Origin of the sequence: Arenicella chitinivorans (assembly GCF_014651515.1) — a bacterium.
Taxonomy (GTDB): Bacteria; Pseudomonadota; Gammaproteobacteria; order Arenicellales; family Arenicellaceae; genus Arenicella; species Arenicella chitinivorans.
This window is the reverse complement of record NZ_BMXA01000001.1, coordinates 634,384-692,054: the sequence shown is the minus strand read 5'-3', so window position 1 is coordinate 692,054 and position 57,671 is coordinate 634,384. Positions and strand designations below refer to the sequence as shown.

At 49.8% G+C, this 57,671-nt stretch carries 47 protein-coding genes and 7 tRNA genes (2 of these 54 only partly in view); 6 read left to right on the top strand and 48 right to left on the bottom strand.

Going from position 1 to position 57,671, the window contains the following annotated elements:
* From gspE to maoP, 22 genes are all read right to left on the bottom strand, one after another.
* Window positions 1-368, bottom strand: partial view of a type II secretion system ATPase GspE gene (gene gspE, locus IE055_RS03100; RefSeq protein WP_189398519.1) — the start only. The gene continues 1,186 nt to the left of window position 1, outside the view; only the first 368 of its 1,554 coding nucleotides appear in the window; its start codon is at window positions 366-368; the stop codon falls past the left edge of the window.
* 11 nt (window positions 369-379) lie between these two features.
* Window positions 380-2,803 carry a secretin GspD/PilQ domain-containing protein gene (locus IE055_RS03095; protein WP_189398518.1) on the bottom strand — a complete coding sequence of 808 codons (2,424 nt, stop codon included), beginning with the start codon at window positions 2,801-2,803 and terminating at the stop codon, window positions 380-382.
* A gap of 183 nt (window positions 2,804-2,986) precedes the next feature.
* Window positions 2,987-4,387: a threonine synthase gene (gene thrC / locus IE055_RS03090; protein ID WP_189398517.1), complete on the bottom strand. Its 1,401-nt coding sequence runs from the start codon at window positions 4,385-4,387 to the stop codon at window positions 2,987-2,989.
* A gap of 6 nt (window positions 4,388-4,393) precedes the next feature.
* Window positions 4,394-5,704, bottom strand: a complete 1,311-nt coding sequence (locus IE055_RS03085) for a homoserine dehydrogenase (RefSeq protein WP_189398516.1) — start codon at window positions 5,702-5,704, stop codon at window positions 4,394-4,396.
* Between the two features lie 14 nt (window positions 5,705-5,718).
* Window positions 5,719-6,921: an alanine transaminase gene (gene alaC / locus IE055_RS03080; protein ID WP_189398515.1), complete on the bottom strand. Its 1,203-nt coding sequence runs from the start codon at window positions 6,919-6,921 to the stop codon at window positions 5,719-5,721.
* 97 nt (window positions 6,922-7,018) lie between these two features.
* Window positions 7,019-7,972, bottom strand: a complete 954-nt coding sequence (locus tag IE055_RS03075; protein WP_189398514.1) for a sigma-70 family RNA polymerase sigma factor — start codon at window positions 7,970-7,972, stop codon at window positions 7,019-7,021.
* A gap of 58 nt (window positions 7,973-8,030) precedes the next feature.
* Window positions 8,031-8,873: a peptidoglycan DD-metalloendopeptidase family protein gene (locus IE055_RS03070; RefSeq protein WP_189398513.1), complete on the bottom strand. Its 843-nt coding sequence runs from the start codon at window positions 8,871-8,873 to the stop codon at window positions 8,031-8,033.
* A 3-nt stretch (window positions 8,874-8,876) separates the two neighbouring features.
* Window positions 8,877-9,470, bottom strand: a complete 594-nt coding sequence (locus IE055_RS03065; RefSeq protein WP_189398512.1) for a YqaA family protein — start codon at window positions 9,468-9,470, stop codon at window positions 8,877-8,879.
* A 5-nt stretch (window positions 9,471-9,475) separates the two neighbouring features.
* On the bottom strand, window positions 9,476-10,156 hold the full coding sequence (locus tag IE055_RS03060; protein WP_189398929.1) for a protein-L-isoaspartate(D-aspartate) O-methyltransferase: 681 nt from the start codon (window positions 10,154-10,156) through the stop codon (window positions 9,476-9,478).
* 2 nt (window positions 10,157-10,158) lie between these two features.
* Window positions 10,159-10,917: a 5'/3'-nucleotidase SurE gene (gene surE / locus IE055_RS03055; protein WP_189398511.1), complete on the bottom strand. Its 759-nt coding sequence runs from the start codon at window positions 10,915-10,917 to the stop codon at window positions 10,159-10,161.
* Between the two features lie 218 nt (window positions 10,918-11,135).
* A tRNA-Pro gene (locus IE055_RS03050) sits at window positions 11,136-11,212 on the bottom strand.
* A gap of 97 nt (window positions 11,213-11,309) precedes the next feature.
* Window positions 11,310-11,759 carry a YHS domain-containing (seleno)protein gene (locus IE055_RS03045; RefSeq protein ID WP_229794102.1) on the bottom strand — a complete coding sequence of 150 codons (450 nt, stop codon included), beginning with the start codon at window positions 11,757-11,759 and terminating at the stop codon, window positions 11,310-11,312.
* Between the two features lie 34 nt (window positions 11,760-11,793).
* A complete protein-coding gene (locus IE055_RS03040) occupies window positions 11,794-12,510 on the bottom strand; it encodes a lysophospholipid acyltransferase family protein (RefSeq protein WP_189398510.1) in 717 nt (238 codons plus the stop codon).
* Between the two features lie 88 nt (window positions 12,511-12,598).
* Entirely contained in the window at window positions 12,599-13,414 is an 816-nt protein-coding gene (locus IE055_RS03035) for a GNAT family N-acetyltransferase (RefSeq protein ID WP_189398509.1), read from the bottom strand.
* 12 nt (window positions 13,415-13,426) lie between these two features.
* Complete coding sequence (locus tag IE055_RS03030; protein WP_189398508.1) at window positions 13,427-14,404, bottom strand: ATP-grasp domain-containing protein; 978 nt, start codon at window positions 14,402-14,404, stop codon at window positions 13,427-13,429.
* A 108-nt stretch (window positions 14,405-14,512) separates the two neighbouring features.
* Window positions 14,513-15,256, bottom strand: coding sequence for an NRDE family protein (locus IE055_RS03025; protein ID WP_189398507.1), 744 nt, complete (start codon window positions 15,254-15,256; stop codon window positions 14,513-14,515).
* An 8-nt stretch (window positions 15,257-15,264) separates the two neighbouring features.
* Entirely contained in the window at window positions 15,265-15,846 is a 582-nt protein-coding gene (locus IE055_RS03020; protein WP_189398506.1) for a DinB family protein, read from the bottom strand.
* A gap of 121 nt (window positions 15,847-15,967) precedes the next feature.
* On the bottom strand, window positions 15,968-16,690 hold the full coding sequence (locus tag IE055_RS03015) for an RsmE family RNA methyltransferase (RefSeq protein WP_229794101.1): 723 nt from the start codon (window positions 16,688-16,690) through the stop codon (window positions 15,968-15,970).
* A gap of 169 nt (window positions 16,691-16,859) precedes the next feature.
* Complete coding sequence (locus IE055_RS03010) at window positions 16,860-18,263, bottom strand: TolC family protein (protein ID WP_189398504.1); 1,404 nt, start codon at window positions 18,261-18,263, stop codon at window positions 16,860-16,862.
* Between the two features lie 13 nt (window positions 18,264-18,276).
* Window positions 18,277-20,250, bottom strand: coding sequence for a MacB family efflux pump subunit (locus IE055_RS03005; protein ID WP_229794100.1), 1,974 nt, complete (start codon window positions 20,248-20,250; stop codon window positions 18,277-18,279).
* 18 nt (window positions 20,251-20,268) lie between these two features.
* Window positions 20,269-21,696 (bottom strand): efflux RND transporter periplasmic adaptor subunit, encoded by a 1,428-nt coding sequence (locus IE055_RS03000; RefSeq protein WP_229794099.1) that lies wholly within the window; start codon window positions 21,694-21,696, stop codon window positions 20,269-20,271.
* Window positions 21,697-22,277: 581 nt separating this feature from the next.
* The gene (gene maoP, locus IE055_RS02995) at window positions 22,278-23,909 is read right to left on the bottom strand and encodes a DUF413 domain-containing protein (RefSeq protein ID WP_189398503.1); all 1,632 of its coding nucleotides are present in this window, start codon (window positions 23,907-23,909) and stop codon (window positions 22,278-22,280) included.
* A gap of 332 nt (window positions 23,910-24,241) precedes the next feature.
* On the opposite strand from maoP, the gene IE055_RS02990 reads away from it, so the two are divergent.
* Together IE055_RS02990 and IE055_RS02985 are read left to right on the top strand one after the other, a co-directional pair.
* Window positions 24,242-25,078, top strand: a complete 837-nt coding sequence (locus IE055_RS02990) for a hypothetical protein (protein WP_189398502.1) — start codon at window positions 24,242-24,244, stop codon at window positions 25,076-25,078.
* A 468-nt stretch (window positions 25,079-25,546) separates the two neighbouring features.
* Window positions 25,547-26,506 carry a transposase gene (locus tag IE055_RS02985; protein WP_189398501.1) on the top strand — a complete coding sequence of 320 codons (960 nt, stop codon included), beginning with the start codon at window positions 25,547-25,549 and terminating at the stop codon, window positions 26,504-26,506.
* A 705-nt stretch (window positions 26,507-27,211) separates the two neighbouring features.
* Here IE055_RS02985 and IE055_RS02980 read toward each other — a convergent pair.
* The 6 genes from IE055_RS02980 to IE055_RS02955 form a co-directional block, all read right to left on the bottom strand.
* Entirely contained in the window at window positions 27,212-27,703 is a 492-nt protein-coding gene (locus IE055_RS02980; RefSeq protein ID WP_189398500.1) for a 2-hydroxychromene-2-carboxylate isomerase, read from the bottom strand.
* A gap of 82 nt (window positions 27,704-27,785) precedes the next feature.
* The gene (locus tag IE055_RS02975) at window positions 27,786-28,190 is read right to left on the bottom strand and encodes a hypothetical protein (RefSeq protein WP_189398499.1); all 405 of its coding nucleotides are present in this window, start codon (window positions 28,188-28,190) and stop codon (window positions 27,786-27,788) included.
* Between the two features lie 355 nt (window positions 28,191-28,545).
* The gene (locus tag IE055_RS02970; RefSeq protein WP_229794098.1) at window positions 28,546-29,319 is read right to left on the bottom strand and encodes a class I SAM-dependent methyltransferase; all 774 of its coding nucleotides are present in this window, start codon (window positions 29,317-29,319) and stop codon (window positions 28,546-28,548) included.
* Between the two features lie 46 nt (window positions 29,320-29,365).
* A complete protein-coding gene (gene fabV, locus IE055_RS02965) occupies window positions 29,366-30,550 on the bottom strand; it encodes an enoyl-ACP reductase FabV (protein WP_189398497.1) in 1,185 nt (394 codons plus the stop codon).
* Window positions 30,551-30,637: 87 nt separating this feature from the next.
* Window positions 30,638-32,536: a SurA N-terminal domain-containing protein gene (locus IE055_RS02960; protein WP_189398496.1), complete on the bottom strand. Its 1,899-nt coding sequence runs from the start codon at window positions 32,534-32,536 to the stop codon at window positions 30,638-30,640.
* A 114-nt stretch (window positions 32,537-32,650) separates the two neighbouring features.
* Entirely contained in the window at window positions 32,651-34,477 is a 1,827-nt protein-coding gene (locus IE055_RS02955) for a monovalent cation:proton antiporter-2 (CPA2) family protein (RefSeq protein ID WP_189398495.1), read from the bottom strand.
* A 146-nt stretch (window positions 34,478-34,623) separates the two neighbouring features.
* Here IE055_RS02955 and IE055_RS02950 point away from each other — a divergent pair, with 146 nt between their 5' ends.
* A complete protein-coding gene (locus IE055_RS02950; protein ID WP_189398494.1) occupies window positions 34,624-37,383 on the top strand; it encodes a M16 family metallopeptidase in 2,760 nt (919 codons plus the stop codon).
* Between the two features lie 103 nt (window positions 37,384-37,486).
* On the opposite strand, the gene IE055_RS02945 is transcribed toward IE055_RS02950, so the two are convergent.
* The 13 genes from IE055_RS02945 to IE055_RS02885 form a co-directional block, all read right to left on the bottom strand.
* A complete protein-coding gene (locus tag IE055_RS02945) occupies window positions 37,487-38,344 on the bottom strand; it encodes a pirin family protein (RefSeq protein WP_189398493.1) in 858 nt (285 codons plus the stop codon).
* Between the two features lie 150 nt (window positions 38,345-38,494).
* Window positions 38,495-38,571: transfer RNA gene (locus tag IE055_RS02940), tRNA-Asp, on the bottom strand.
* Between the two features lie 16 nt (window positions 38,572-38,587).
* Window positions 38,588-38,663, bottom strand: a tRNA-Val gene (locus IE055_RS02935).
* 499 nt (window positions 38,664-39,162) lie between these two features.
* Window positions 39,163-39,435 (bottom strand): HU family DNA-binding protein, encoded by a 273-nt coding sequence (locus IE055_RS02930; protein ID WP_189398492.1) that lies wholly within the window; start codon window positions 39,433-39,435, stop codon window positions 39,163-39,165.
* A gap of 427 nt (window positions 39,436-39,862) precedes the next feature.
* Window positions 39,863-42,280 carry an endopeptidase La gene (gene lon, locus IE055_RS02925; RefSeq protein WP_189398491.1) on the bottom strand — a complete coding sequence of 806 codons (2,418 nt, stop codon included), beginning with the start codon at window positions 42,278-42,280 and terminating at the stop codon, window positions 39,863-39,865.
* 253 nt (window positions 42,281-42,533) lie between these two features.
* A complete protein-coding gene (gene clpX / locus IE055_RS02920; RefSeq protein ID WP_189398490.1) occupies window positions 42,534-43,805 on the bottom strand; it encodes an ATP-dependent Clp protease ATP-binding subunit ClpX in 1,272 nt (423 codons plus the stop codon).
* 251 nt (window positions 43,806-44,056) lie between these two features.
* Window positions 44,057-44,446 (bottom strand): rhodanese-like domain-containing protein, encoded by a 390-nt coding sequence (locus IE055_RS02915; protein WP_189398489.1) that lies wholly within the window; start codon window positions 44,444-44,446, stop codon window positions 44,057-44,059.
* 26 nt (window positions 44,447-44,472) lie between these two features.
* Window positions 44,473-45,045, bottom strand: a complete 573-nt coding sequence (clpP, locus tag IE055_RS02910; RefSeq protein WP_189398925.1) for an ATP-dependent Clp endopeptidase proteolytic subunit ClpP — start codon at window positions 45,043-45,045, stop codon at window positions 44,473-44,475.
* A gap of 339 nt (window positions 45,046-45,384) precedes the next feature.
* Window positions 45,385-46,701, bottom strand: coding sequence for a trigger factor (gene tig / locus IE055_RS02905; RefSeq protein WP_189398488.1), 1,317 nt, complete (start codon window positions 46,699-46,701; stop codon window positions 45,385-45,387).
* Window positions 46,702-47,019: 318 nt separating this feature from the next.
* Window positions 47,020-47,104, bottom strand: a tRNA-Leu gene (locus tag IE055_RS02900).
* Between the two features lie 49 nt (window positions 47,105-47,153).
* Window positions 47,154-47,229: transfer RNA gene (locus tag IE055_RS02895), tRNA-His, on the bottom strand.
* Between the two features lie 117 nt (window positions 47,230-47,346).
* Window positions 47,347-47,423 (bottom strand) — tRNA-Arg (locus IE055_RS02890).
* 107 nt (window positions 47,424-47,530) lie between these two features.
* A tRNA-Pro gene (locus tag IE055_RS02885) sits at window positions 47,531-47,607 on the bottom strand.
* A gap of 308 nt (window positions 47,608-47,915) precedes the next feature.
* Here IE055_RS02885 and htpG point away from each other — a divergent pair.
* Window positions 47,916-49,793 (top strand): molecular chaperone HtpG, encoded by a 1,878-nt coding sequence (htpG, locus tag IE055_RS02880; protein ID WP_189398487.1) that lies wholly within the window; start codon window positions 47,916-47,918, stop codon window positions 49,791-49,793.
* Between the two features lie 59 nt (window positions 49,794-49,852).
* On the opposite strand, the gene IE055_RS02875 is transcribed toward htpG, so the two are convergent.
* The 6 genes from IE055_RS02875 to IE055_RS02850 all read right to left on the bottom strand — a co-directional run bounded on the left by IE055_RS02875 (window position 49,853) and on the right by IE055_RS02850 (window position 53,629).
* A complete protein-coding gene (locus tag IE055_RS02875; protein WP_189398486.1) occupies window positions 49,853-50,338 on the bottom strand; it encodes an asparaginase domain-containing protein in 486 nt (161 codons plus the stop codon).
* Between the two features lie 42 nt (window positions 50,339-50,380).
* Window positions 50,381-50,710 (bottom strand): DUF2834 domain-containing protein, encoded by a 330-nt coding sequence (locus IE055_RS02870; RefSeq protein WP_189398485.1) that lies wholly within the window; start codon window positions 50,708-50,710, stop codon window positions 50,381-50,383.
* Window positions 50,711-50,724: 14 nt separating this feature from the next.
* The gene (locus tag IE055_RS02865; protein WP_189398484.1) at window positions 50,725-51,195 is read right to left on the bottom strand and encodes a GNAT family N-acetyltransferase; all 471 of its coding nucleotides are present in this window, start codon (window positions 51,193-51,195) and stop codon (window positions 50,725-50,727) included.
* A 104-nt stretch (window positions 51,196-51,299) separates the two neighbouring features.
* A complete protein-coding gene (gene sucD / locus IE055_RS02860; protein ID WP_189398483.1) occupies window positions 51,300-52,184 on the bottom strand; it encodes a succinate--CoA ligase subunit alpha in 885 nt (294 codons plus the stop codon).
* Between the two features lie 10 nt (window positions 52,185-52,194).
* The gene (gene sucC / locus IE055_RS02855; RefSeq protein WP_189398482.1) at window positions 52,195-53,358 is read right to left on the bottom strand and encodes an ADP-forming succinate--CoA ligase subunit beta; all 1,164 of its coding nucleotides are present in this window, start codon (window positions 53,356-53,358) and stop codon (window positions 52,195-52,197) included.
* A 37-nt stretch (window positions 53,359-53,395) separates the two neighbouring features.
* Window positions 53,396-53,629, bottom strand: a complete 234-nt coding sequence (locus IE055_RS02850; protein ID WP_229794097.1) for a hypothetical protein — start codon at window positions 53,627-53,629, stop codon at window positions 53,396-53,398.
* 400 nt (window positions 53,630-54,029) lie between these two features.
* On the opposite strand from IE055_RS02850, the gene IE055_RS02845 reads away from it, so the two are divergent.
* Window positions 54,030-54,713, top strand: a complete 684-nt coding sequence (locus IE055_RS02845; RefSeq protein WP_189398480.1) for a response regulator — start codon at window positions 54,030-54,032, stop codon at window positions 54,711-54,713.
* On the opposite strand, the gene IE055_RS02840 is transcribed toward IE055_RS02845, so the two are convergent.
* On the bottom strand, window positions 54,693-56,432 hold the full coding sequence (locus IE055_RS02840; protein ID WP_189398479.1) for an ATP-binding response regulator: 1,740 nt from the start codon (window positions 56,430-56,432) through the stop codon (window positions 54,693-54,695). The genes IE055_RS02845 and IE055_RS02840 overlap by 21 nt on opposite strands.
* 221 nt (window positions 56,433-56,653) lie before the next feature.
* Between IE055_RS02840 and IE055_RS02835 the strand changes: the two genes are divergently transcribed.
* Window positions 56,654-57,671: the 5' portion of a TolB-like translocation protein gene (locus IE055_RS02835; protein ID WP_189398478.1), read on the top strand. 710 nt of this gene lie beyond the right edge of the window; 1,018 of the gene's 1,728 nt are visible here — the first part of the coding sequence; the start codon lies at window positions 56,654-56,656; its stop codon lies beyond the right edge, outside the window.

The window sequence follows — 57,671 nt, the reverse complement described above, 5'->3', positions numbered from 1 at the left end:
ATCTCGTCCGCAAGCCGCTCAAGATCCAAATCATCACCCATGTCATCCATTAACTGGGTGGCCTGACTGCCACCTTTATCGTAGGCGGCACGGAGTTGAGTATCGAACTCTGACGCAATCACGCGCTCGAGCACAAGACGACGATTCAGTCGCCGCTTAAGTTCGGATAAGACGGGAAGTTTAGGAGTTTGAACGCAGGTTACACGCGCGGTGCCATCGTCCTCCAGATTCACCAGAACATTGTGTTTCTTGGCAAAGGCGTACGGAATCTGTGCAATATCCGAATCCACCGGTATCGCATCATCCGCCGGCACGGACGCTACTGCCTGCCCGCCGGTGGTCTCCAACTCATTCGCTATCTCGCTCATACAACTCGTGACTAAAAGTCTTCCGCCTTGATGACATCGTCACTGGGTGAAGAGCCCTCAGCGTCGGGTAAAGAGCCCTCAGCGTTGGGTACGGATTCCTCAACTGAAGCACCGTATTCCAGCTCATCAACCAGATCCTGAAGTTCATCCTCATTCGGCCTTTTCGGTGGCATTTCGAAATCGTCTTCGACATTCTCAAAAATTTCATCGTCCGACACAAAAGTGCGACCAAAGATGATGTCCTTAATACGACTCTTCACTGGCTTGCGCACTTCGCCACGGCGCGCCAACTCGGCCTGGCGTTCGCTCCCCAATAAACCTTCGCCCAGCGTTTCCTCGTATTCGATCAACACCGGTGGATCGACTTCAGGAATCAGGAAGTCCGATGTATTCAATCGTGAAATCTGGCCATCACGGCGTACTGCGTTGTATTTGGTCTTGGAGTACTTCGCCAGCTCTTCCGGCGAACGGATGATCCGTGGCTTCAGGAACACCATCAGGTTACGCTTCTCGACCTTCTTACCCTTGCTGCGGAACAGGTTTCCAATCAACGGAATCTTGCCAAGCACAGGCACCCAAGAGACGGTGTCCACCACGTTCTCGGTAATCAAACCACCGAGCACCACAACCTGGCCATCGTCCACTTGTACGACGCCCTCAATCGAGCGCAGATTGGTAATTAAGTCGGCTTGCCCTTCCACACGGACCGGCGATACGCTTGAAGTTTCCTGGAATACTTCCAGTTGAATTGTGTCACCTTCGTTGATCTGTGGCTTGATCTTTAACTTGATACCAACGTCTTTACGCTCGATGGTCTGAAAGCCAGTGCCGACGGGTGTATTGGTGCCATTACCATCGGTCCCGCCCTGATTGACCGCGCTGTTGATCCCACTGTTAAATCGACCCGTGACGAAAGGCACTTCCTGACCAACCACAATCTCGGCCTCTTCATTGTCCAGAGTCAAAATCGTCGGTGTCGACAAAATGTCGCTGTTAGAATCAGATCGTAATGCGTTAATCACCACGTCCAGTTGATACTTGCTGAAATCCAGCAGTGAAAAATTGAAACCGCCAGTGCCTAAGTCAAACGTTTGATTCGCAGTCGCGCGACCTAACACTTGACCTGGTCGTTCCGGGTCAAATATACCGATTGGATTGCTGGTGGTGGTCGAGGTTCCAGCTCCGCCATCGGTACCCTCGGTCACTGTCGTCGTTTCCTGTGACCCGATGTTCCAGTTAATACCGAGCGCCGCTTCTTGGTCTAAAGACACCTCGGCAATAATGGTTTCGACATACACTTGCGCACGACGTTTATCCAGCTTATCGACGACCGACTTGACCGTTTTAAGCTGTGTTCCTGACGCCTTTACGATCAATGAGTTTGAAGCCTCATCGGCCTGCACATTGAACTCGCTCACAGCGCCATCGGCTTTGGTCGCGGTGATATCTTTTAGAATCGACGCCAGATCTTCGGCTTTAGCGTGTTTGAGTGAAATAACATTGACGTCACCTTCGATTTCCCGCTCGACGTCCAACTCACCAATCAAGGCTTGAATCTTCGCAAACTGGTCATCCGGCGCACTGATAATAAGGGCATTAATGGAATCGAATGGTTGAATACTGACCTTTGCCGAGCTCGCTGCGTCTTTCGGGTCCGCCGTCGAGGTCACCAGCTGGGTCAATGTGGTAGCCAACGTGCTGGCCTTGGCGTGATCCAAATTGACCACTCGAATGTTGGCGCGTTTATCGGGTATATCAATGCGGTTAATAATTTTGAGCACACGTTGAATATTCGCCGCGGTATCGGTAATCACCACACTATTTGACGGCACGTGTGGCGCAAAATGGCTAGTCGGCGGGATCAACGGTCGGATGATCGGCACCAAGTCTTGCACTGAGGCGAATTCGAGCTGGACGATCTGCGTAATCTGCGCATCATTCGTCTCGGCTGTTGGCGTAAACAAGGTTGGCGTCGGATGCTGTTTAATCACATTCGCTGGTAACACCTTGATCACCGTACCAGAATCGACTGTAGCAAAGTTGTGCACCTCTAGAATCGAGAGAAACACGTCATACAACTCGTCTGGCCCCAAGGTAGCGCCAGAAATAATCGACACCTTGCCTTTAACACGTGGATCGACAATGAAGTTCTTGCCACTGACCTCGGCGACGGTGTTAATCAAGACACGTATATCGACATCCTGAAGGTTTAGACGCACGCCCTGCTGTTCCGCTTCATCCGTCACATCCCGCAACTGCGCTGAAGCGAGCCCGGCGTTGGAGGTTAAATGCGCACAAATCAGCGCGATGCCAATTTTCTTCGCCCAGCATGACAGTTTAGTTTGCCACGACGAGTTGGCAGTCGATGCACCGACGGCAGAGAGTCGCTGATCGATCTTCCTGAATGATCCTGGAAATAGTAGGGCCTTACTCATGAGTTTGTATCACGCTCTCTTGCTTGTTTTTTTCACCCTGATCGTTGCGTAGATGGATGACCAGAGTCCTTATTATCTTTTTTTGCCATCATACTGAAAAAGCCGCCTACTGACTACGTTTTAGCGAACTCCTAACGGCGAGTTAATAGCATGTTAATGTCGAGCAACGCGCGTTCAATCGCGTCAAGATAACGTGCTGCGAACGAACGACTGGATTTGCACTAGATCATTTGGCAGCACCTGATACCGCTCTTCTCGGTCAAACAAATCCTGCATATGTAACGGCAATGACGGCTCAGATTGCTTTTCCGCCAGCGCCTGAGTGATGGCATCCGGAAATTTCGCCGGATGCGCGGTTGCCAGGCAAACCATTGGATGTGCTTGATGCCAACGCTCTGCTCGCGCTGCGGCCACACCGATCGCCGTGTGTGGATCAAGCAGATATTCGCCACGAGTGTACACGTCTTTGATGATCTCAAGTGTGCGCGCATCGTCAAGACGAAAACTGGAGAACAAAGACCTTGCCGAAGTTAACGCAGATTCAGCAAGATGCATCGTGCCGTCTTCGAATTCTTGCATCAAGCGTCGTATCTGCGCGCCATCACGTCCATAGAGATCGAACAACAAGCGTTCGAAATTACTGGACACCATAATGTCCATGCTCGGCGACAAAGAATGCTGCAAGGCTTGTTTGCTGTGATCGTTGTTAGCGATGCAACGATGCAGAATATCATTGGCATTGGTGGCAATGATCAACTGTTGTACCGGCAGCCCCATTTGCTTTGCCAGATAACCGGCGAAAATGTCACCAAAGTTGCCAGTCGGCACGGAGAAAGACACGGGACGATGTGGCGCCCCCAAGGCGAGTGCCGCGTAGAAGTAATACACAATCTGGGCCATTATGCGCGCCCAGTTTATTGAGTTCACAGCCACTAACTGGCGACCGTCCGGCAGAAACGACTGATCACGAAAGCTGGCTTTGACGGCATTTTGGCAATCATCGAAGTTGCCCTCTACCGCAATATTAAACACATTATCCGCCAAAACAGTAGTCATTTGGCGTCGCTGCACCTCAGACACACGCTGATGCGGATGCAAAATAAAAATATCGATGTTCTCACAACGTCGGCAACCTTCAATCGCCGCCGAACCAGTATCTCCGGAAGTCGCCCCCAGTACCGCCACTTTCTGTTGACGTCGAGTGAGCACAAAGTCCAGCAGGTGTCCTAAAAACTGCAGCGCAAAATCCTTAAATGCCAACGTCGGACCTTGAAACAGTTCCAGGACCCATTCGTTGTGGCCTGTTTGCACCAACGGTGCGATGGCCGGGTGCCGAAAATCCGCGTAGGCCTTATCGATTATGGTCTTCAGCTCAGTATTGGATAAGGCACCGTCAACGAACGGTTGCATGACCTCGAACGCAAGTTCTTGATAACTCAAACCAGCCCAACTGGCGATGGTGGCAGGCGAAAATTCCGGCAAAGCCTCGGGCACATACAATCCACCGTCGGAAGCCAGGCCAGCGAGAATAACGTCTTCGAAGGACAGACTCGGTGCCTGACCGCGTGTGCTGATAAATTTCATAACTAATTAATTCAGGTGTTCAACTCGAATCTTGACGGTTTTGCATCGCACGTCCTGCATTGCTTCGATGCGTTTTATAGCGCGGTCAACCCGCCCTTCCAAGGTACGTTGTGTAATAAAAATAACGGATACGAAGTCGTCACCGGGTTGCGGCTCTTTCTGCGTAATTGCTTCGATACTGATATCTTGATCGGCGAACTGCGCTGACAGTTGCGACATGACACCAGCGACATCGTTAACTTCAAAGCGTAAATAGTAAGCACACTTAAATTCGTCTTGTGCCTTGATCGGCAAGTTTGCCAGTGCATCTGGCTGGAAAGCCAAATGCGGTACTCGACTGTGCGGGTCCGCTGTGATTGTTCGCGCGACGTCAACAATATCGGCCACCACTGCGGAGGCGGTTGGTTCAGCCCCAGCACCAGCACCGTAATGCAGCGTGTTACCAACGGCGTCACCACGCACCATTACTGCGTTCATCACACCATTAACATTGGCAATCAAGCGCTTTGCCGGTATCAGCGTCGGATGCACACGCAGCTCGACGCCCGATGCATCAGCCTTGGCGATACCGAGATGTTTGATACGGTAACCAAGCTCTTCGGCATAAGCCACGTCGGTCAGACTCAGCTCGGAAATGCCTTCGGTATACACATTCTCAAATTGCAACGGTATCCCAAATGCGATCGAGGCCAAAATTGTCAGTTTATGCGCCGCATCGATCCCTTCCACATCGAACGTGGGGTCCGCTTCCGCATAGCCTAGCGCCTGCGCCTCAGTTAAAACCTCCGCAAAAGGACGGCCTTTGTCGCGCATTTCGGTCAGGATAAAATTTCCTGTACCGTTAATGATTCCAGCGACCAGGTCAATACGGTTGCCCGCCATCCCTTCACGGATACTCTTAATGATGCTGATACCACCAGCTACCGCCGCTTCAAACAGAACGGAGACACCTTCTTCTTGCGCGGCAGCAAAAATCTCGTTGCCGTGCAAAGCAATCAGCGCCTTGTTTGCCGTCACCACGTGCTTGCCATTATCAATCGCTTGCAAAACTAGGTCTTTCGCCTGTGTTTCGCCACCGATCAACTCCACGACAATGTCCACATCTGGATGATTAACGACTTCCGCTGGGTCCGTTGTAAGGTGCAAACTACTGCAATCACACCGGCGCTCGCGCGTTAAATCACGCACTGAAGCAATGATGACTTCAATATCGCGTCCAGCACGGCGCGTAATTTCAGCGGCGTTGCGCTGCAACACATTGGCGGTGCCACCACCAACCGTACCCAAGCCTAAAATGCCGACTTTGATTGATTTCATTTGGTATCCGTAGATTAGGTCTTCACCCGTTCCGGGTGTAACAGTAAAGATTTGATATTGCGAATTGCCTGACGCGTGCGTTGCTCGTTTTCAATTAAGCCAAATCGCACGTACTCGTCACCATATTCCCCAAAACCAATACCCGGTGACACAGCCACTTTGGCTTCCTGCAGCAGAATTTTACTGAACTCCATCGAGCCCAGTTCTCGGAACCGCTCAGGTATTTTAGCCCACACAAACATGGTGGCCTTTGGTTTCTCGACTGGCCAGCCGGCGGCAGTTAAACCATCACAGAGCACATCACGACGACGTTGATACATATCTCGTATATCACCAACCCATTGACTTGCCTCAGGTGCTTCTAGTGCGTAAATGGAAGCAATCTGAATCGGTGTAAACATACCGTAGTCAAGGTACGACTTCATGCGCGCGAGCGCCCCGATCAAGGTCGGATTACCGACCATAAAGCCAACCCGCCAGCCAGGCATATTGTAACTTTTTGACAGACTGAACGACTCGACAGCGATATCTTTGGCGCCGGGCACCTGCATGATCGATGGCGCGACGTAACCATCAAATACGATGTCAGCATACGCCAGATCCTGAATTACCCAGAACTGATGCTCGATTGCCATTTCAACGATACGTTCGAAGAAGTCCAGCTCCACGCATTGCGCAGTCGGGTTGCCGGGAAAATTCAGCACCAACATCTTGGGCTTTGGAAACATATTGCGCACCGCCGTTTCCAATTCAGCAAAGAAATCGATTCCTGGCCCGATCGGCACATGTCGAATATCAGCACCAGCAATAATAAACCCATAAGGATGAATCGGGTAAGCTGGGTTTGGCACTAACACCGAGTCGCCGCGATCCACGGTGGCCATCGCCAAATGCGCAAGACCCTCTTTGGAGCCGATGGTCACAATCGCCTCGCGCTCGGGATCAATGTCAACATTATAACGCTGCCCATACCAGTTACTGATGGCGCGCCGCAATCGTGGTATACCGCGCGACACCGAGTAGCGATGCGTATTCCCGCGCTTTGCCGCTTCGCACAGCTTATCGACAATAGGTTGCGGCGTCGGCTGGTCTGGATTTCCCATGCCGAAATCGATGATATCTTCACCGCGCGCGCGCGCAGCTGCTTTTAATTCACCGACAATGTTAAAGACATAATGCGGGAGCCGCGCTATACGCGGAAAATCATCCTTTGCCATGCTGGACAGGTAGTTGAGGTTTCACAACAGCACGGTATTGTAGCCAGCTCACTGGCTAAAGTCGCCACAAATCTCGGTTAAATTACCGTTTAAACAGCTATTTTTTGAAATCTGAAACGTCGTCCCAGGTATAACCGTTGTTCACCAGAATGGATTGCAGCTTCTCCAATGCCTGAATTTGGATTTGCCGTACACGTTCGCGCGTCAGCCCTACTGCTTTAGCAACCTGTTCCAGTGTTTGTGATTCCCCGCGTGATAATCCATGTTGACGCAAGCCATAGCGCCGCTCAATGATTTCTCGTGGTCGCTCGCCCAGATAATCCAGCCACTGATCTATGTGCTCGTCAATCTCGTGCTTTTGCACCACAGCCATCGGATTTTCGGCATTGGTATTCTCGATCGCATCAAGCATGGTGTAAGTCGATGTTCCATCCGAACCAAGGGGTTCGTCCATCGACGCAGAGCGCCGATTTAAATTCATCAACCGACTCAAGTCCTCCACGGAATGGTGAATACAATCAGCGATTTCCTGCAAGTTGGGTTCGTGTTGCAATGTTTGTACCAATTCGTAGCTGGCGCGTTTGTATTTGTTCAGCTCTCGGACAACGTGGACTGGCAGACGCACGGTACGCGATTGATTCATGATCGAACGCTCAATCTCGTGTCGGATCCACCATGACGCGTAAGTAGAAAACCGAAACCCTTTCTCCGGATCGTATTTCTCCACCGCATGCATCAAGCCGATATTGCCCTCTTCGATGAGATCCAATAACGCTAGAGTTGGCGCGTAGTATTTGCGTGCGATCTTGACCACCAGCCGCAAATTGGACTCAATCATCCGCTGTCGTGCAGCCTGGTCACCTTGCTGTACTCGACGTCCTAATTCCACTTCTTCGGCTGCACTCAATAACGGGACGAACTCAATCTCCCGCATGTAAAGGAACTCGGCGTCGTGGTTAATCGGCTCACGCACCACCGGACTGGTGACCGCTTTGGCGCTACTACTGCTCGTGGTGTGCGAACCTTTCGGCAAATTTTGCTTCGTGTTCAAAGTATCGATACCCCCCAAGGTTGATACTTCTATACTACTCCTATACGCGTGAAGAGCGCTATTGTTTAGGCAGAAATTTCATCGGGTCAACAGGTTTACCGTGTTTGCGAATCTGGAAATGTAAGGCAGTCTGTCGTTTGTTATTGCGTCCCACACTGGCAATTTTCTGTTGCTGTTGGATTCGCTGGCCTTCTTGCACGTAGATATGTTCGTTGTGGGCATAGGCACTTAAATACGTATCCGAGTGTTTTACAATAATTAGATTGCCATACCCTTTAAGGCTATTTCCAACGTAAACCACTTCACCGGCTTGAGTAGCAACCACTGCCTCGCCGGCATTAGTTAGGATATCGACTCCCTGTTGCCCCTTCGCCGCATTAAATGTCTCAACCACGGTTCCTCGAGTTGGCCATTGCCAACTGAACGTGCCTGTCGTTGGCTTAGACGTCGAGGTCGAAACCGTTGTTGAGGTCGTTTTCTCTGGCACAGAGTCGTTTCTTGTCGCCGGAGCCTTGGGCGTCACCACTGGCTTATGGGACGACGCCGATGCGCTGGCTTTCTTGCGCTTAGATGGCGTTCGTTTAACCGCTTTCTTGGTGATTGGGTAGGTAAATCCAATCGGCTCAGTGAGTCGAATACGTTGTCCAACACGAAGTTTGCTGGTGTCTTGTATGCGATTCCAAGCAGCCAGCTTGTTGACATCCAACCCCAGCGCAAAGGAAATACTGTAAAGTGTGTCACCTGGTTGCACAAAGCGGATCAACTGCCCCCCAAGCGCTTCGGTTTCCTGACGTACAGTTAGCACACTGCGCTCTTCCACCGCCACCTTGGGTGGTGGCCGACACGCAGCGGTAAAACAAACAAGCAAGCTAATCAGTATCAGTCTACTCGCTTGCGACATGGTTTATGATCCATGTGTCATGGTGTACACCAAGATTCCGACCACCACAAGAATCACGGTCGCCCAACCCAGCCACTCGATTTTCTTGTGAATGGTATCTTCCAGTTGGTCGCCACCGAGCTTTATCAAACCCGCCACCAAAAAGAATCGAGCACCACGGCCCACCAAAGACAACAACACAAATGGCAGAAAAGCGATACTCATCACGCCGGACGCGATGGTGAAAACTTTATAGGGGATCGGGGTAAACCCTGCCAAAAGGATGATAAACAGCCCATGCTCGTGATAACTGCCGCGGATAATCTCGAATGTTTCGTGCGCATCAAAGAAGGTCAAAATCTGGTCGCCATACGAGTCGAAAATAAAACGACCGATCAAGTAACCGATCATTCCGCCAATCACAGACATCAGGGTGGTAATGGTGGCCAGACGCCAAGCTCGCTGCGGGGCCGCCAATACCATCGGCGCCAGCATCACGTCGACTGGAATTGGAAAAAACGAAGACTCCGCCATACTGACACCGGCCAGATAACGTTCAGCCTGTGGATGACGCGCTAATTTAAGCACCTGGCGGTACATTGGTTCAAACAATTTCAATTGGATTACCCCAACCCAGCTAAACGCGGCACAAACCGAACCGCTTCAATTTCGTTTTGTACCAAACCGTGGTTTGTCTTGTCGATGACCACTAGGTTCTGACGATCACCACGACCGACCGGCATTACAATCCGACCACCCGGCGCCAGTTGATCAACCAACTCTGCGGGTACATCTTCTGACACCGCTGCTGCCAGGATGCCATCGTAGGGCGCGAAGTCAGTCAATCCAGCGAAGCCGTCACCGTGGCGGAAAACGACGTTGCGCACACCAAGATCGTACAACCGGTCTCGCGCCTGCCGATGTAATTTCACAATCCGTTCGACACTGACTACCTGCTCGCTGAATGGCGCCAGCATCGCAGTTTGATAACCACATCCAGTCCCAATTTCGAGCACTTTGGCGCGTGGTTTATTAAATAGGGTCTGCGTCATCAGGGCGACGATATACGGTTGCGAAATGGTTTGACCATGACCAATTGGCAACGCAGTATTTTCATAGGCGCGACTGGCAAGCGCTTCATCCACGAAGATATGCCGGGGAAGATCCTGCATGATCTCAAGAACTCTGGGATCGTCCACGCCCATATTGCGGATTTGCTCTATTAAGCGACGCCGCGTGCGATCCGACGTCATGCCAATCCCAGAGTACTGCGGTTTGCCTAATTGGTCGCGATAACTCATCATGCTCACAGCGTATCTAGCCAATTTTGCAGGTCTTCTAGATGCGCACTGTCTGAGTAACGTGCACTTAAGGGTGTAATGGACACAAAACCTTGCTCGACTGCCTCGAAGTCCTGCATTTTAGAGCGCTTCACACGCCGAAACTCGCCCGTGGCCGACAATCGGTAGGATGATTTTTTACCATCTTGCTCTATTACCTCAGAGCGGAGTGCGTTCTCGCGCTCGCCCAACAAGGTGGACTTTAAGCCACGCAGATCGCCCACCGGCAAATCCGGCACATTCACGTTCAACACAGCAAGCAATGAACGGTATTTTAAATGCGGCAAGGCATTACTCATTTGCACAGCGATATGGGCCGCAGTTTGATAATGACCCGGGTGCCGCTGGGTGACCGATAAAGCAAGGGCTGGCAAGTCCATATGTCGCGCTTGCATCGCACCGGCAAACGTGCCGGAATAAAATACGTCATCCGCCAGATTGGCGCCATTATTGATACCACTGATAACCAGGTCAACGGGGCCGATTGGAAGACGATTCAACGCTAAAAATACGCAGTCTACCGGCGTACCGTCAACGATAAAAAGCGTATCGTCGACTTGCTCAACAGAGATCGTTCGACGCAAACTTAAACCCATGCCACAGCCGCTGTGATCAGCCCTCGGCGCCACAACGGTCACACGGTGGTGCTGCTGCTCTAGAGCGGATTTCAGATGTTTCAATCCGGGGGCATCAAACCCAACATCATTGGTAATTAGAATATGCAATCTGGGATCACTGAGTTAAAACGAACGCGGTACGATTTTAGCCTGTTCTATGATTCTACTGCTAAAAAATTCATGCCTTTTTGATATTACAGCGATTGCACCAAGTACCACATTGGCTCGAGGACAGATGAAAATGCAGCAAGCACAACTCAGCTGACGTCCCTCTGCTGGCCTGCTCAAATGAGATCGAGCAAAAGCTGTGAGTCTACAAAGAAAATTGGTCGGAGTGGCAGGATTCGAACCTGCGACCACCGCTCCCCCAGAGCGGTGCGCTACCAGACTGCGCTACACCCCGATCAACGATAGGTGGAATATATACTATTTTGTCGAGATGACAACCGTCATCCGACGAATCCATAACGAAACTGTTATCCGACGCTGAGCGCGTGGGTCTATTGTTTAAGTAATGCAGGCCAATTCTGGTTGGCCTGCGCGATAAAATCAGCTTTATTTTTTGACCACTGTTGGTTGATCGAGTCGTTGTAATTCAAGTACAACTTGCCATCATGGATAGTGAATAATTCTGGCTTGATCGAGGCTGTTTGATTGTGCGCCACCGCGTAGGCACAGTAACCACCGTATTGTGGGGCGTATTTCTCAGGTGCCGCTTCAAACATGGCCAGATGGTCGGCGTTCGCGAATAACCACACTGCCCCCATGTACTTAAATTGGAAAGATTCCGTTCCTTTGACCGGTTTGCCTTGCGTAAAGTAGGCGACGGTATCATACCCTTTGATTGCCTTGTTTGAGAACAAGCTGGTGTACACGGGCTCCACCGCCGATGCCGTCGCAGCAGAACAGAGACTCAAAACAAAAAATATGCGGGTCAGATAAGAATTCATAAATACACCTCTCAATGCCCACCGGTGTCGCAGGCTAGTCTGTCTGGATTAATTCGTCCAACTTGTCAGCTACTTGTTGCTGGCAATGGTCGGCACACAACTTCCGAGTTTCAAACTCGTCCAGATAACAGACCGGATGAAGGTGGATTTTCGCACCCACTTTTTTCAATGGCATCAACCCCATAAAATGCGGCGCAAATGGCATCCGTGCGTACCAGGCGTAGTGGTCTCGCACACGCTGCTCCACGATCCGTTCGCCATTATAGTGTGTGTAGGCCACGGTGATCGGCTGTATGGCCACGCGGCGCTCCGACTCACCCAGATTTGCGGCGGCAAATAGGCTCGACTTAAATGGTTCGACGTGAGCACCGTCGGTACTGGTGCCTTCGGCAAATAACGTTAGACTGTTGCCTTCAGCTAGATGAGCTTGCATGGTGTGAAGTTGATGTTTGGCTTTGCCGGCGCGGCGTTCGACGAATAAAGTGTGCTGCAACTTAGCAAGACGTCCCAACACTGGCCAGCCCGCAACCTCAGACTTGGCGATAAAATACGCTGGTAAAAAACCCAACACAAACACATCTAAATATGAACTGTGATTGCTCACGTACAGTGTAGGACGTGCAGCACATAATTCCCCTGAGACCACAGTTTCGATACCGAGTATTCGGCATAAACCAGCGTGAAACAGAGGGATCAGGCGCATATGACCTGGAATTCTCAAGATCCGACTAACAACAAACACCACCGGCATACAGAGAATCCACAACAGAATACAAAACAGTCGGACGCCGCCTACCAAATAGTTTTTTTGTAGGGGTGTCGCAGTATAGGCAGTGGTATTAGTGGTCAATGGACTTATTTACGAGCGCATGGTTAGAACCGAACATGTAGCTAGCGTCTACATAGATTGCAACAAAGGTGGTATTGAATACCGGATCAATGATCGCATGATCGCTGATATGTGCACCGATTTTCAAGTACCCTCTCAACATGGTCGGTACTTTACCACGCTCTTTGCCTTTACCGGGCTCGGATAGAAAACTTTTGATCGCCACACTTTCAACGTCGGGTTGCGGGATCGGCATCAACTCAGCGGTTGCCAGATGCTTCGTGTATAAGTAGGACAGGATTTCGGTGTGCTGGTGGTAATCCGTGCCTTTAAAGCTAGCGCAGCCAAGCATCACGTCATACCCGTTTTGCTCGATAAACTGCATCGTGTATTTCCAGATCAACATCAGAATCGCACCACCTCGGCCAGCCGGTGAGACACACGCTCGACTGAGCTCAAGCAGCTTACCGTAGTGCGCTCGTAACCCGCTCAAATCAAATGCATGCTCGGTGTAAAAGCGTTGTCCCTCAGCCAAGGCTTCACTACTCACCAAACGCATGGTGCCGACGACTTTCTCATCGTCCTTGGTATCGACCACCACCACATGATAAGCGATATCGTCCCATTCATCTTCTTCGCGTTCACTGTTCAGCATGTCGCGCGTGACTCGACCGCCGCTCTCTTTGTACAACACCTGATAGCGAAGCTTTTGCGCTTGTTGGATCTCGTCATCATTCGCTGCTAAACGTACATCATAGCGACCCGCTGACATGCTTCCGGCGATCAGCTTGGTCATCTGTTTAAAGAGTTTTGGTTTGATCGCCATACAGGGTACGCCTCACGAAAAATAGGTCTGTTTTAAATGTGATACAAATTGGCGGAAAGTCACCGGCTCCGCGCCATTGGCAATGGCCTGCTCACCGATTTCAAACGCGTGACGCCATTGCTTAAGTAGAATACGATACGCATCGACCAGACTGTGGTCGGGGTCATAAATATTGGTCGACTCCGAGGTAACACCGTTGACCTCGAGCACCTTGACATCGCGTCCGTTGCGCAGACTATCTAGGTCGGGTACGCGCACATCATAGCGCCCGAAGTTAAACCCGTCTATTTGCCGCGATACGCGGTCGATCACGTCCGTCAGTGCCGGTGTGATGTGATGGTTCCCGTTCAGAAATACCGAGCCACGACAATGCGAACCAATCTCAACCACTTGAAAGGACTCTCCGTTAGCCAACACCCAGTCCAGCCGATCGGCATGCAGGTCCAACAGAAAATCAGCCATGTAGTGCGTGCGCGGATTCGCCATAAGCAAGTGCTCTAAGGTACGCTCACCATCACCGATGACGACGGGAAACGTTTTTTCTGTGATCGAATAAATTCGCCCTGCATCCGCCGCTGGAAACCGCATGTAAAACACGCCAAATTCCAAACCACCAACATATTCCTGAACGATCAACCGACCTTTGGCATGGGTCAAGTACTCACGCATCAATGCCGGCGTACGTATCACAGCAACATCCTGACCACGCTGACCAAAATCGGGTTTAAGAACCACCGGATAATCAAACCCCTGAGCTTGCATCAACTGCGTAACCGCGCCCAACTGATCAGTTAAATCGCCACGTAGCTCCAGCACAGCAAACTGGGCTAATTCCGGCACGCCCTGCAGTTGCCGCAGACTATCCGCTTTGCGCTCACCAATCAGCCCGCTCATCGGCAAACCTGGGTTGACAGACAGGAAACTCAAGCGTCGATATCGCCCACTTAAGTACAAGATATAGACAACTACCGGCAGATAAAACACGCTCATCGGCCAAAACTCCCAACGTGCGGCACGGCGAAACCGAGAATGCATACGTTGGCGAGTACGATAGAAATTCAATGCTCTTAAATCCAAATGGGTGGCAGTCAAGTCACGCTAAGAAAACGCGCGGATTGACGGATCATAGTGCAGCGACTGTCTCGCAATTCCAACGGGTTCACCCAATAACGCCTTGCAGGGCGCCCCATCGGCATAGCGCACCTGAACTTGCTCTGCGGTCACCGCCACATGCGTCAAACTGACAGTACTGGCGTCCTCGCGATGCATACAAACAGATTCTTTGGAGCGCGATGGTAAGTGACTGGCGTGATATGCCAGATACGCCCGGGTCGAATCCAACTCAGCCAAACCGAGGTTACGAAATAGTGCTCTACGCAGGCCTTTTACATGCGACGCATCCACGGAAGACGACGATTTTGGCGAGCTAACGTTGTGTTCAATGCGTGGCGCGTGCCCATCCCATACACACAAACAGTTAGCGCCAGACGGCTCAATCACAAAGAGTCTAAACGCGCGATAATCGCTCAGCGGCAAAGTTGAAAAGTGTGTGGCCACATCGCCAACCTGAGCCGCACTGGAAAAGTGACGCACGATCTGACCGCGACTCGTCCAGTCTTTGTAAGACTCAATCTGTTCAAATTGATAGTGGTTGAGCAAACACACCGTAACACCGAATTGGTTCGCTGCGATCCACGTGCCGCCCGCGTCCGTGTCGGTTGGAGCTACAACCTGCACACCCGCCAACAGGGTCACGGCGGGCAGCAGTGCGCGGTGGCGTGAATTACGTTCATCGCGATTGAAAAACAGTTCGTAGCCTTGGTCACGAACGAACCAGGTCATAGTACACATCAGTTTTTGGTTCCGAGCATGCCGCTACGATCACGGCTTTTCGATGAGTCAATCCCCTTTGATACCATGCCAATATGACCGGATTTTGACAGCGCGCTAACGTGCTGCTGGGTTGCCAGCGCAACACCAAATCCGGGAGCTGCATCGGTACCGAGTTGACGCCCCATGGCAGCCGCAATGGCATAATGATGGACGGTGTGTGACTGTAAAAACAACAATTCACGTTGCGTGGTAGTGGTCAGAACCAGGCCGCTGGGGCCATCTTTAATCTGTAGTGTTGACGATTCACTAAGGGTACCTAACGCGTGAACAAGGTCGTTAATCGTCCGCACCGCATAACCCAAATCACGTTCGAGAATCTGATCACGCTCGCGCGCATCATAGCAAACACACGCACTCGGCAACTGGCGTAAAAAGCAACGATAATGCTCGAGCACATGACGAAAGTGGGCACCAATCGTGGATTCAAATGTGGGCCGCAACGACTGCGTAAATTGCTTAGCTGGAAGAGACGACAAAAACAAATTGCCTTCCTGTAAGGCGCCGATATTGATATCAACTAATTCTTGAAATGACGACAAGTCGTGTCCTCATAAAAACGCATAACAACATATCGCTTTGCGCTAAGTTTCTGGGTATAAATCAAGACCTTGCCACAAGTGAAATCCTTTCACAACAAAAGCGTATCGCCGTAACCTGTTTTTAACATTCAAATTTCATGCGAATTTGCCCCCATTGACTGACTGCTGCGATGGATGCCGCTTCAGTACGCAGAATGTGATCCCCAAGCCGAATTGACTGCATTCCGGCAGTTTGAAAGTGCGCCAACTCAGGTGCAGAAAAACCACCTTCAGGACCGATTACAATCGTCATTTCTTCACACGACGCATCCACAGCATCCATCAACAACTGACCATCACCATCGGCGTAGAACAAAGAATGAGACTCTGAAGGCGTCAGTGAGACCGAAGATTGCGCGGGAAGTATTTCGGGCAACCACGGATTTTGAGACTGCTTACAAGCCTCAATGGTCGCTCGGAGCCATTTATCATACATGTTGCGGCTAAAGTGCGTCACCGAATGCTCGCATTCCAACGGCAGTATTTGCGTTACACCCAGTTGGCACATCATATCCAGCATGACTTTCTGTCGATCACCTTTGGGTACCGCAGTCGCAACGCACAGACGATAACGTGGTGGTTCAAACTCCTGGGCGGACACGATCTTGAGCGTTACTTTGGAACGTTCAACTGTGATAATTTGCGCATCGGCAATGAGACCGCGACCGTTAAGTACGCGTACTTGGCTCCCCGCTCTCAACCGCCTTGCCTTTGCCGCGTGCTGGGATTCCTGCGGACTCAGCTCAAGCAGCGCATCCGCGACATTGAGCTCAGCATGAAAAAAGGTGGGGAGTGACACTGACATACCTCGCTGCTGTATCGACCAAGAAATTGCTCTAGACTCGGAGCAAGACACGCCATGATTATAAAATGCGAGGACCGGATTATTGAAGTGTTTTAGTTGAAGTTACTCATCGTGACCCTGTGTGGATATTCAACCAGGGGCGTACTCGTGCGCTGGCCTCGCCGTTCGCCTAGTGAAGCATTGTATTTTTGTCGCTGCGTTGCCAACCACCACCGAGCGATTGGTACAATGCAATAGCAGCATTAAGTTGAGCTAATTTGGCTTCAAAATAACGGGTTCGAGCCACCGATAAGGCATCTTGAATACTCAGCAAGGTTTGGAATTGCTCAACGCCCTCTTCATACCGTAACTGGGTTATTCGATACGCTTCTTCGGCACGCGCCAAATCGTTTTCTGCAACGACAAAAAGCGACTTTAATAAATCGATGTTATTAAATGAGACTTCGACTTCATTCAACGCCGAAATAACCTCTTTTCGATACTCGGCCAAGGCACTCTCTAAATCCAGACGGATGATTTTCACGCTTCGGCTACGTGCCCCGTTATCCAACAAAAGCTGAGTAAGGCTGCCCAATACCGTGACTGTTAGGCTGCTCTGATCCACCAAACTGGCAATGGAATCACTGGACAAATTAACGACACCATCGATCGACAATTGAGGTAAAAACTGGTGCCGAGCCAAATCCACGTTGGCCCTAAATAGACGCAAATTTGCTTCAGCTGCGGCAAGATTTGGCCGACGAAACAAAAGCTCTAGCGGCACACCAACATTAATACTGGGGACTACGACGCCGTTCAACGACGCTTCAGAGACCTTTAAATCACTCACTGACATAGCCAACAAGCTTGCCAAGGAAGCCCGTGCTGCAAGCTCTCGTTGTTCTAGTTCCCTCAGATTGCTTTCTTCTCGCTGCACGACAATACCTTGCTGCAAGGCATCAACTCGTGTGATGGTGCCCGCGGCCAATCGAGCTTCAACAATCGTATTTACCGACGTCGCATTAACTAAATTTTGTTGCGCCGCTGCCTTTAAATCTCGAATGTATAATATTTGAAAATACGTGGATGCCGCTAATCCACGAATGCTCAGGTGAGCCTCAGCCAATTCCGCCACCGAGCGGTCATAACTTGCTAATGCTGCGTTATATTGAGTCGGCTTACTCAAGACATCCGTGTACGATAGCCCCAAACTTAGAGCAACAGCTGACTGGGTATCATCACGGTACGATCCACCCGAAACTTGACTACCACTGTACTGATCATCGACACCCAATGACAACACCGGGGTTGGATACATCTTGAAGCCCTGTTCTTTTAACTGCAGTGTCGCTTTTTCGAGATTCCGGTTAATCGTGTCAATATCAAAATTACGCTTATCCAAATGCGCCATGACCTCGCTCAGTTCGTTACTGCCGAAACCTTGCCACCATTTTTTTTCGGGCCAAGCTTGTTCAGTCTCGTGAGCATACTGCCATCCCGCGGGCACATCTCGCTCACCCAATTGAGGCATCGGCGTGGTCGAACACGCTGACAACGCAATGCAAAGACTAACGAATACCAGTGATCGCTTCATACGACATCCTCTATTAATCAGTTGCCAATGCGACAACTGGATCCAGTTTCGCGGCTTTGCTCGCAGGCGCAAAACCAAAAATCAGCCCGATCCCTGCGGCGCAACTAAACGCCAACACGGTTGGACCAGAGCTAAACACCACGGAAGTACCAAAATTCTCAATTAACACACCCACCCCAAAGCCTATCACCACACCTAACAGCCCACCCAACGCAGAAACAACGATCGCTTCGGTTAAAAACTGCAGCAAAATATCATTTTGGCGTGCACCCGTAGCGATACGGATGCCTATCTCTCGTGTTCTCTCGGTCACTGACACCAGCATAATATTCATCACCCCGATACCACCGACCAAGAGTGAAATAGCCGCTACTGAACCCAGCAATGTGGTGAATGTCTGCTGCGATGCTGTTACGTTCTCGAGTAATTCTGCACTGTTTCTGAGCCGAAAGTCCTCAGTCCCGTGACGTTGGGTAAGCAAATTGCGGACTTGTTGCTCAGTTTGATCGATTAGCTCAGGGTCTTTCACTTCAATCGTCAAGGATCGAAGATAAGTTCGCCCAAACAAACGCAGTCCACCGGTCTTTAGCGGCACCAACACCACATCATCTTGATCTCGCCCCCCGAAACCGGATGAGCCCTTGGAGCTCATGACGCCGATGATTTGGAACGGCACATTTTTAATCAATAGGTATTGCCCCAAGGGGTCGTCATTATTTGAAAACAGACTTTCTTTTACCGTGCTGCCGATTACCGCAACAGGCGCAAAATCTGTGCTGTCTTGGTCACTGAAAAACACGCCTTGCGCCAAGGGCCAACTGCGAGTCTCTGGCAAGTTGGATGTGGTCGCAGTAATGGATGATGTGTAGTCGAGGCTGCCCGCACGCAAGGTTTCACTACCGGTTATCTCCGGCAACGTGGCTTTCACATTAGATACTCCATGTTCGATGGCCAACGCGTCTTCAAGCGTCAATGTCTCCGATTCGCTACCCCGACGGGCCAAGGGACTGACTGTCAACATATCCGCCCCGAGGGAATTGATTCGGTCAATAACGTCCTTTTGAGCACCTTCACCAATCGCTAACATCGCAATGACGGAGGCGACGCCGATCACGATACCCAGCAGGGTTAACGCAGTACGAAACACGTTGGCGCGAAGCGAGCGAAAAGCCATGTTGGCCGCTTCATATACTTCTGAGAAACGATTTCGCGGTTTCGAACTGTTGCGCATCTGCTCATACAAACTAACTGCGTTCTGTAGTCTGGCTGAATGGACGGTACCGCTATCGTGCAATATTTCGCCATCAAGCAACTCTATACGGCGATCAGCATTGTTAGCAATTTCATGGTCATGTGTAATCAAAATCACCGTGTGCCCCTGATCTGCCAACTCACGCAATAAGTTCATTACGTCAATGCCACTTTGCGAGTCAAGGGCACCGGTGGGCTCATCCGCCAAGATCACCTGCCCCCCGTTCATCAAAGCTCGAGCAATTGATACCCTTTGTTGTTGGCCGCCCGACAATTGGCTCGGGCGATGGTCAGCTCGATCGCCGATACCCAATGAACCCAACAGGTGCTTAGCTCGCTTTTGTCGTTCATCTGCAGCGTCACCTGCGTAGATGGCAGGCACCTCAACGTTTTCTTGAGCGCTTGAATTCCCGAGTAAATTATAGCTTTGGAACACGAACCCAAATGCTTCTCGCCTCAACCACGCCAAGCCATCAGCGTCGAACAAACGTATGTCCTGCCCCGCAAATTGATACGTGCCACTTGTGGGCCTGTCTAAACAACCGAGGATGTTCATCAAGGTTGACTTGCCTGAGCCAGATTGCCCGATAATGGACACAAACTCACCCGCATAGATATCCAATGAGACGTGCTTAAGTGCCTGCACCTGCACACCGCCACCCGTGGTAAAGGTGCGCGAAATATGACGCAATGAAATCAGCGGCACCATGTTAGGCAATTCAATTGGATTATTCATAAACCAACTCCTCGCCGCTTAAAACGGCCTTCCACCGCCCACACGTGGCGTGTTGCGAGCGCTGCTTTGCGTCGTGCCGTTAGACGTGATGACACCGGCAACCACTTTATCTCCCACCTCTAGCCCATCAATCACCTCAGCCGACACTCGGGTAGTGACGCCGATCGTAATTGGACGGCGTTCGAAGCGCCCATCGTCATGAGCAATCACAACCGTCGCTGGGCGTGCCTCACTTTGGTTGTTGCCAACCAACGGTGCTCGACGGCGGTTGCCGGCGCCGCGGCCACCAGCTGCCGCACGCCTAGCTCGAAACTGGGCTCGTTGCTCCGGTGTTATAGGTGCACCGCGCTCCGGTACTTTATCTGGTCTGGCGTCAGTCAAAGGACTGCGTAAAGCCAACCCCTCTGACAAATTGGATTCCGCACTTGATCGGGTGCGTGGCTCACCAATGATTTGGGCAGGCAGCTTGAGGTTAAGTAGATTGTCGGTGTCGTCAAAATCGAGTGCGCCAACAGGAACACGAATCACATCTTGCGCCGACGCGGTGACGAAAAATATTTGTGCAGTCATGTTTGGCAATAAAGCACCGTCATGGTTGTCCACATCAAACAAGGCGGTGTAAAGCACCACATTATTCGTCACTTCTGGTTCGGGCAATATCTGTCGCAAACGGCCGTGCCATCGGCGCTCACCACCACCTAAAGTAGTAAAGTAGACGGGCATTTCTGCTGTTAACTTATTAACATCAGCTTCAGAAACTTCACCCTCTACGGTCATGACTGCTAAATTGGCAATCCTCAACAAGGTCGGCGCCTGCTGGGTCGCATTCAGAGTCTGCCCTTCTTTCATGCTTATTGAAATAACGGTACCACTCATCGGCGCTTCGATGCGACTAAATGCCAACGTAGCCTCATCACTAGCCAAACTGGCTTCACTCTGAGAAATTTGCGATTCGAGTTGAGCTAAACTTGATTGCGCCAGTACCAGTGCGCTTATTGCAGCATCAAAATCTGCCTGACTGGTGGCTTGCGCTTTAATCAATCGAGTTTGCCTGTCGGCATTGGCCTGTGCTAACTTTAACGAAGCCTGACGAGCAGCCAGTTGCGCTTTCAATGCGTCCAAGCTCGCACGGCTAGCAGCAACCCGACTGGTTTGCACGGTCGCATCAATTTCCGCCAAAAGTTGCCCCTGCGTAACAACATCACCGACGTCAACATAGAGCTTATCAATTTCACCCGACACCTGAACCCCAACGTCCACATAGGAACTAGGCTGCAAGCTCCCAGCGGCTGTAATCGTACTTTCAATATCACCCCGAGTAATGGCGGATAAAAACGGCTTCGCTCCTGATTCAACGCGTTCCTCACTCAGCAAGAAAATGCCCCCCAGCACCACTAAACCAATCACTAATACAATTTTTAACCGTGGCTTAAAAAATATTGGCACATTCCTCTCTCGCGTGGTTGGGGTTATATGACCTTGGTCATTTGCGTTAACAGTTACATCATTGGTATCCACCGCGGCACCTTGAAGAGTTTCGATATGTATTCTATTTCTAGTACGCTTGACAGCCCTTAACCCTTCGCAAGAAAACTCCTTTTGTTAACTGCATTCATCGACGCCCCTTAGATGAACTGACTAAAAACCTATAACGACCCTCTCCATTCGTGGACACCCACTCTATCCTCTCCCTCTATCCTCTCCCTCTCCCTCTCCCTCTATCCTCTCCCTCTATCCTCTCCCTCTATCCTCTCCCTCTATCCTCTCCCTCTATCCTCTCCCTCTATCCTCTCCCTCTATCCTCTCCCTCTATCCTCTCCCTCTATCCTCTCCCTCTATCCTCTTCCCAGCGCCCTCTCCATTCGTGGACACCCACTTTATTACCACTCACCGTGGGATACGGCTTGGTTCAGTACCTGTATTTAAATCTCCCTGTTCTCATGCAGTGTGGATGACTGACTGGAAAGCCATGACTAGCGCCCCCTACAGATCGAGCGTGTATCAGCAGGATTCCTGGTTTGTTGGCGTCACTTTTGTAGTCCGCATCCAGCGATAGACAACTGATTTAGCCTCACAAACTTGCACCATGTCTTTTCGATATGGTTAACGGGCTTTCTCTCGCCCAGCGCGGTTGAGACAAACCGCTTCTGATCGGCATTCAATGGCGCTATTTTTCGGTCTGCCAGCGCATGCATATAGGCTCCCAAGTACCGCAGGCTGTGTTTTTGCTGGTCAGAATATGCATGGTTATTGCTCACATCGAATCCATCGGCGAGGAGATAGTAATAATGTGCCGGAGGCAGATTCGTTTTCGCTTGTGATAGTTCGTCAATTACATAATCAACTACCGTATCCTGCGCAAGCATTTCTGAGTGTGAGGAATTGAAGCCAATTTGTGTAAACGCTGCCTTTTGCGCCTCTGCTCTCAACTGGCTCGATAAGCTAACAACCCCGTCACTATTCTCCCGCAACCTCGACCTGTTGGGCTTTTTATAGGCATAGAGCAGTCGATGCTCGACCAGTGGATCTGTCGGTCTCCGATACAGATTTTTTATGAACTCGCCGTCTGGGTCCAAATCTCGCCAAGCAGGCAGAACCATGGGCGCCATCTTGTGACCCTTTGCTGCGGCGGGATGCCCGCCAAAAGGCGATGCCATGGAAATAAACACAATACGGTTCTTAGGTTTTTTTTGAATATTTAGCGCTTCCTTTACTACAAGTCCGCCCATACTGTGAGCCACAATCCAAATGGGAAGCTTCTCGTCTACCGGGATGACCCGCCCAGATAGAAAAATGTTTTGAAAAAACAAGGCCATCTGATCTAGGTCGCTGCCGGACGGATAATAAAAAAACCATGGCCGGAATCGTCTGCGATCCATCTTTTCGAGAATGTGTTTAAACTCGGCCGGGGTACCCCCTATTCCGTGGACAAAGATTACAGGAATCTTGTATGGCACATCTTCTTCCAAAGCATAAAACATGGTTCTTGCTTTCTCGAGAAATGCAGCCGGATGATACAAACCCAAAGTGGCTACGTCGCGGTCGAACAGCGGATCGTTTATATCTCGGATTGTGCCTGCAGGGTAAAACAGCGAGGGTGTTTCACCGCTTGAAACTGCGGCAGTAAAAGTCACTGTGTATTTTTTTTTCAGTGGTTCTTCAAGTGGAATGTCGAGGTCTCCGATAACCGTTTGTGTGACTTCATCGGGAATCCATACTGCGCGTTCCCCGACCACCTCAGTGGGTTCGTAGCGCGCATTCGAATTCAGGTCTGTAAAAACAAGAAATTGGTATTCGCCCGGAGGAAGGTTCAGACCATAGTGCGTGTTAGCGCGTACACCGTGCATTACGTCTACAAGCTCAGATTTTAGAAATTGATTCGATATCGCTGCGACGGCGAAAGTTTTATCAGTATATATCGAGTCAATATCATCCAAAGTGCCGTAAATAAAAACAGTTTCACTAGCAATGAGATGTCTCAAGTTGGTCATGCTTGGTTCCTGACTTTGCAGCCGCCGGTACTCAATCTGAACCAGCACATTATGCATATACGAGCATGACGAGGTCGCTACACAAATCAGAATAAGCGGCAGTAGATTCAGAAGCTTATAGAGACGCATCTGCGACAGCCTCAACACAGTTTTTACCGAACCTTTCATGTCACACACCAATGAGATTTAGCCATAGATATTAAAAAAAACCACGAATAATTGAACTTGCCATTTTGTATGGAAATTGTGTCTTAACCCAAGTATGAAATTTTCAATGTACGCTCGCACTGCCATTCGCATTCAAAGGGCATTCACTTGATTCACAATTTTGAGTGCAATTCCCTACCGTGGACACCCACTCGGCTCTGCCTACATACTGTCCATGCCGAACTTCCCATATTTCCAATAAAAACTAATATTTCTGATACAAATGGAAAATTAGGACGCCGCTGGGGGTTATAGTCATTACTCTAACACCGGTATCAGCTAAGGAGATAAAAATGGATGATAAGGAAAAACCAAATTTTAACCCCGTTTTATATATCGCCGATGGCCCGGTAGATAAAAATCCTGCCCACGACACTTGGCTTCATAATATTGATGGCGTACCTAAGCTATCGCCTGAGCGCCCCAAATCTGGTAGTAATGTTGCCCGACCTACTCACCAGCTAACTGAACTTGGAACGCGGTATGTAGCGAACGTCATCAAAACAAAGGTGGACAAATTTCATAATACGATTAATGAGCTCTCGTTCACTGATGATACTGGAACGCTAGTAGATCAACTCGTATACGCCCCGTTGGTGGCAAATAGTGAAATTCTTGCTTTCTTCGGTGGCAAGCTTATTTCTCCCGGAGAGTGTTTCAATCTTAACTTCAGTACCATCGAGATTCACACTTACACTTACGGGATATGGGCCATGTTCCAATCACCTTATCTTCCTGCTAGTCGCAACCGTGATCTCTTACCCCATAATTGGGTTGATTTTGAACACCACGCATTTCCACACGTGTTCTGCTCCCAAGCAAAGCAGCACCTCGTAATCTCCCTCGCCCGCTACCAACCTGCTACTAAGGAGATCCGCCTCGCCGATGTTTGGGTCCCACCGAAGCATATGCTCTATCTACCCGAGACAATCGAAAGCAAGGAGCCAAATAGTCAGATCTTCACACTGCACGGGAATCGAAACTCTGCGCTCGCATGTAGGGACGTCGACGCGGTGAACAGTATTAAGACCCAGACAATTCTCGCGAAACTTGACTCTTGTGGCAAACAGATCTCATCGTCGTTCTACCACTCGCAAACACCAACCGTGCACCGCTCACCGTTGAACTGATTTAGTTACCACTACTGGCACCCAATGCGAACAAAAACTCACCAACGGGACTCAACATGAGTGGTTTTTTCGACACTGCGTATTACACTCGCTTCCCGCCGTGCAAAGCGAGCACTGGTAGCGTGTTTGCAACCCCATGCGTAAAAGCTCCTCGTAGGTGAATTTGAGATCACGAAACACTGTTTCATAAATCTCGTTGTTCAGAAGGCGGTTCGCGCATAGTTTACCCGTTATCGAGTCTCCGCTATCGTGTGTTTGATTTGACGTTAGTATCTGCTTGGTCGTCCAGTAATATTCCTTAGGATCCCAGGTAAATCCCGCATGATGCAGATACGATATTCGATGCGTCGCTGCGGTATGCCAACTATAACTCTCTGTAAGTATCTCTTTGGACATCCACTTATCTCTTGAACTCTACCTAAGTCTATGAGACCTTATTAACTCAACGGATTGAAACAGGAGGCAAGGATGGCGCTCCCACGCAAACAATTAGTGTCGCTCAGTGACACGCCCTTTTATCATTGTGTTTCTCGCTGTGTTCGGCGTGCCTATCTTTGCGGTTATGACCGAGTGACTGCAAAGAGCTATGAACACCGTCGTGATTGGTTGGAACTAAAGCTTCGTCGCACTGCCGACATATTTGCAATCAAATTATGCTCTTATGCAGTGATGAGCAATCACTTCCATGTCGTACTGCATGTCAGACCCGATATCGCAAACGCGTGGTCTGAACGTGAAGTGGTCGAACGATGGAGTCGCCTCTTTTGCGGCACGCCGTTTTCACAGCGGTTCATAGCAGGCGAACCACTCAGTGAACAACAATGGGCGGTGCTGCGGCGAGATATCAAGTGCTGGCGAAAGCGCTTAATGGATATATCTTGGTTTATGCGCATTGTGAACGAGTCCATTGCTCGGCAAGCCAACAAAGAAGACAAGTGTACTGGGCGATTCTGGGAGGGAAGGTTTAAGAGTCAGGCCTTATTGGATGAGCGTGCGCTGCTGTCCTGTATGGCCTATGTGGACCTAAATCCCATTCGAGCCAAAATGGCAAACTCGCCGGAAAAATCCGCTCACACTGCCATCAAGTATCGAATCGAAATGCTGAAACAAGGTATTTCAGATTGCTCCGGATTAGAACAATTTGTTGGAATAACGGAGCATGGAATAGGCATCCCTTACAGATTAAAAGACTACTTTGCTTTAGTCGACTGGACCGGGAGGTGTATCCGACCTGACAAACGCGGATCAATTCCAGACCAGCTCCCGTCCATTCTACAGCGACTCGACTTAGACATGGCATCTTGGATGATACTCACCACGGAATTTGAAAAACGGTTTCAGAGCTGGGTTGGGAGTGACCATATCGATCGGCGTGTGTGTCGTGGCATCCCAGTCGAAAAACCGCCTTGCTCGCTTAGCCGACCCTAAACGCATAAGCACCCGAACACTAGTCATCATCACGTCAGTGAGGATAGTGCTCGCCTTGTGTTTACCCAAGAGCATAGCCAGGCGGTATGTCCACCCGTCTAGTACAAATTGACTAGCCGTCCGTCCATTTTTTTAAGAAAAATTGCCTTCAGATAGGCTAAAACAATTCAAACCAACTTTTTAGATAGTGGCTGTCCATGTTTTGTTTAGTCATTTAGTCTAGTCAGACAGTGGCTGTCCATGTTTAGTTACCCAGCACTGCAATATGCAATAAAACAATAATAATTCTAGTTTTAATCATTTATTTACCAAATATTAAAGAACGTCCCAACCACTTGGGATACCCGAGCCACTAGGATGAGGGTTAGAGTTTGTCCCCCAACCACAACTATGTCCCCACTCATGTACAGCCGTTCTACCCCAAGACTTATCGTTGCCAAGGTTAGTACAGACAAATGCACTCTTACTTCGAATACCAAGAAAACTCCGGTTATATCCCAAATACGGAGGGTCACCATCACAACCGCCATCACATTTTACCGTCAACTTTTTAGACAGTGGCTGTCCATGTTTTGTTTAGTCATTTAGTCTAGTCAGACAGTGGCTGTCCATGTTTAGTCAAGACAGTGGCTGTCCATGTTTAGTCTTTTCATTCAAACCAACTTTTTAGATAGTGGCTGTCCATGTTTTGTTTAGTCATTTAGTCTAGTCAGACAGTGGCTGTCCATGTTTAGTCAATACTTTCGCACTTGGAGTCGAAGCTTGATCAACAACGGTATCTTTGCACCCCGCAACCGATGGAATGCACGACTTTATGACTTTTGAATCGGAAATATCCAGATCCATTGCAAAATTCGCGCTATAGACTGATCGTATAAAATCAGGAATCCATTTCTCTGCCGCGTATGTACATGCTATCCGAGAAGCTAAAAGGCCATTCCTCGGAAATACGGAAGGCTTTTTGAGTGGAATACTTTCTGCTTCACAAATCCGCTCCATATCTCTCCACATATACTTACCTTTAGCATGATGTGTATTGAATGGAGAGTCGTTCCACCCTTGATTATTGAATATAGGGCAGAGCAAAAATGGCTTCCATAGCAACTCTAGATTATGCGCACCAGCAAGATGCTCAATTCTCATTGCAGCCGGGTATGAATACGTACTACCAAATTCAAACCAAAATTCTAGTTGCATCTATCAAGCACCACCGTATTTGTATAACGCCGTCCCGCGCAGTGAGTGAACGAACGAAGCAAACTTTGCAAACTTGTTAATGCTAATAGCTTTCTTCAACATAAGATGTATCTTTAAATGATATATAGCAGCCGCTTTCTAAGTCTTCTACCGTATATGATGTTCCATCATAGAGATAACGGCCAAAATCACTTCTTTGACCCATCTGTCTTATTTTGATTTTTTCTATCTTGCTGAAATCAGTAATAGGCTCTGTTGTTAGGGCCACTTTAGTGATGCTCAAATTGTGATTTATTAGGACTGAATCAATAGTATTTCCACTCTGGACTTCGTTGAAAACAATTTTTTTTAATCTGCTTGGAAATACTTCCCAAATTTGTTGGGCCAGAGGATGATGAAACTTGCTTCCGTCCCAAGAAGGTGATCCTACGGATTCGGTGTATTTCTGTTCGTTTTGGCCTTTGCCTTTAAAGTAGTCATCAACCATATCGCTTCGCGCATTAACAGCTTATTATTGAGCGCGCTCGATTTCGCCCAAATTGATATTTCGAGAAACTTTCGTATCCCTCTGTTTTACCTCTACTATTCCTCATTCCTTCGTATTCCCTTGGTTTAAAGTGCGCCTGCGCCATATCAATCCTAGCAGTGCGCAATAACATTCTCAATGGAATATATAGGGTATTGTTTTTCTTTGCTTTTCCAATATCAAGAGTGGCACAGTGAACGCGAGTTTGGGGCAAAGCGACCGCTTCTACGAAAACCATACAGATATGCTGTTTGTTTACCCAAAAATTTTTAGATAACCAAAACAACGGACTTAGGTAGTCCAATCGTGCTCAAGCTCAAAGGTACACGTCGTACTGCACCAACTTGCTACTGAAATTTGTACTGGGGTTTGCGACCAGGGGTTCTGCGTGTGTGGGGCGCTTGACGACTACGCGCGGGTATTGGCTGTCGATCATGGTTTGTGCCATCTGTGTGGCATCTTCATCGGCTCCAACCCACCATTGCAAGAATTGCATTTGTTTGTTCACAGCGGCTGATTTCTTACGCTTGGGGGGGAACATTGGGTCGAGGTAAACGCAATCAATGTCACTGACAATCTCATTGGTTTCCTCACCCGAGTCGCGCCACAACACGGTTGGCGTTGTTACCTGATTTTTGACTGCCCAGTCGGTGTGCTTGAGTGCGCCAAACGCAGCAGACAACACCACGGCCATCAGTGGATCACGTTCCTGAATGGTGACTTGGTAGCCCTGCTGACACATCAACAGCGCATCCCCGCCCCAGCCGCCGGTGGCATCCAGCACGTGGCGTGTTTTGCGCCCAAGGGCTTGATTGAATGCACCCTGTTTGGGGGCTGGAAACGAACGTTGGCTAGTGACCTCGGCGGGCATATTTAAGTCGATAGTGAGTCGTTCCCGTTTGGATTTTTGCCAGCTAAGACTGACGCCCTGCTGGGTTAGAGCCAGTTCAATATCGCAGAACTCGGAGCGCTGGTTGAGCTCGATACCAGAAACACGAAGAGGCGCTAAAAGCGCCTCTGTTAGAGCTGGTTCCAGCGTACTGTCGATTGACAGACTGCTGCTTTTTAGCTGGAACCAGAAGTGTGACATCTGTTGCTGGCCGAGCGAATCCACTCGGCAAATGCACTATCTTAGATTACAAAAATTCGGCATCAACTAGCGGACTGACATCGGCGTCGTAATCCACACCGTCAATTTCGAAACCAAATAAGCGCAGAAACTCTTTTTTATAGCCATCGAAATCAGACAACTCATGCAAATTTTCGGTCGTAACCTGTGGCCAAATTGCTTCGACTTTGGCCTGCATCTCTGGCGTCAACTCAAGCTCATCGACACGGAAACGGTTGTCTGAATCCAGGCGTGGTGAGTCCGAGTAGATGCATTCTTTGAACAGACGGTCCAATTGCTCGATACACCCTTCATGCGTGCCTTCTGCCTTCATTTCCTTGAACAGAATTGAGAGATACAGTGGCATGACAGGAATCGCAGAACTCGCCTGCGTTACCACGGCTTTAAGCACAGACACGTTGGCTTGCACTGGCAAGTTGGCGTTCAACTCAGCGGCAGTGGTGTCCAAGTGTTCTTTGGCTTTACCGATTGTGGCATGGCCGTAGATTGGCTTGGTCAGCTTCTCTCCGATGTAGGTGTAAGCAACGGTTTTTGCGTTGTCGGTTAACACACCTGCCTCATGCAGCGCATGGATCCACAACGACCAGTCTTCGCCACCCATGACTTTGATGGTGTTGGCGATTTCTTCTTCTGACGCTGGCTCGACGGTGACCTCACCGACAATTTGCGTGTCGGTGTTCAGGTTCTTAGCGGTGTACGACTGGCCAATTGGCTTCAAGGTCGACATGTAGGTGTTACCACTGATGGGGTCAGTGCGTCGAGGTGACGCCAAGCTATAGACCACCAGATCAACCTGGCCCATGTCAGCCTTGATTAAGTCGATTACTTGCTGTTTGGCTTCATTCGAAAATGCGTCGCCGTTAATGCTTTTGGCATACAGGCCATCGGCCTTGGCTTGCTTTTCGAACGCCGCTGAATTGTAGAACCCTGCCGATGCGGTGCGCTTCTCAGTTGGTGGCTTTTCAAAAAACAAGCCTAAGGTTTTTGCACCGTAGCCGTAAGCAGCGGTGATTCGCGAGGCTAGACCGTAGCCGGTTGAGGCGCCGATCACCAGGACATTCTTTGGCGTATCGTTGGTGCCAGACATATCTTGCTGCTTGATGTACTCAATCTGCTGCGCCACGTTTTCAGCACAGCCTACTGGGTGTGCGTTGGTGCAGATAAAGCCTCGAACTTTGGGTTTGATAATCATCGCTGTTCCTTACTAGTTTGTGGAGCTAGATAGCAAGTGGTTGGCGCTAAATCAGACTTAGCGCCACAACCACGATTGCGACCTCGATTACAACAGGTCTTCGTTAATTTCCAGATTCAGCTGGTCACTCAAGCCATCAATGTACGCTTCGACCATGGCGGTACCATTACGCTGACGCAGAATTCGACGGGTCGCATCTTTGATCGCATCACTCACATTGGCCAAATCGCCAGGCGCAATCTGAGTTAAACGCACGATATGAAAATCACCATTCAAGCCGGTGAATGACTTCACCTTGGTGGCGGTATCATCGAGGCGCATTTTTATAACTTCGCTCATGACGGCTGGCGACACCTTGCGTTCGGTGTCCAGCATCGAGACGGTGTAGGTTTCGACCTTGACCGCGCTGTCCTGTGCCAAGGAAGACCAGTCTGAATTGGCGCGCGCTAGTAAGTCGTCACCCGTTTGCTTAGCTAGTGCGATAGCACGCTCGTTAATCAACGCAGATTTGATTTGCGCGCGAACTTCGTCCAGTTGCTTAGGCGCGGCAGAATTAAATTCTTTCTTACGTAACGCCAGGTAAACACCATCAGTCAGCTCAATCAGTTCTGAGTTGTAGCCATCAGTCAGGACCGCGTCGCTGAAGGCGGCTTCACGAACCACTTCATTACTGGCAATGCCCGTGCCTTCGGTACGCGAAAACAGATCTGAGCTTCGTACTTCCAACTCGGCCATCTCGGCTGCTTTGGCCAGGCTCTCGGGGTTTTCGAACAACAAGTTGCGCATTTGTTCAGCCAGTTCAGCAACACGCTCCTCAGCAAGACGCAGCTGCTCTTCTTCCTGCAACTCAAAACGCTTGGCAGCAAACGGCTCGGGTTCAGTGGCATTAATTTTTTCGACTTGAATGATGTGATAACCAAACTGCGTTTTTACCGGATCAGAAATCTCACCTTCGGTTAGGGCAAACGTTTTTTCGTCGAACTCAGGCACCATTTCGCCACGTTCCACGTCGCCCAATGAACCGCCATTACTGGCAGAACCAGGATCGTCCGAGTTCTCGGTTGCCAGGGTAGCGAAATCCGCGCCTTGACGCAGCTGCGTTACCAACTCTTCCGCTTTAGCAAGTTGCGCAGCTTCACTTTCGCCATCATTGGTGCTCAACAGAATGTGTCGTGTGGTGCGCGTTTCATCAGACTCGTAGCCAGATTTGTAACTTTCGTAGGCTTCTTGCAACACCGCTTCTTCTATTTCAATGCCTTCTGCCACGCGTTGAATGTCTAGCTCAACGTACTCAACGGAGACGCGGTCTGGATTTTGAAATTGATCGATATTGTCTTGATAATACTGTTCGATGTCGGTGTCAGATACTTCGATTTGGTCACGAAAATCCGACTGACTGACCGTAATTAAGTCGAAGCGGCGTTGTTCGGCCTGAATCTCCAGTAAGCGACGCACTTCGCCCGGCAGTACCAGTGCAGACTCTTCGTAGCCAGAGACAACCTGACCCAGACGCTGAGAGCTCTTAAGTTCTGTCTTATAGGTGCGGCCACCGCCACGCCCATAACGCGCCATTTGCGCATTAAACAAATCCTGATCAAACTGACCATCGGTTTGGAAAGTGGGGTCTTGTAGGATTTCGTTGGTGACCTGTTTGTCACTGACTTCGTAGCCGAACTTGTTGGCCACATAGTTCACCAGCTCCTGATTCATCATGGACTGCAATACGCTGGTTTTGAATTCCTTACTATTGAGAATACCAGTGCTGGCCAGCTCCGGGTTTTGGGCTAGGCGCTGATTCTGGATCTGCGACAAACGAGCCTGAAAATCAGGTTGCGTAATTTTCGCATCACCGATCTCGACGATCGTTGGACGTGCTTGAGTGTCAGCGTATTGTTGCACGCCGAAGAAAGCCATTGGAATGATAATAATGGCGGCAATGATCCAAGCAAACCAGCCTGAGGAGCGGTCACGGATTTCAGTTAACATAGCGGTTCCTTATGTCAGGTAGGATAGTTCTAATATTTGCAGCGCGCCATTATAGTCCAGGCCGTCGCTACAAAAAAGGTGATTTAATTCAGCTTTGCCCTCGAGTGCCGCGACTCAGTCGGGTGTGTCGTCCGATCGTGCGGCATCGCGTGCGGCATCTTCCATCAGGATAGTGCGTAAATCCTCGACATGTTGCCGAATTGCACGCCCGTAAGATTGGTCGTCTCCCCAAACATCGGCCAGCTTTAATAACGTGGCTTGATCGTGCTCACTAAATATCTGCATCATGCGTTCAGCTTCTTCGCCGTCTCGACCGAGTATTTTTAATGCGTCCACCCCAAGCTCAAGCGCAGGATGAAAGACCTCTCGCCGGATTGCTTCGACCTCTTCAGCAAGCAATTCATAAGTGTGGCGTCGATCCACTGCGCGCGCCACGATTTTCATAGTCGGAAAATGTTTTTTGGCAGTACGTACGATTTCGAGCGATTTGTCGACGTTATCCACCCCCACAACCAACAGCTTGGCACTCGCGGCGCCCGCCGCTGCCAACAAGTCTGCACGAGCTGCATCGCCGTAATAAACCGTGCTACCGAAACGCCTTACTAGCTCAATCTGGCTAGCACTGTGGTCTAGGATCGTTAAATCATAGCCCGCACTGGAAAGAAACCGACCGATAATTTGTCCAAAACGCCCGTAACCCGCAATGATAACGTCACACGTCGGCGGTACATCTTCTGTTTCGTGGTCAAAATTGGCTTCTTGATTAACGCGATTTGCATAGGCTTCAAAAGCCACGAATAACAACGGCGCCATTAACATTGACAATGCCACAACAATGGTCATCAGACTCGTTGTGTGGGCATCGAACACGGAAAACTGCAGTCCAGCAGATGCTAGGACAAAGGCGAACTCGCCACCTTGAGCCAACGCCGCGGTAAACAGCAGCGCGGGCATTTTGCCCATTCGGAAGATTTGACTCAAGCCTAATAACACCAGTGCTTTTATAGCGATCAGAGCCAGCACTAACACACCAATCAGTCCCAGGTTAGACGCCACCACCGAAAAATCAATATTCGCGCCTACGGTGATGAAAAACAGCCCTAGCAACAGACTTTTAAACGGTGCGATATCCACTTCGATTTCATGTCGAAACTCGCTTTCAGCCAACACCACACCGGCCAAAAAGGTACCCAGGGCCGCGGATAAGCCAATAGCCGACATTGCAAGCGCAATACCAACAACCAACAACAGCGCAAATGCGGTAAACAGCTCGCGCATATCGGTGTCAGCAATAAAACGAAAGATTGGTCGCAACGCGTACCGACCAATCAATACAATCAGGGCAATGCTCCCCAGTGAGGCGATCACTTGTAGCCAGGTTGGCAAGCCATTTAACAAATTGCTCGAGTGGTGCGCGACCTCATTCGAGACCGGCATGGTGGCCAGCAACGGGAACAAGGCTAGAATTGGAATCACTGCAATATCCTGAAACAGCAACACCGAGAAGGCATTCCGACCAGCTGGCGTATCCAGCTGACCACGCTCAGATAGCGACTGGATCACGATCGCTGTAGACGACAACGCTAGGGCCAAGCCAATAGCGACACAGGTCTGCCACGGCATTGACGACGAAAATCGCAGTGCCAGCGTAATTGCACTGGCGGTCAGCAGCACCTGGAGTCCACCTAAACCCAGAATCGGTTTACGCAGGCTCCACAAACGACTCGGTTGCAGCTCCAAGCCAACCAGAAACAGCATCATGACGACACCAAATTCAGCCACATGCATGACATCGGTCTGATCACCGACCAAGTGCAGCATACTCGGCCCGATCAGAATCCCTGCCAGCAAATACCCGAGCACCGAACCCAGCCCCAAGCGCTTGGCAAACGGCACCGCCACCACGGCGGCCAACAGATAAATAAACGCGCTTACTAACATTGCTGTCTTACCAAGCGATTAACGCCACTTAACTTTCCACCAGAGCATGCTAATCTTGCTCAATCTTTAACATTGAATGACGCCCGAATGCAGCCACTGCACTGCGGGAACTCACCTAAATACCATTAACCTCAACACGTGCACTTATGACTATTAAGAAATCTCTGCATCACTTCATCTGGCTTGCCGCACTGGCGCTGCTTGCGCCCGCTATGGCTGCCAATGAAGATCTGGATATTCCCTACACCAAATACACACTCGACAACGGTCTGACCCTGATTGTACATGAAGATCACAAGGCACCAATCGTGGCAGTCAATGTTTGGTACCACGTTGGCTCCAAGGACGAGAAAGTTGGGCGTACCGGCTTTGCGCATTTGTTTGAGCATCTGATGTTTAACGGTTCAGAGAACTACGACGACGAATGGTTTAAGGCACTCGATCGCGCTGGCGCAACTGGCATCAACGGCACCACCAATCAGGATCGCACTAATTACTATCAAGTGGTACCAAAAAATGCACTGGAAATGACCCTATGGCTGGAATCTGATCGCATGGGCCATTTGTTAGGCGCCGTGACGCAGGAAAAGCTCGATGAGCAGCGCTCGGTGGTACAGAACGAAAAACGGCAACGCGAGAACCAGCCTTATGGCAAGGCGTTTAGCACGATTTTCGAAAACGCTTACCCGATTGGACATCCGTATTCCTGGCCGGTGATCGGTTCAATGGAAGACCTTGACTCCGCCTCACTCGACGATGTGCATGAGTGGTTTAAAACCCGTTATGGGGCCAGCAATGCCACCATCACGCTGGCCGGCGATGTCGACCCGGAACAAGCCAAAACCCTAGTTGAAAAATACTTCGGCGACATCGAACCAGGGCCACCACTGGTACGCCACAAAAAATGGGTGGCTAAACGTCGCGGCCAACGTGAGCAAACCATGTATGACCGAGTGCCACAGGCGCGTCTATATAAAATCTGGAACGTGCCAGAATGGGGTTCAGCGGAGGCTGACTACCTTGATCTAGCGTCCGGCGTACTGTCGAATGATAAAGAGTCGCGCTTGTACAAACGCTTGGTGTATCAGGATCGTTTGGCGTCTGACATCCAGGCCTTCTCATTTAATTCCGAGATCGGAGGCTTATTTGGCGTGATCGTGACAGCACTGGAAGCAGAAAAATTAGATCAAATCGACCAGATTATTGATCAGGAATTGGCCACTTTCCTGGCCAAAGGTCCGAGCAAAGACGAGTTGGAGCGTGTGAAATCCAGTGCTCGAGCCAGTTATTTGCGGAGCTTGGAACGTGTCGCCACCAAAGCAGACATCCTGGCAAAACACCAAGTATTCACCGGCTCGCTTGAGACCATGTCAGCACACAATAAGCGCTACCTGGAAGCAACCGCTGAACAAGTGCAAAACACCGCACGTGCGTGGTTGAGTGACGGTGAGTACAAGTTGCGAGTTGTGCCATTCCCAACGCTCGCCAGCAAACCGAGCACGGTAGACCGCAGTGCCGGCCTGCCCTCGCCAGGCACGCCGCCAGTGGTAGCGTTTGACACCATTCAGCACGCCACCTTAAGTAATGGCTTAAAAGTGCGATTAGCAGAACGTCATGATGTTCCCGTGGTACGTATGGAATTGCTGGTCGATGCCGGCTATGCCGCCGACAGAACCGTCAAGCCGGGCACTGCCAACATGACTATGAATATGTTGGACGAAGGCACCGCCAAATTTAGCGCACTGGATATCAGCGCTCGACTTGCGCGCATGGGTACCGGCATTTCGAGCGGCGCGAGTCTCGATTCTTGTTCCGTCAATTTAAATACCCTGACGGAGCATCTCGAACCGTCACTGGAGATTTATGCGGACATGATTCTGCATCCAAACTTTCCAGAGGCGGAGTTGGATCGACTCAAACAACGCCAACTGGCGGCCATTGCTCAGGAGAAAAATACGCCGATTGGAGCTGGACTGCGTTTACTGCCGACGCTGCTGTATGGCGCAGATCATGCCTACGCCGCACCATTCTCGGGCTCTGGTACCGAGCAAAGCGTGGAGCAAATGACCGTGGCTGACCTTGCGCAATACCACCAAACCTGGTTTAAGGCTAACAATGCCACCCTAGTGGTGACCGGCGATATCAGTATGGAAAAATTAGTACCCTTACTGGAAGGGTCGTTGGCAAAACTACCCACTGGCGAGGTACCGACTAAAGATATCTCTCGCATTGCCCCGTTGACCGAACCGGTGGTGTACCTGGTTGATCGACCTGGCGCTGAGCAGTCGGTGATTTTCGCGACCAGCATGGTGCCGGAATACGGCTTTGACGATGAGCTACCCTTGAGCATGATGAACGAGGTACTGGGCGCAAGTTTTACGTCACGTATCAATATGAATCTGCGCGAGGACAAAGGCTGGTCTTACGGTGCTCGCAGTGTGATACGCAGCACGCAGTCGGAACGTCCGTATATTGCCTATGCACCAGTTCAAAAGGACCAGACCGCCGCATCGATGCTGGAGATTCGAAACGAACTAGCGTCCATCCAATCTGATCGACCCGCCACTGATGACGAACTCGCCGCGGCGCTTGATAAGCGCATCTTAACGCTGCCAGGTCGCTGGGAAACCGCAGGCGCAGTTGAAGCTGATCTGACGGCGATGGTTCGCTATGACCTGGCGGATGATTACTGGGACAACTATGTTAACGATCTGCGCGCATTGAACCTGCAGCAAATCAACGACGCGGCGAAACAGTATCTACAACCCAATGCGATGTTGTGGCTGGTGGTTGGAGATCGAGCGTCAATTGAGCAGAGCGTGCGGGATGCAGGCCTAGGTAAGGTAATCGTGTTAAATGCGGAAGGTGAGCCAGTCACAGACGCAACCGCAATCAACGCAGAGTAAACGAAGCTTTAAAAGCTGGCCGGTTCGTGGTGACTGGCCAGCTTATACTCGATAGCAGCTGCTCACTGACTGCTGTTAACTCACGGCAGCGATTCGTCACAGCTTAATCATCAGGCAAAGGAATAAACTCTTCGGCGTCCCCGATTACGGGCGCAAAGTCGCCGGCTTTCCAGTCGCGCTTAGCTTGGTCGATTCGATCTCGATCAAAAGACACAAAATTCCATTCCAAGTGTGGTGCATCGGACCATGCTTCGCCCCCGAGCAGTACCGCTCGAGAATACCGTAAAGCGACGATACTAGCCTGTGGGGACAGCATTGCCGTTGCCCCTTCACCGACAACGACGCCATCGACATTAATGCCGCCCTGCGCAACATACACGAGGCAATCATGGTCCGGATTCGGACGCTCGATGTGCTCCCCCTTCCCGGCCAGAACATCCACCATAAACATTGGCGAAAACGTCTTGATTTTTGACTGCATTCCATATGCTTCACCAATCACTAGACGGATAATAACGTCGTTGAAGGTTTTGTGCGGCAGGTCATTGCGCTCGATATGCATAAAGCTGGGTTCAATTTCTGCGAATTCTCGCGGCAGAGCGACCCAGCATTGAAGACCATTCAGTGAGTGTGATCGGGAGCGCACCTCGATCGATTCACGCTCTGAGTGCGTTACACCACGACCAGCCACCATCCAGTTAACGTCGCCGGGACAAATCTCCAGACAGTTACCCAAACTATCGCGATGCAGGATTTGGCCCTCTATGAGATACGTGACGGTCGCTAGCCCGATATGCGGGTGTGGCCTCACATTCACCCCAGCACCGGGATCAAACTTCACCGGTCCCATATGATCAAAGAAAACAAAGGGGCCAACCATGCGTTGCTCTGGATTAGGCAGCACACGAGAAACTGAGAATTCACCCAAATCAGTCACTTTGGGAATGAGTACTTTCGCCATGGTGCTCTCCGCGAGTATGAAGAGTACCGAAGATAGCAAACAGAGTGCATGATTAGATGAATACGCTCCGCCGATAGACATTGTCTTGATTAAGCGGGCAAAAAAAAACGACTGCGATCTGCAGTCGTTTTTTTTAATCTTCAGTAAAAGTGGCGGAGCGGACGGGACTCGAACCCGCGACCCCCGGCGTGACAGGCCGGTATTCTAACCAACTGAACTACCGCTCCGCATTTTTACTAAATCTGGTGGGCGCTAGTGGACTTGAACCACTGACCCTCGCCTTGTAAGGGCGATGCTCTACCAACTGAGCTAAGCGCCCGAATCTCGTCGATTTGGGAGGGCGATAATAGCAGATGTTTGGAGCCTTGCAAGTAAAAGTTACAACTTTTTTTTGCCGCCTCTTGAGTGTCTGCTGCCCTCGAAAGCGGCGCTAGTTTAATCGATTATGAGATATATGCAATATGTTTCTAACTATTTTTTACAAAACCTGAACAACTCACAAATTTGCTGGTTACCGTACTAGAAAAACGCTGACTTACTCTCGTCAAGCATTACTCAATAAGCGACGTTTACAGGCAACAAGAATGCACGCTCTTCCAGTTGCATTGAACTAACGGCGTTTAAAACGGGCTCAAGACCTCAATGGTACCTGACAAATCAGGCGAGCTGCGTCGCAGGAAGTGCGGAGGAGAAAGGAGAAGAAAGGAGCGTGATCGACCAGAGACCGTGTCGAAGGAAGGGACGATCTAAGAAAGATGTTTATAGTGTCTTGCAAACATCTTCCTTAGACCAATCTTAATACAGATAAAGCGAATGCCTTAGTTCAATGCATCCTTCAATGCTTTACCAGCTTTGAATTTGGCTAATTTAGAAGCTGGGATTTTGATCGTTTCGCCAGTGCGAGGATTGCGGCCGTCACGTGCAGCACGCTCACTCACTGAGAAAGTACCAAAACCAACAAAAGTAACACTGTCGCCCTTTTTCAGCGCACCAGTGATGCCTTCTAGAACTGCGTCAAGCGCATCGCCAGCAGATGATTTAGAAATGTCCGCTTTGGCGGCGACTAGTTCGATTAGTTCTGATTTATTCACACTTAATTCCTCAAGGTAATATGGTTTATTAGTTATGTATTTAGGTAGATTGTTGTGTCTCGCATGAAAAATAGGTAGTTTGACACATATTCTAATTTCGCAGACGCACCACACACAGTGGACACACGAAACGCGGGAGAGCTACATTAAAATATGGAATCAATCCGCCTTCAATGATCTCCTGTCTATGGCCGAGTCGCACCGTGGAAGAGCGCAATCTCCATACGGCAGACTGTTCCTGTTACGTGATCGCTGCCGTTACCACAGCGGGTATGATGTTCCTTTTACCTGCAAAAAACAATATTGACTTACAAAAAAATTTCCTATAAACCCAATAACTACGCGGGTTTCCAGCCATTTGGCCATTAACTTAGTTTAATCTGGCGTTTTAATAAAACGCCAGATCGTGTTGATTTTCAATAAGAAGTTAATGATGCGCCGCGGATTCCGGTTCTTTTTTGCCTTTAGCGCTAGTTACCGAGGATTTATTTTCCTCGTCACCTGCACCTACTTTGGGATGCTCAGCTAAGGCAACTTCGAGCACTTCATCGACCCATTTGACTGGTACGATGTTCAAATCCGCTTTAACTTCATCCGCGATTTCGACCAAATCTTTCTCATTCTCCTGCGGAATAATCACTGTTTTGATTGCGCCGCGATGGGCAGCTAGAAGTTTTTCTTTTAAACCACCAATCGGAAGCACTTCACCGCGCAGCGTTATTTCGCCGGTCATCGCGACATCTGCTCGAACTGGTGTATTGGTCGCCGCCGAAATCAACGCTGTGCACATCGCAATACCTGCACTTGGGCCGTCTTTTGGCGTCGCGCCTTCCGGAACATGAATATGGAAGTCGCGCTCGGAGAAGAATTCTTTGTCCAAGCCCAAGGCGTGAGAGCGTGAGCGAACCACGGTCACCGCAGCTTGAATCGATTCTTGCATCACGTCGCCGAGTTTTCCGGTATAAGTCTGCTTGCCTTTTCCTGGCACTATCACAGACTCAATTGACAAGAGCTCACCGCCAACCGAGGTCCAAGCCAGACCTGTGACCTGCCCGACTCGATTCTCTTCCTCTGCCAGACCAAAGCTAAACTTGCGCACGCCAAGGTAGTCGCCCACGTTGGCCGAGTCGATAACGACTTTCTCAAGCTTACCGTTCATGACCAACTGCTTAGTCACCTTGCGGCAAATCTTGGCGATCTCACGTTCGAGACCACGTACGCCCGCTTCTCGCGTGTAATACCGAATTACGTCTAGAATTGCGTCGGCCTTGATCTCGATCTCGCTTGGTCTCAAACCATTATTCTTAGTCTGCTTTGCGACCAGATAGCGTTGCGCAATGTTCAACTTCTCGTCTTCGGTATACCCTTCCAGACGAATCACTTCCATGCGGTCTAATAGAGGCCCAGGGATGTCTAGACTATTGGCGGTGGCTACGAACATGACTTCTGATAGATCGTAATCCACTTCCAAATAATGGTCAGCAAAGGTTCCGTTTTGTTCTGGGTCCAGAACCTCAAGCATCGCTGAGGCCGGATCACCACGAAAATCTGCTGCCATCTTGTCGATTTCATCGAGCAAGAACAGCGGATTCCGCGTCTTGACCTTGGCCATATTTTGCACAATTTTACCCGGCATGGAACCTATATAGGTCCGACGATGACCACGTATTTCTGCCTCGTCACGCACACCACCTAAGGACATACGAATAAACTTACGGTTGGTGGATTTAGCAATAGATTTACCGAGCGACGTCTTGCCGACCCCAGGGGGGCCGACCAAACACAAGATCGGGCCTTTCATTTTCTTTAATCGTTGTTGAACGGCAAGGTATTCAAGAATGCGCTCTTTGACCTTCTCCAGACCAAAGTGGTCTTCGTCTAAAATCTTTTGCGCGCCTTCGATATCACTGCGCACACGGGATCGTTTTTTCCACGGAACTTGTACAATCCAGTCGATGTAGTTTCGTACCACAGCCGCCTCAGCTGACATCGGCGACATCATCTTTAATTTCTTGATCTCAGAATCGACCTTCTCGCGTGCCTCTTTCGGCATACCTGCCGCGTCGACTTTAGCTTGAATTTCTTCTAGCTCGCTCTGCCCTTCTTCCGACTCACCCAATTCATTTTGAATGGCTTTCATCTGTTCATTCAGGTAGTACTCGCGCTGGCTCTTTTCCATCTGCTTTTTCACGCGACCGCGAATCTTCTTCTCAACACGGTGCATGTCAAGTTCTGATTCCATAAACGACAGCACATGGTCGAGACGCTCGTTGAGATCATCCGACTCCAACAGAAACTGCTTGTCTTCGAGTTTCAGCTCAAGGAATCCGGCAATGGTATCTACCAAGCGATCCAATTCTTCGATAGCACGCAACTGACCAAGCGCCTCAGGGGCTACTTTGGAATTGATTTTACTGTAGTTCTCGAACTCACTCGTAAGCGTACGAATTGCCACGCGCGCTTCATTCTCTTCCACAGAACTGGCTGGCAACGGCTCAACCACGGCTGAGAAGCACTCAGTTTCCATGATCTTCTGCAAGTGAATACGCTGCTTACCTTCCACCAACACTTTGACTGTGCCATCGGGCAACTTCAACAATTGCAAAATATTTGCCAGCACACCAACCTGATAAATATCTTTCTCACCTGGCTCTTCCGTGGAGGCATCATGCTGCGCCACCAGAGCGATTTGCTTGCCGTTTTCCATGGCACGCTCGAGCGCAATAATCGATTTCTCTCGCCCTACAAACAGTGGAATGACCATATGTGGGAACACCACCACGTCGCGCAAGGGCAATAACGGAAACGGCGTTGAATAATCGATTGCTGTGGATTCTTCTGACATAGTTAGAAACCTTTAAATTAGTACGTTTGTTTGTACGTGAAGTCGGCGAACGTTCAGATCACCGCTTGCTTGTTACAAGTATAGGACATGTATGGGAGCACTCAGCAAGGGTTTCAAGTGGTCCAATACACTATTCGCCTAGAAGCTCCCTGCATTGGGCGATAAGCTGGGTGGCAACAAACCGCCACCAAGTCCACTGCGCTGAAATCACAGCGCAGCGCAGCGCACCCAACTGGATGCGCTGACGAAGTTGTTACGCTGACTTCTCGGCGTCAGCTTCTTCATAGATATATAACGGTCTCGCACCTTCGGTAATTGTGCTGGCATCGACCGATACCTTTTGCACGCCCTCTTTGGATGGCAGCTCATACATAGTATCGAGCAACGCATTCTCGAGAATCGAACGCAGACCGCGAGCCCCTGTTTTTCGCTTCAGCGCCTTCTGGGCAACTTCGCGCAAGGCGTCTTCACGTATTTCCAACTCGATACCATCCAATTTCAGAAGCCGTTGGTACTGTTTCACCAGCGCATTCTTAGGCTGCGTCAAGATCGTCATCAATGCGTCCTCATCCAGCTCTTCAAGCGTGGCAATAATCGGTAGACGACCAATGAACTCCGGAATTAATCCGTAACGAACTAGGTCTTCCGGCTCAAGCTTTTTAAGGTGCTCAGAGATAAATGGGTTGCTCGATTTACTGTGAACTTCCGCACTAAAACCGATCCCGCTTTTCTCCGAACGGTCACGAATAATTTGGTCCAAACCGGCAAATGCACCGCCGCAGATAAACAGAATATTTCGCGTATCGACTTGCAGAAACTCTTGCTGTGGATGCTTGCGTCCACCTTGAGGCGGGACTGACGCAGTGGTTCCCTCGATCAGCTTTAACAATGCTTGCTGAACCCCTTCACCTGAGACATCTCGAGTGATTGACGGGTTGTCAGATTTGCGTGAAATCTTATCGATTTCATCAATGTAAACAATGCCGATCTGTGCTTTCTCAACATCATAGTCGCACTTCTGCAATAGTTTCTGAATGATGTTTTCAACATCTTCACCGACATAACCGGCTTCGGTCAATGTGGTGGCATCGGCGATAGTAAACGGCACATTCAGTTGCTTGGCCAACGTTTCAGCCAACAGTGTTTTACCAGACCCTGTTGGGCCAATCAGCAAAATATTACTCTTGGCGATGTCCACGTCGTCTTCTACTTCCTGACTGCGGATTCGTTTATAGTGGTTATACACCGCCACTGAAAGCACTTTCTTTGCGTCTTCCTGGGAGATCACATAGTCATTTAAGCCGGTATGAATTTCTTCTGGCGTCGGGAAAGTTTCTTTTTCCTCCGCCTTAGAAATATCATCAATGGCTTCTTCGCGGATTATATCCTCACACAAGTCCACGCACTCATCGCAAATAAAGACCGAAGGTCCCGCGATCAGCTTACGAACTTCGTGCTGGCTTTTTCCACAAAATGAACAATAAAGTAGCTTATTATCGTCGTTACTTTTATTGTCGTCACTCATATTCACCCCTGAGGATAGATGCTACTCGCCGTATACATCGGCGCAAATGCGTAAAATTATCGATCTTGCTTCGGTAAGATGACCCGTCGTCACTAAATTGTAACCCAATTAAAGACCTGAATGAAACGTGATATCTGGCACTTGTCATCGAATATCTACCAGATAACGCGCTTGATTATATGTGGCGGCTGAACGCGATATTTCAAGAATGTGAATATAACGTCACAGCCAGTGTGATTAGGAAGCAAGCCCTACTGCGCCGCTAAACCCCGCACTCGGCGTGCATCATCGATCCCACCGAGATTTTCCACATCCAGATAACCAGCCTGGATTAGCAGTGCTTTCGCCTGTTCTGCTCGACCTCCTCGGGCACAATATAAGCGAATTGGCGTACGCCTATCGGGAATCCGTAGCGGTACTTCCTTCGCGACATCCGAAATAGGAATCCGGGCATCCCCATCAATGTGATCCAACTGATACTCTGCCCAACTTCGCACATCAATGTAGGTAACTGCGTCACTGGCCATGCCAGTAGCGCTGACAAGATATAGCGACACCGTCACACACGCGACGATTAGCGAGCGACTGAAACGTAACTTAAGACGCTGCTTACGCGCGATTCTTGATTGATTCAGCTGCACGTTGACTCGATGCGAGTTAGCAGAAACTAATCAGGTCGTTGCAAAATGACGTCGTCGATTAGACCGTACTCTTTCGCTTCGTCCGCCGCCATAAAATAGTCACGCTCAGTATCTTGCTCGATGCGTGATAAAGGCTGACCAGTATGCTTAACCAGAATTTGATTCAACTCTTCACGCACGCGCAGAATCTCTCGCGCATGAATATCGATATCTGATGCTTGCCCCTGGAACCCACCCAATGGTTGGTGAATCATAATCCGCGAGTGTGGAAGCGCGTATCTACCGCCGGTGGCGCCCGCGGTCAAAAGCAACGACCCCATACTGGCTGCCTGGCCGATACACACCGTGTTAACTTTAGGTTTGATGAATTGCATCGTATCGTAAATCGCCATGCCCGCTGTTACCGCACCGCCCGGACTGTTGATATACAGGTTGATGTCTTTGTCGGGGTTCTCGGATTCCAAAAACAGTAGCTGTGCAACAATTAGATTTGCCATGTAATCTTCGACCTGACCGACCAAGAACACCACGCGTTCTTTAAGCAATCGAGAATAGATGTCAAATGCGCGCTCACCGCGGCCGGTACTCTCCACCACCATGGGCACTAAACCACCGGCGGCATGCGGCTCTTGCACTGAGTTAGATAGGCCGGAAGACAGGCCAGGCTGATTTAAGTTGCTGTAAATTTGTGTCATGCGATTAGTCGAATTCAAAATGGTTAAGCGAGTATACCTTGCGAGACTCACATTTAGGGAGTCTCGGCTTAGATGTAATAACGATTTACTTAAACACAAGGGAAATGCGACACCTTGTGCGGAATAGGCGTAATGCTAGCAGGTTAACTGAGATCTAATGTCATTTGACAATAAAAAAGAGCGTGCAACCCCGAGATCACACGCTCCTTTTCGATCGGCTCAGCCGGACGGTAATGCCGCAGTCTACGCTTGCATATTCAACAAAGTAGACGCTTCCACGTTCTCAACCTCAACGTCGGCTTTCTCAATTAGAAGGTCGACTACCTGCTCTTCCAGGACAATAGATTGAACCTGCGCAAGCGCTTCCTGATTTGATTTGTAGTACTGAACGAACTCTTCTGGCTGCTCATACGAAGATGCCATTTTTTCGATGCGCGCATTCACGCGCTCTTCGTCGGGCTTGATCTCTTGTTTACGGATAATTTCCATCATCAGCAAGCCAAGTGCAACGCGCTTCTCCGCTTGCGGCTTGAGAACCTCAAACTCCGGATCTGGGAAATTTTCCAGCATCTTAGGGTCGATACCTTGCTGAACCATTTGATTTTTTTGCTCTTTAACCATACGACTCGCTTCTTCGCGAACCATTTTCAAAGGCACCTCAGTCTTATTGGCCTCGGTCAGGGCATCAAAAACGCGTTGACGCAATTGGGCACTCAATTGAGATTCGAGGTTGGTCTCAAGATTGCTTTTAACTTCAGCACGTAATTCGGCGACATCGCCTGACTCAATACCAAAGCTTTTGACAAACTCCTCGTCAACTTCGGGTAGCACCGGCTCAGACACCGTCTTAGCATCAATGGTAAACGTGGCAGTTTTACCTCCGAGCTCTTCGTTATAATCTGCCGGAAAAGTAACTTCAATGTCTTTGCTTTCGCCCGCCTTCATGCCTTTGATGCCTTTTTCGAAATCGGGCAACATTTGGCCTTCACCGAGCACAACTGGGTAATCGGAGGCTTTTCCACCTTCGAACTCTTCACCATCGATACGACCCACGAAGTCAACGATCGCACGATCACCCTTCTTGGACTTGCGCTTGACTTCTTTCCAGCTTAGCTGTTGCTTGCGCATATTCTCGACCACACGTTCGATATCTGCTTCTTCAACGGCGCTCTGTGGCTTTAGAATTTTGACACCCTCTAAATCCAGCTTCTCAAACTCTGGATAAACATCGAAGCTCGCTGTAAAGGTAAAGTCTTTACCTTTTTCGACCGGTGCCTCAGGCATGATGTCGGGCTGTACCGCTGGCACTTCGTCCTGACCTTGCAAGGCTTCTTGTAGGCTGGTTTGAATCAACTCACCTAAAACATCGTTCGTTGCGGTACCACGATACTGCTGTTCAACGATCTTCATTGGCACCTTGCCGGGGCGAAAACCTTGAATTTTTACGCGCTTAGAGAGCTGCTTTAATCTGGCTTGCACCGCGGTTTCGATCTTGTCAGCCGGAACGACGACGTTCATTTTGCGGCCAATGGCGCTGGTTTTTTCAACAGAAGATTGCATTCGTTACTCGCAGTCAGTGTTTAAGTTAATTAGTTTCGGAGGGTCTCAAATCAGTGTCATACTGACGGACCTCGATAAATCAGGGGCCGGATTCTACCACCAGACGCAGCGGGATAAAATGTTTCAAATGTTAAAAGTTGCTTGATAATGCAGGTGGAATTCGACGCTCATCGGCCGCATGTCGTTTCGAAGCGGTTGCGCCCTGAAAAAATGACACAATTCGCGCGCAAGTCTGAACTCCATCGATCGACACAAACTGTCGCCCAGAAAGAGAGAACGCGAATAAGGAAAGGCGAAGAAAAAGATTGTTATCGTGAATGGTGCGAGAGGAGAGACTCGAACTCTCACGCCGCAAGACACTGGAACCTAAATCCAGCGCGTCTACCAATTCCGCCACTCTCGCAAACACGATATACAGCAACAGCCAGCTCAGCGCCGACTGCCACGTTAGATGGGGTGACTGATGGGGCTCGAACCCACGACCACCGGAATCACAATCCGGGGCTCTACCAACTGAGCTACAGTCACCATATCACTAACCTGATACATGCCAGCAATTCAGCTTGAGTAAAACAAGGCTGAATACACCGCGCACGCAATACCAAAAATGGGACACGGTATGGCTACATTTAAGCAATCGGTTTATGGCGCGCCCGACAGGACTCGAACCTGTAACCTACGGCTTAGAAGGCCGTTGCTCTATCCAGTTGAGCTACGGGCACTCAACCTAACCATACTACCCCATCTACGAATGACTTCGTTCACTCTATTTCGAATAACTCTAAAGACCGACGAAATCACCGTAAATCCACTTTGCCACACGTAAAAATGGTCGGGGTGGAGGGATTCGAACCCCCGACCCTCTGGTCCCAAACCAGATGCGCTACCAGACTGCGCTACACCCCGACGGTGTGTGATTTACACTCTGTTCCGTGTTAAACACTTGGGATGGAACGGGTGCTGCTCAAGGGCTTTCCTAGAGCCAAATCACGCTGCAAAGCGTTGAGGCGCGACTATACTCAGAGATGCCTGGGTCGTCAACGAAAAACACGAAAAAAAAATGAATCCTAGCAAAATTGTTAATTTACGGTTTCCACTCGGGTTGGAAATCAATTTCGTGGCATTTTGTGTTCTTGAGAACTTGAATTTAATCATACCAACCCCATCACTGCCCACATCGAATTTTGAGTTTAACTTCACATCTTTAACTAATCATGAGCAAACAACAAACGCACGCATTTCAAACCGAAATAAGTCAATTACTGGATCTGATGATCAATTCTCTCTACAGCCAGAAAGAGATTTTTCTGCGCGAGTTGATCTCCAACAGCTCTGATGCAATCGACAAGCGTCGATTTGAGGCGTTAACAGACGCCTCACTGTTGAATGACGACGAAGAACTAGCGGTGACAATCACTACGGACTCAAACGCCAAAACATTGACCATCAGCGACAATGGTATCGGCATGAGTTACGACGAAGTGATCGAGAACATCGGCACCATCGCGCGCTCGGGCACCAAGAAATTTGTTGAAGCGGTCAAAAACAGTGGCAAGGAAGACGCCGATGTAAGCTTGATTGGTCAATTTGGGGTCGGCTTTTACTCGGTGTTTATGGTCGCCGACAAGGTCACGTTGACGACGCGCAAAGCGGGCACCAGCGAAGGTACGCAATGGGAGTCCGACGGCAAGGGCGAGTTCACGATCGAAACGATCGAAAAAGACCGTGTTGGCACTGACATCACGCTGCATCTGCGTGAAGAGGAGTCCGAGTACCTAGAAGACTTCCGTCTCAAACACATTATCCGTACGTATTCAGAGCACATCTCACTGCCGATCAAAATGCTGGCTCCTGCGCCACTCGATGAGGACGGTAAGCCACAAGAAGACGTCGAGCGCGAGTTCGAAACGGTCAATAGTGGGACCGCCATCTGGGCGAGACCAAAATCCGAGATTAGCGACCAAGAATATCAAAACTTTTATCAGAGCCTGTCATACGATATGGAGCCCCCCCTCTCTACCTTGCACCATAAGGTAGAAGGCAATATGGAGTACACGTCACTGTTATTTATTCCCAAGAAAGCACCATTTGATCTGTGGAACCGCGACAACAAGAAAGGCATCAAACTGTACGTTCGCCGCGTCTTCATTATGGATGACGCGGAACACCTATTGCCGCATTACCTACGCTTTGTAAAGGGTGTAATTGACTCTCAGGATCTACCCCTAAATGTGTCACGCGAGATTCTGCAAAGTGATCGTGACATTAAAAAAATCAAGGCAAGCTCGATCAAACGGGTACTGGATGAACTAACACGTTTGGCAAAAAACGAATCCGAACAGTATCAGGAATTCTGGTCAGAGTTCGGACAAGTGCTCAAAGAGGGCGTGGTCGAAGATATGGCCAACAAAGACAAAATCACGCCATTGTTACGTTTCGCGACTACGCAGTCTGATTCCGCCGCGCAAACCGTGTCGCTGGACGACTACATCGGTCGCATGCAAGAGGGTCAAGAAGCGATCTACTACATCACGGCAGAAAGCCACCAAGCGGCCAAGGGTTCTCCTCACCTAGAGGTGTTTGCCAAGAAAGGGATTGAAGTTCTACTACTCTGCGACCCAGTGGACGAATGGCTGGTCAACAGCTTAGGCACCTATAATGACAAGCCGCTGAAATCGGTCACCAAAGGCGACTTATCGTTGAGTGACGAAGAGAAAAAAGCACAAGAAGAGCAAAAAGAAGAACTGTCTTCGCTGACTGAGAAATTGCAAGACGTGTTGAGCGAAGCGGTAAAAGAAGTTCGACTCACCTATCGCCTCACCGAATCACCAGCCTGCCTGGTAGCGGATGAAAACGATCCCGGCGCGAACATGGAACGCATCATGAAAGCCATGGGGCAAGATGCACCGAGCACTAAGCCGATTCTGGAGATCAACCCAGAGCATGCGCTGATCAAAAAACTGGATACCAATAGCGACAGTTTCGCTGACTGGGCTCAAGTGCTTTTTGACCAGGCCGCACTGAGTGAAGGCGCGCAGATCAAAGACCCTGCCAATTATGTGAAACTGGTGAATAGACTCTTGGTTGCCTAGTTCACTTCGACTATGTCAATGATGAGAGCCACTGACGGCATTCGCCGTCAGTGGCTTTTTTAATCTAGTCGTACAAACCGGTTTGCTGCCACATCTTTGCGCACCAGATTTCCATCGAAGACTTCACCGTTCATCACGATGTAAACTCCCGCTGGTTTGGATTGCACCGCTGCCAATGCACCACCGACATTAAACGCAGCATCGCTATTACGAAAAATGGCGGGCGCCAACGCACCGGTCAAGACCACGGTTTTGCCGACGATACCGTGCAGCGCGCGGGCAGTTTCCGGCATGGTATCGGTTCCATGCGTGATCACAATCCGGTCGGAGTCAGTAGACTCAACCGCCTTGCGGATTTCCGCGCGATCCGCGTCGGTCATATCTAGGCTGTCTTTCGCCATCAGCGACGTGACTTGATAGTTGAAATGGATCGACAATTCATCGAGCAACCAGCCAATCGCTGGCGCACCCACTTCGTATTTACTTTTGGCATCGAAGTAAATTTTGTCGATGGTTCCACCCACACAAAAAATTTGTATTGTCATTTTTCTTCCTCGATTGATTAGTCGACCAGATACGTAATCCGGCTATTGTAGCGCCTTACGAGTTTGATGACGCAAAATCAGGTAGCAACTCATACCCACTGCCACACCCGGAACCGCTCCCAATAGAATGCAGATCCAACCATGCCTGACCCCATCAACCTTGGCTTCGTAAACAATCCATAACAACAGCACCACCCAACATAGAATCACATCGGTGGCGTATCCCGCAGCAAATGGATTCACAAACCCCGCCAAAGCAGCCGCGACCACGTCGCCTGAAACCAACAACGGCGGCACGACAGTCCCAATAAAGAACCCAGTAAAGAGCAGCGCGATCGCAGTAAGCAAAGACAAATAGACGGTTTTAGACATAGTGCGAGGCTCTGCTAGGTCGACGACAGGATTTTGGTCATAAACGTACTGTGCGGATCGAGTTGGTAGTTGCCAAACGGCCCGCATTCCACAAAGCCATACTTTTGGTACAATCTGCGCGCCGGCTCAAATACCGCCATCGATCCGGTTTCCAAACTGACACGTTGATAACCACGGCATTGAGCCTCTGCCAACATCGCTTGAAGAATGTCACTCGCTACGCCCTGCCGAGCGAAATGCGGATCCGTTTTCATCGACTTCAGTTCCGCATGGCTAGGTGATAATTCCTTCAACGCGCCGCAGCCGGCTAAACGACCATCGCAACGGGCACCCCAAAAGGAAATTTCCGGAGCCGCCAATGCTGCTGGAACCAGCGCGTGTACGCTCTCCGGCGGCGAATGAAGCAACATGTCAGCCAAATGTGATTCAAGGAGTTTAACTATCTGTCCGTCGGACAAATCATCTCGATCGATATGAAATTTCATGCGGAAAAAATCCTGATTTCTAATGGTTTACAGAATCAATGTTAGGCCAATAAAAAAAGCCGGAGCACTCTCGCACCCCGGCTTCTTGACTGATCGCGTGGTGTTTACCCCAGCGCTTTCTTCAGGGTCGAGCCCATCTCAGACGGGTTCAGAGTGACGTGAACGCCTGCGTCCTCTAACGCGTCAATTTTAGACTGAGCAGTACCTTGACCACCAGAAATAATTGCACCAGCGTGACCCATACGTTTTCCTGGCGGTGCAGTGATACCTGCAATAAAGCCCACCACGGGTTTGGTCATGTTTTCCTTGATCCATGCAGCACATTCTTCTTCGTCGGTGCCGCCAATCTCACCACACATCACAACGGCATGTGTATCTGGATCATCGTTGAACATTTTCATAACGTCTTTGTGCTTCAGACCATTCACAGGATCACCACCAATACCAACGCAGGTAGATTGCCCCATACCGAGTTGAGTGAGCTGATGAACGGCTTCGTAGGTCAGTGTACCGGAGCGTGAAACCACACCGATATTGCCTTTCTTATGAATGTAGCCTGGCATGATGCCGATCTTCACTTCTTCTGGCGTGATCACACCCGGACAGTTCGGGCCAACCAGAATCGTTTTGCTGTTCATTTTGCGCATCCGGTCACGAGTTTTGATCATGTCCGCCACCGGGATGCCTTCGGTGATGCAAATCACCAAGTCCAACTCAGCATCGACCGCTTCATCAATCGCCGCCGCCGCGAAGCGTGGTGGCACATAGATGACCGACGCGTTTACACCGTGTTGCGCTTTCGCTTCGGCTACGCTGTTCAAAACGGGCACGCCAAGTACTTCCTGACCACCTTTACCAGGTGTTACACCAGCCACAAAACAGTCTTTACCGAAGGCATAGTCCAAACACTGTTGCGTATGGAATTCACCAGTCTTACCAGTAATACCTTGAGTAACAATACGGGTATCTTTATTAATTAAAATTGCCATACTGCACCCCTTACGCGTTTACGGCTGCAGCGATTTTTTCTGCAGCATCGGCCATGGTTGTGGCCGTTTGAAGTTTCACATCAGACTCGTCCAAAATTTGACGACCCTTCTCTACATTGGTGCCTTCCAAACGCACCACAAGCGGTACATTCAAACCGACTTCTTGGGCCGCAGCAACCACGCCTTCAGCGATCACGTCACACTGCATGATGCCACCAAAGATATTGACCAGAATGCCCTTAACATTGGGGTTTTTCAGCATGATTTTGAATGCTTCGGTGACTTGTTCTTTATTCGCACCGCCACCAACATCCAGAAAGTTCGCTGGCTCGCCACCGTACAGCTTAATGATGTCCATGGTGGCCATCGCGAGGCCCGCACCATTCACCAGACAGCCGATATTACCGTCCAGAGAAATATACGACAGTCCCCATTTTGAGGCTTCAATTTCATCGGGGTCTTCCTCATCCAAGTCGCGGTATGCCACGATTTCTGGTTGACGGAACAAGGCATTGGAATCGATATTGAACTTTGCATCCAAGGCAATCACGTTTTTGTCGCCCGTTACCACCAATGGGTTGATCTCAGCTAAGGAGGCATCTGACTTGACGAACGCTTCGTATAAGCCTGCCAGAAAATCAGCCCCCTGAGACACAGCTTCTGCCGGAATACCAATTTTAGCGCAGACATCTTCTGCCTCAGCACGGTCCAGCCCATCCGTTGGGTCGATGTAGATCTTTAGAATTTTTTCAGGTGTTTCTTCTGCGACGGTCTCGATATCCATACCGCCTTCGGAACTGCACATCAACACAACTTTTTGTGTTTCACGATCAACCAACGCACCAACGTACAATTCGTCTGCAATGTCTGCACCTTCTTCAATGTAAAGACGTTTCACTTCTTTACCTTCCGGGCCAGTTTGGTGTGTTACCAGTTGCATGCCTAGAATGGCATCCGCATATTCACGCACTTCGTCCAGGCTTTTCGCGACTTTGACACCACCGCCCTTACCACGTCCACCGGCGTGGATCTGTGCTTTGACTACCCACAGATTGCCACCGAGTTTTTCGGCTGCAGCAACTGCTTCATCGACTGAGAAAGCGGGAATACCGCGTGGTGTTACCACCCCGTATTTCCTCAGGATTTCTTTACCCTGATACTCATGAACATTCATTTGATCTTACCTATATTTGATATTAAGAAATCATTGTTTAAATCGACTGCGCACAATCCTCTTGCAATTGCATCATCGGCTCGAAGGGCACCGTGGAGGCATAGTATGTCGGGCCAGGAAAATTTGATGCACGTACCGCAGTGGAAACGGCGTTTGGCGTCAGTCGGTAGGCAAGCCCAACTCGCAACTTTGCGGGCAACGAAGTGGATAAATGACCACCACGAAGCTGAACCGCGCGTTGCAAAGACCGGATTTGCTGAGGTGCTGACACAAGCATAATCAATTTAAATCGATGGTTTCACTGAGCTTGAATTAAGGAGAATTCCTTAATGGAGCTGACGCACCCCGTTTTGAGGCGCTCAGGAGGCGGTGATAATAACGGGTTTTAACCCGATTAGATAGCGACTTAATCGCAAACTCGCTAGAAATTAGACTAATTGATTAGATCCCAAGTCCTGTATCCGCGTGCTGATGTCACCACTTAGAAGCCAGAAAAGTTCAATCTGATGGATAAGCCCCGCTGGGTCGCGATTACTGCAACGATCGGTCTGAATCACCCCACCGTTGCGCGACATCATCGACAGTACGAAAGTACGATTGCCAAATCTGCGCACTTGCGTCAAAGTAGTCCAAGCTAAACAAACTCAGAAACTCACCCTCCATTTGCAGTCATGCCTAGCAGAACCACCAAAATTCTGATTATTGATGACCATCAATTGGTTGCGGACGGTCTGGCCATGATCTTGTCACGCGTAAGCGATCACGTCACAATCTCCACGTCGTACAATGTACGATCAGTCCTAGCTGACGAACCTCTTGTGCGGCGACAGGATCTGATTTTGGTTGACCTACACATGCCGACCATCGATGGATTTAGCTTTCTACAAGCGCTCGATCACCGAAAAATCACCGTGCCAACAGTGGTCATATCTGGCGTGGAAGACCGCAGAGATATCCGCCGAGCCCTCGAGCTTGGCGCTTGTGGCTTTATTCCCAAAGAGTTGCCCTCTGCGCAGATGCTGTATGGCTTGCGCCGAGTCTTGTCGGGACAGCGTTACGTACCCGAGCACCTGGCTGAGTTTTTTCAACTTGATTGCATGGAGAAACACCGTGCTGCCAACCACTTGGAATCGAACGCTCCCGCCGGGCAGAGCGTTCCGCATATTCGTGAGCGTCAGCTCGACGTGCTGGAGCTAATGCATGAAGGTCACTCAAATATAGACATAGCGAATATCTTAGGCATCAGTGAGTCGACTGTGAAATCACACGTTTCCACTTTGTTTCGTGCATTTGGCGTCACCAATCGAACCGCCTGTGTCCGGGCTGGTCTGGCGTCAAACCTCATCCGCACTTAACTGATTCAGTTCGCGCCAGATTGACATACGAAGCTCAGCCGGGCTTACTGGTTTATGGTGCACAGCCAGACCACCCGCTTGGGCAAACAGCAACGATTCGGGCGAGGTGTCCCCAGTCACTAAAATCGCAGGAATCGCCAGATTAAATTCATCTCGAACCTGCGCAATCGCCTGAATCCCATTTCGATCTTCACTTAAGCGGTAATCAGCCACGATACAGTCAGGAATACAGTCGGCACGATTGAGTTCGTCAATGGCTAAGCACACAGAGTCAGAGGCCACAACCCGCGCGCCTGATTGAGTTAACATGCGGACCATCCCATCGCGAATTTCCTGCTCATCATCAATCACCAAAATAACTCGGGCCTCCAGCATCGGCGTCCCCGATTCTTCGCGTTCAGCACCAATGACTTCGGCCGTTTGCTGCAAGGTTAGTGAAACGTTTGTTCCCTGGTTTTCGACCGACTCCAACGCCAATTCAATGTTCATCAGCTGGCATAACTGCCGAACTATGGTTAACCCCAGACCCAGTCCGCGCTGACGATCACGGGCGGTTTTGTTTAGCTGCGTAAATTCCTGAAAAACGTGGTCGTGTTGTGACTGCGGAATCCCGATACCGGTGTCCGAAATACTGAGCACAATGTGGTCATCGACCGCTGCCGCTGCAATACACACTTCGCCAGACTGTGTAAACTTCAATGCGTTTTCAACCAGGTTTCGAACCACTCGCTCCAACAGCATCGGGTCACTAAAGGTAAATAAGTTCGGCACAATCGACAGCCGCAGTTCAATTTTCGGATGCGTGTGGCCTTCTGCATACTCATTGAATATACGTCGCAGGAAAAGACTTAAATCGAAACTCTTTGGCAGGAATTCCACTACTTTTGCGTCGAGGCGGGAGATGTCCAGCAATGCATGCAACAAGCGGTTAAGCGATCCATTGGAAAGTGACAGCTTATCCAGGATTCGCTGTGCCTCGTCACCGAGCTGAAGATGCGCAAGCGCGTCAATAAACATACCAGAAGCATGTAAAGGCTGGCGCAGATCATGACTCGCCGCTGCTAAAAACTGATTTTTTGCGCGCACTGCGCTTTCGGCGGTCTCTTTCTGTTTGGTGAGTTGCTGTACGAGGGACTGGTTCTCGTATTGAAACGCGGCACGCTCGCGAAAAAGAGCCTCGGTATTGCGTGCGAACATCACCATTATGCACATAAAAACAAAAATCATCAGACCCACCAGGTACAGCAACGTTCCGCCCTGTAATACACAGGCCAATAAAAACATACTGGACATCGGGAGCGAGAAAGCCAGAAACACTCGATTGGAGAGTGCCAGTGACGACGCGCTGGCGGCGAGATAGCCTGGAAACACAAACGCCAAAACTAATGCCGTGATCGGATCATCCTGGCGTACAAACAATAACGGCACCACGCCCCATACGCACCCCGTGCAGGCAGCCCAAAAAACCACACGATCCAGCCATGGCTTCATTGTTTGTGGCGCCGGTCGCGTGCGAAAGTAACGCTGTACACTTCGCCACCGCAGAGTGAGCACGATCAAGGCAGCAGCGTGCCAAGTCAGCAGCAGCGCTTGATCCTGACTGGACCACAGCGACAACATCGTCAGCAGGTAAACACCAAAAGTGCCCACCATCACTGCTGGCAATTGTTTATACAATGCTTTGGTTTGCTCAAACAGTTGGAATTCTTCAAGTTGCATACGGGGCTCGAGACGTCAAAACGTCCGCGTGAATGCGTCCTACAGCCTCCGGTCGCAGCCCCCTTATATACAACCATGACCCGGACAAACAAGTTAGTTAATTACGAGTATCTCAGAACCTGACCATCAATACTCTAACGGTTGGTACTTACGTACCATTGAGCGCATCAAGTTAAGTATGACACGCTACCGCCCTTTGTAATCATAATGGGTTGAAAGCAATGATGATAGTTCTGAGCGAGTTCCAAAAGGGACTCATTAAATTTTTTCGGCGCGGGCGCGCACTCATGGTTGGGATTCTAAGCTTACTCGTCGCCAGTCACTCGCTGGCCACTGAATTCGGTGACCCCAAGAAAATAAATTTGCCATTGGGTGACAGAGACTACATACAGATGTTCGATTTTTTGGCGGACACCAATAGAGCGTTCTACGATGTCGTCAACAGTTCATCGGGTTATCGCAAGCTGTACAACGCGGAGCTCAATAAATCGCCAGGTACGGCCGTTAATATAACCGGTTCTCGCAATCTTCGTAACTTCGCTATAAGCCCGGACGGCGAATACATTGTTTACAGTACGTCGAGCAGTCCATTCAACTCGCCTTCACTCTTACAGAGTCAAAAAAGCGACATAAGTGAAGCTCCGGTCGCCTTATCACCGCAATTAAGCGGTGGCCGCGATATCGCATCGCAGTATGTTTCACCCGACAGCAAAACCGTGATATTCATCTCAGAAGAGTCGGTCGACAATCTACGTGAATTGTATTCCGTTCCAATCACCGGTCCAAGCAATGCACGTATTAAGCTGAGCGGCCCAATGGATCCCCCCTCCGATAGCTCCTCAGTTATCGGGGTCAGTATAGTAGCAATAAGCCCAGACAGTACACGCGTTTTGTACAAAGCTAAACAGGTTGGCGATACCAAACCGGAACTTTACAGCGTCGCAACGGATGGCTCCTCACCACCTGTTCGACTCACCAATCTGAGCGACAACAACACCAGCATTTCGAGCAAAATAAAAATATCACCAGATAGCAGTCAGGTCACCTTCATCTCAGACTACGCCTCCAAAACGCATTACGAGCTTTACCGAATACCAATTACCGGTCCTAGCTCTGCTGCCGTCAAATTGAATCATGTATCCGACGGCGAATCGGTGTGGGACAGTCGAATTAGTCCTGACGGATCCGCAGTTGTGTACACTTCGGCGCGTTCTGATTTTGTTGGTCTCTATAGTGTGC

What these genes read in the sequence shown, in the direction of transcription:
- IE055_RS03095 (WP_189398518.1), bottom strand. Translation starts at nt 2,803, where the DNA reads ATGAGTAAGGCCCTACTATTTCCAGGATCATTCAGGAAGATCGATCAG.
- thrC (WP_189398517.1), bottom strand. Translation starts at nt 4,387, where the DNA reads ATGAAATTTATCAGCACACGCGGTCAGGCACCGAGTCTGTCCTTCGAA.
- IE055_RS03085 (WP_189398516.1), bottom strand. Translation starts at nt 5,704, where the DNA reads ATGAAATCAATCAAAGTCGGCATTTTAGGCTTGGGTACGGTTGGTGGT.
- alaC (WP_189398515.1), bottom strand. Translation starts at nt 6,921, where the DNA reads ATGGCAAAGGATGATTTTCCGCGTATAGCGCGGCTCCCGCATTATGTC.
- IE055_RS03070 (WP_189398513.1), bottom strand. Translation starts at nt 8,873, where the DNA reads ATGTCGCAAGCGAGTAGACTGATACTGATTAGCTTGCTTGTTTGTTTT.
- IE055_RS03060 (WP_189398929.1), bottom strand. Translation starts at nt 10,156, where the DNA reads ATGATGAGTTATCGCGACCAATTAGGCAAACCGCAGTACTCTGGGATT.
- IE055_RS03045 (WP_229794102.1), bottom strand. Translation starts at nt 11,759, where the DNA reads ATGAATTCTTATCTGACCCGCATATTTTTTGTTTTGAGTCTCTGTTCT.
- IE055_RS03040 (WP_189398510.1), bottom strand. Translation starts at nt 12,510, where the DNA reads ATGCCGGTGGTGTTTGTTGTTAGTCGGATCTTGAGAATTCCAGGTCAT.
- IE055_RS03035 (WP_189398509.1), bottom strand. Translation starts at nt 13,414, where the DNA reads ATGGCGATCAAACCAAAACTCTTTAAACAGATGACCAAGCTGATCGCC.
- IE055_RS03030 (WP_189398508.1), bottom strand. Translation starts at nt 14,404, where the DNA reads ATGAGCGTGTTTTATCTGCCGGTAGTTGTCTATATCTTGTACTTAAGT.
- IE055_RS03025 (WP_189398507.1), bottom strand. Translation starts at nt 15,256, where the DNA reads ATGACCTGGTTCGTTCGTGACCAAGGCTACGAACTGTTTTTCAATCGC.
- IE055_RS03015 (WP_229794101.1), bottom strand. Translation starts at nt 16,690, where the DNA reads ATGTCAGTGTCACTCCCCACCTTTTTTCATGCTGAGCTCAATGTCGCG.
- IE055_RS03010 (WP_189398504.1), bottom strand. Translation starts at nt 18,263, where the DNA reads ATGAAGCGATCACTGGTATTCGTTAGTCTTTGCATTGCGTTGTCAGCG.
- IE055_RS03005 (WP_229794100.1), bottom strand. Translation starts at nt 20,250, where the DNA reads ATGAATAATCCAATTGAATTGCCTAACATGGTGCCGCTGATTTCATTG.
- maoP (WP_189398503.1), bottom strand. Translation starts at nt 23,909, where the DNA reads ATGAAAGGTTCGGTAAAAACTGTGTTGAGGCTGTCGCAGATGCGTCTC.
- IE055_RS02990 (WP_189398502.1), top strand. Translation starts at nt 24,242, where the DNA reads ATGGATGATAAGGAAAAACCAAATTTTAACCCCGTTTTATATATCGCC.
- IE055_RS02985 (WP_189398501.1), top strand. Translation starts at nt 25,547, where the DNA reads ATGGCGCTCCCACGCAAACAATTAGTGTCGCTCAGTGACACGCCCTTT.
- IE055_RS02980 (WP_189398500.1), bottom strand. Translation starts at nt 27,703, where the DNA reads ATGCAACTAGAATTTTGGTTTGAATTTGGTAGTACGTATTCATACCCG.
- IE055_RS02975 (WP_189398499.1), bottom strand. Translation starts at nt 28,190, where the DNA reads ATGGTTGATGACTACTTTAAAGGCAAAGGCCAAAACGAACAGAAATAC.
- IE055_RS02970 (WP_229794098.1), bottom strand. Translation starts at nt 29,319, where the DNA reads ATGTCACACTTCTGGTTCCAGCTAAAAAGCAGCAGTCTGTCAATCGAC.
- fabV (WP_189398497.1), bottom strand. Translation starts at nt 30,550, where the DNA reads ATGATTATCAAACCCAAAGTTCGAGGCTTTATCTGCACCAACGCACAC.
- IE055_RS02960 (WP_189398496.1), bottom strand. Translation starts at nt 32,536, where the DNA reads ATGTTAACTGAAATCCGTGACCGCTCCTCAGGCTGGTTTGCTTGGATC.
- IE055_RS02955 (WP_189398495.1), bottom strand. Translation starts at nt 34,477, where the DNA reads ATGTTAGTAAGCGCGTTTATTTATCTGTTGGCCGCCGTGGTGGCGGTG.
- IE055_RS02950 (WP_189398494.1), top strand. Translation starts at nt 34,624, where the DNA reads ATGACTATTAAGAAATCTCTGCATCACTTCATCTGGCTTGCCGCACTG.
- IE055_RS02945 (WP_189398493.1), bottom strand. Translation starts at nt 38,344, where the DNA reads ATGGCGAAAGTACTCATTCCCAAAGTGACTGATTTGGGTGAATTCTCA.
- lon (WP_189398491.1), bottom strand. Translation starts at nt 42,280, where the DNA reads ATGTCAGAAGAATCCACAGCAATCGATTATTCAACGCCGTTTCCGTTA.
- clpX (WP_189398490.1), bottom strand. Translation starts at nt 43,805, where the DNA reads ATGAGTGACGACAATAAAAGTAACGACGATAATAAGCTACTTTATTGT.
- clpP (WP_189398925.1), bottom strand. Translation starts at nt 45,045, where the DNA reads ATGGTGGTGGAGAGTACCGGCCGCGGTGAGCGCGCATTTGACATCTAT.
- tig (WP_189398488.1), bottom strand. Translation starts at nt 46,701, where the DNA reads ATGCAATCTTCTGTTGAAAAAACCAGCGCCATTGGCCGCAAAATGAAC.
- htpG (WP_189398487.1), top strand. Translation starts at nt 47,916, where the DNA reads ATGAGCAAACAACAAACGCACGCATTTCAAACCGAAATAAGTCAATTA.
- IE055_RS02875 (WP_189398486.1), bottom strand. Translation starts at nt 50,338, where the DNA reads ATGACAATACAAATTTTTTGTGTGGGTGGAACCATCGACAAAATTTAC.
- IE055_RS02870 (WP_189398485.1), bottom strand. Translation starts at nt 50,710, where the DNA reads ATGTCTAAAACCGTCTATTTGTCTTTGCTTACTGCGATCGCGCTGCTC.
- IE055_RS02865 (WP_189398484.1), bottom strand. Translation starts at nt 51,195, where the DNA reads ATGAAATTTCATATCGATCGAGATGATTTGTCCGACGGACAGATAGTT.
- sucD (WP_189398483.1), bottom strand. Translation starts at nt 52,184, where the DNA reads ATGGCAATTTTAATTAATAAAGATACCCGTATTGTTACTCAAGGTATT.
- sucC (WP_189398482.1), bottom strand. Translation starts at nt 53,358, where the DNA reads ATGAATGTTCATGAGTATCAGGGTAAAGAAATCCTGAGGAAATACGGG.
- IE055_RS02845 (WP_189398480.1), top strand. Translation starts at nt 54,030, where the DNA reads ATGCCTAGCAGAACCACCAAAATTCTGATTATTGATGACCATCAATTG.
- IE055_RS02840 (WP_189398479.1), bottom strand. Translation starts at nt 56,432, where the DNA reads ATGCAACTTGAAGAATTCCAACTGTTTGAGCAAACCAAAGCATTGTAT.